The organism is Sphingomonas sp. (genome assembly GCF_036388215.1).
Lineage (GTDB): Bacteria > Pseudomonadota > Alphaproteobacteria > Sphingomonadales > Sphingomonadaceae > Sphingomonas.
On sequence record NZ_DASVSH010000004.1, the window covers coordinates 1 to 54,659 of the forward strand.

Below are 54,659 nucleotides of genomic sequence, written 5' to 3' on the forward strand. Positions count from 1 at the left end.
TTCATCGGCACCGACGCCGAGCAGATCGAGATCAACCCGCTCGCCGTCACCGACGATGGCAAGCTGATGGTGCTCGACGCCAAGGTCGCCTTCGACGGCAACGCCATGTTCCGTCACAAGGACCTGATGGAACTGCGCGACGAAAGCGAGGAGGACCCCGCCGAGCTCGAGGCGTCGAAATACGACCTCGCCTACATCAAGCTCGACGGCGACATCGGCTGCATGGTCAACGGCGCCGGGCTCGCGATGGCGACGATGGACATCATCAAGCTCAACGGCATGTTCCCGGCCAACTTCCTCGACGTCGGCGGCGGCGCCAACAAGGAAAAGGTCACTGCGGCGTTCAAGATCATCCTGAGCGATCCAGCGGTGAAGGGCATCCTGGTCAACATCTTCGGCGGGATCATGCGCTGCGACATCATCGCCGAGGGCATTGTCGCCGCGGCGAAGGAAGTAAATCTGTCGGTTCCGCTGGTCGTCCGTCTCGAGGGCACCAACGTGCAGCAGGGCAAGGACATTCTCGCCAATTCGGGGCTGCCGATCGTCGCGGCAAACGATCTGGGCGACGCGGCAAGGAAGATCGTGGCCGAAGTGAAGCAGGCGGCCTGAACGCTTTCTCCCCAGGAGCGGTTCGGAGCATAGGAGAGTGGCATGAAGGTACTCGTACCGGTCAAGCGGGTGCTTGATTACAACGTAAAGCCCAGAGTGAAGGCGGACGGCACGGGCGTCGATCTGGCGAACGTCAAGATGAGCATGAACCCATTCGACGAGATCGCTATCGAAGAGGCAATCCGGCTGAAGGAAAAGGGCGCGGCGACCGAAGTGGTGGTGGTGACGATCGGCGTGGCCAAGGCGGAGACGGATGTTCTGCTCACGGCGCGCGCAATGGGTGCCGACCGTGCGATCCTGATCGCGACGGATGACGAAGTCGAGCCGCTGGGCGTCGCCAAGCTGCTCAAGGCGGTGTGCGACGAGGAACAGCCGGGGCTAGTCATTCTCGGCAAGCAGGCGATCGACGACGATTCAAACCAGACCGGCCAGATGCTCGCGGCGCTGCTCGGCTGGCCGCAGGGCACTTTCGCCTCGAAGGTCGAAGTGACCGGCGACCGCGTGGTTGTCACGCGGGAAGTCGATGGCGGTCTCGAGACGGTGGACCTCAAGGCGCCCGCGATCGTCACCACCGATCTGCGCCTCAACGAGCCGCGTTACGCGACCCTGCCCAACATCATGAAGGCCAAGTCCAAGCCTGTCGCGAGGAAGACCATCGCCGATTACGGCGTCGACGTGTCGCCGCGCATCAAGACGCTGAATGTGGTCGAGCCGGGCAAGCGCCAGGCGGGCGTCAAGGTCGGCAGCGTCGACGAGCTGGTCGAACGCCTCAAGGGAATGGGGATCGCGAAATGAAGACTTTGGTCTGGGTCGAACACGACAACAAGCACGTCAAGGACGCGACGCTGGCGACGGTCACCGCCGCCTCGAAGCTTGGCGAAGTGCATCTGCTAGTCGCGGGCGCGGGTTGCGCCGCGGTGGCCGACGAAGCGGCGAAGATCGCGGGCGTGGGCAAGGTCCATCTGGCCGACGATCCCGCGCTCGAACATGCGCTGGCCGAGAATGTCGCACCCTTGGTGGTGCAGCTTATGGAGGGGCATGACGCCATTCTCTTCCCTTCGACCACCACGGGCAAGAATGTGGCGCCGCGCGTCGCGGCCATGCTCGACGTGATGCAGATATCGGATATCCTTTCAGTGGAAGCGCCGGACACTTTCACCCGCCCGATCTATGCCGGCAACGCAGTCGCCACGGTGCAGACCAGCGACAAGAAGCTGGTGATCACCGTGCGCGGCACGGCGTTCGAAAAGGCGGCCATGAGCGGCGGCAGCGGTACAGTCGAAGCGGTGGGCGGCGCAGGCGATGCGGGTCTCTCGACCTTCGCCGGATCCGAGATGGCCGAATCGGTGCGCCCCGAGCTGACCAGCGCGAAGATCATCGTCTCGGGTGGCCGGGCGCTCCAGAATTCGGAGAACTTCCATGCGATCATCGAACCGCTTGCCGACAAGCTCGGCGCCGCGGTCGGCGCATCGCGCGCCGCGGTCGATGCGGGCTACGTCCCCAACGACTATCAGGTTGGCCAGACCGGCAAGATCGTCGCACCCGAAGTCTATATCGCGATCGGCATCTCGGGCGCGATCCAGCATCTCGCGGGCATGAAGGATTCGAAGACGATCATCGCGATCAACAAGGACGAGGACGCCCCGATCTTCCAGGTGGCGGACATCGGCTTGGTCGGGGACTTGTTCAAGATCGTGCCGGAGCTTACCGAAAAGCTCTGAGACGCAAATGAAAACCCCGCCGGTCGCCCGGCGGGGTTCGCAGTCCGTAATACGCGTTCCTATTCGGCGAGCGCGCGGCGGAAGGAATCGAGGGTCACCGGCGTTAGGCGACCGATAAAATCGCCTTTCTCGGGCACTTCATCCCAGATGATCAGCGCGGAACTGGGATCGCCGGTAATTGTCCGCGTGCGCTTGGTGAGTCCAGTCCACACGCCGCGCAGTCCGCTCTCGCCTGCCTTTGCCTCACGCTCCAATGCGCGAAGCGAGAAACTGTCCTCGGTCACCATCAGCGCAAGCACTTCCTTGGTGCGGTCGCTGCATCCTTGCAGAAAAGCTCGCGCCGCCTGCAAGCCGAACTCGGCATAGTCCCATCCGTCGTCGGGGACCGCCGCGATAGTCGAGGGCGTAGCCAGCGGTGACGTGGGCGCTAGGCCAAGATGCGCTGCGATCTCGGCCTTGCAGGCGTCAGACAGCAGGGTTACAGTTGCAGCGGACAATGTGATCTGGTCGGTCATATAAGTCTCCTTATGGGTTTCACCGGACGAAAGCCACTTCGTCCGGTGAAACCCATATATGAAACGATTTTCATGGCGTCAACGTGCGACGAAAAGATTTTCATCTTTTGCGTGCGTGGCCCGCAGTTACTCGCAGCACCGCATATCCCGCCAGCGCCGAAAGCAGGGACCCCGCCAGAACGCCGATCTTGACCTGATCGGCCAAGTCGGGCCGGCCCGGAAATGCAAGCCCGCCGATGAACAGGCTCATCGTGAAGCCGATGCCCGCGAGCAGGCTCATGCCGTAGAGTTGCATCCAGCTGGCCTCGGGACGTGGGGCTAGCCGCAAGCGGACGGCGAGCCAGATGCTCGCGAAGATGCCGACCTGCTTGCCGAAGAACAGTCCCCCAAGGATCGCGAGGGGCAGCGGGGCCAGCAGGATCGCGGGACCCACGCCCGCGAAGGATATTCCGGCATTGGCGAAGCCGAAGAGCGGAATGATCGCAAAGGCCACCCATGGGTTGAGCAGGCGCTCCAGCCGATGCCGTGGCCCCTCCGGGATTGCCATCGCCGCCGCGACGCCGGCAATTGTGGCGTGGACGCCAGAGCGGAATACAAAATACCAGAGCAGCGCGGCGAGCAGCAGATGCGGGCCGAGCGATGCCGGGCGGACCCGCGCTACGCCGAACATCAAAGCGAGGATCACAGCGGCCGTCGCCAGCGCGCCCGCGTCGAGGTGCGCGGTATATGCGATGGCGATGATCGCGACAGCGCCCATATCATCGACGATCGCAATGGTGACGAGGAGCAGCTTTATCGATGGGGGAGCATAGCGGCCGAGGATCGCCAATACCCCCATCGCGAATGCGATGTCGGTGGCGGCAGGGATCGCCCAGCCCTTGCCGAGACCCGGCGACGACGCCGTGATGGCGAGATAGATAAACGCCGGCACGAGCATGCCCGCCGCCGCCGCCACGATCGGCAGCCGGCGTTGCTCCCAGCTGGCGAGGCGGCCATGGGTGAACTCACCCTTGATCTCCAGCCCGACGAGCAGGAAGAATACCGCCATCAGCGCATCATTAATCCACAGATGCGTGGTCATGGCTCCGTGCGCGGGCGCGATCACCGGACCGGTCACGGCGTGGAGGGCGTGGAAATAGGTCTCGGCCAGCGGCGAATTGGCCAGGATCAGCGCCAGCGCCGACGCGGCCATCAGCACGATTCCGCCCGCAGCTTCGCTGGCGATGAAATCGGCGATAGTGTGGCGACCGCGGCGGATCATGCCTTGGCGAGCGCCTCGGCGATCAGCTTGCGGCTGTTTTCCACGCCATAGAGCGCGATGAAGCTCCCCATGCGCGGGCCTTGCTCCGAGCCGAGCAGAGTCTCGTAGAGCGCCTTGAACCAGTCGCGGAGGGCTTCCTTGCCGAAACGCGCCTTGCCGATCTCGTAGACTGCGTTCTGGATGTCTTCGGCGGAGGCCGCTGCGCCCAGCGTCGCGAGCTCGGCATCGAGGTCGCGCAACGCATCGCCTTCCACGCCCTGCGGCGCGCGGCGCACGGGCTTCTGGGCCACGTCCCGCACATAAGCGAGCGCATAGTCGATCAGCCGGTCGAGCGCGGGATATTTCTCCGGCGTCGCATCAGACACATAATTGCCGAGATAGCCCCAGACTTGCGCCTTGCTCGCCTCGCCCATCACACCGACCAGATTGAGCAGCAGCCCGAAAGTGACCGGCAAGGTGTCCGCGGGTGGTGGGCCTTCATGGATGTGGTGGACGGGGTTGCCGAGCCGCTGGGCGATTTCCTGCGCCGCATAATTGGCGCGGAATTGCCAGTAATCGTCCACTGCGCGCGGGATCAGCCCGAGGTGCAGCGCCTTGGCCTTTTTGGGCTCGCGATAGATGTAGAAGGCCAAGCTCTCGTCGGGGCCATAGGTAAGCCATTGCTCGATCGAAAGGCCGTTGCCCTTGGATTTGGAAATCTTCTCGCCACGCGCGTCGAGGAACAGCTCGTAGATCAGTCCCTCGGGCTTCCGGCCGCCCAGGATCTGGGCGATCTTGCCGCCCAGGATCGCGCTGTCGATCAAATCCTTGCCGTGCATCTCGTAATCCACGCCCAATGCTGCCCAGCGCATACCCCAATCGGGTTTCCACTGCAGCTTGGCTCGCCCGCCGAGGATCGACTGCTCGATCCTCTCGCCCTCGTCTTCGAAGCGGATGATCCCGGTTGGGGCATCCACCACCTCGACCGGCACCTGGAGCACCACGCCCGACTTCTGGCTGACCGGCAGCACCGGCGAATAGGTCGCCTGGCGCTCGGGGCGCAGCGTCGGCAGCATCACGGCCATGATTGCGTCGTAGTTGCGCAGCACATCCTTGAGCTTCGCATCAAAGCGGCCCGAGGCGTAATATTCGGTTGAGGATGCGAATTCATACTCGAAGCCGAAGCGATCGAGGAATTCTCGAAGCATCGCATTGTTGTGCGCGGCAAAGCTCTCATGCGTGCCGAAGGGATCAGGTATGCGGCTGAGCGACTTGCCCAGATGCGCGGCCAGCATATCCTTGTTGGGCACATTGTCAGGCACTTTGCGCAGCCCGTCCATGTCATCGCTGAACGCGATCAGCCGCGTCGGCAGCCCAGCCATCTCCTCATAGGCATGCTGGACCATCGTCGTGCGCAGCACTTCCTGGAAAGTGCCGATATGCGGCAGGCCCGAGGGGCCATAGCCGGTCTCGAACAGCATCGGCGATCCGTCGGGCTTGCCCTGGGGGAAGCGTTTTACGAGCTTGCGCGCTTCTTCATAGGGCCAGGCCTTGGATTCGAGTGCGGCGGCGCGCAAGTCCACGTGTTGCCCTTTCGTTCCGGTACAGGCAGAGGATGCAGGAATGCCTGTCTCTTTGCCTTATCCCGCGCTGCACGCAAGTCATGGCGGTGTGTGGATTTCCACTGCGGAGGAGACGCGGGCGGTGAGCCGCAGCGAGGCGATCCGGATCGCGGCGGATACGCCCGTGATCGTGCTCAATGCGCCCCTGATCGGGCAAAGGCTGGGGCATCCCGAGCTCAACGGGCTCGACCTGCTGGAGCTGTTCGCCTTCCTGCGGCCCGCGCGCTTCATGGTGCCGACGCCGAAGGGCCTGGCGCGGGTGGCGGGGCTGGAGCCGCCCGCCGAGGACGCCGGGGTCGCCGCTTTCCTGCGCCGCGCCGCCGAAGCCCTGCTCACCATCCCGCAAGGCGAATGGAGCGAGCGCGAAGGCGCGTGGAATTCGGCGCAGTCGCTATATCGCTTGCGCTGGCCCTGGGCGCCCCTGGTGAGCCAGGCCCTGGCGAAGCCCGCCGAAGCGGAGCGCTGGCTGTTCTCCAAACTGCCCGAATGGGAGGAAAAGGCTCCGCGCCCCGCCCCGCGCACCGTGACGCTCGACCAGGCCGATGTCGCCGAGCGGCTGGCAGTGCTTACCGGCAAGGGCGCCGAGCGGCGGCAGGGGCAGCGCGAGTATGCCGCGGCGGCAATGAGCGCGTTCGCCCCGCGCGACATGCGCGATTCGCCCAATCTGGTGCTCGCCGAGGCGGGAACGGGGATCGGCAAGACGCTCGGCTATCTCGCGCCCGCCTCGCTCTGGGCGGCGCAGGCCGATGGCGCGGTATGGGTCTCGACCTTCACCAAGGCGCTTCAGCGGCAATTGAGCCACGAGAGCGAGCGGCTGTTTCCCGACGAAGCCGAGCGCAAGCGCAAGATCGTAACCCGCAAGGGCCGCGAGAATTACGCGTGTTTGCTCAATCTCGAGGACGCGCTGCAGGGCGGGTTCGCCGGGCGCGCTGCGGTCCTCGCGCAGCTGGTTGCCAGATGGGCCGCATATACCGCCGATGGCGACATGATCGGCGGCGATTTGCCGGGCTGGCTGCCCACGCTCTTCCGCCGCAACGGATCGACCGCGCTTACGGACCGCCGCGGCGAATGCATCTATGCCGGCTGCCCGCATTACCGGAAATGCTTCATCGAGCGCGCCGCGCGCAGCAGCGCCGAAGCCGATATCGTCATCGCCAATCATGCGCTGGTGATGGTCAACGCCGCGCGCGGGCGCGAAGCCGCTAACCGACCGACGCGCTACGTGTTCGACGAGGGGCATCATCTGTTCGATGCGGCGGACGCGATGTTTTCGGCGGCACTGACGGGGCAGGAAGCGATCGAAATACGACGCTGGATAACGGGCCCGGAATCGGGCGCGCGCGGGCGGCGGCGCGGGCTGGCGGCGCGGCTCTCCGACGTTGCGAGCTATGACGGAGAGGGCGCGCGCGCGATCGGCGAAGCAGTCGAGGCGGCCCAGGCGCTGCCGAGCGACGGCTGGCTGCAGCGATTGAGCGAAAGCGATCCGTTCGGCCCGGTGGAGCGCCTGCTTGGGGCGGTGCGCGGGCTGGTCTATGCCCGCGATACCCAAGGCGCGGGCGATGCGGGCTATGGGCTCGAGACCGAACTGGCCGAGCCCGACCCGGCGCTGGTCGAGGCGGCGGGGCCAGCGGCGGCCGCGCTCGATGCGCTGATGCGGCCCCTGGTTACGGTCGGGCGGCGGCTGGAGGCGGTGCTCGCCGAAGCGCCCGACTGGATGGATGGCCCGGCGCGCGCGCGGATCGAAGGCGCGATCGCGTCGCTCGGCTGGCGTACCGACACCGTGGCGGCCTGGCTTGCGCTCCTCTCGCGGATCGGAGGGCCAGCGGACCCCGAATTCGTCGATTGGCTCGCAGTCGAGCGAGTCGAGGGACGCGAATATGATATCGGGCTGCACCGGCATTGGCTCGATCCCAGCAAGCCCTTCGCCAAGACCGTGCTCGAGCCTGCACACGGCGCATTGGTAACCTCGGCCACGCTCCGCGCGGGCGGCGATTGGGATGTGGCGGAGGCGCGGACAGGCGCGTCGCACCTTCAGCGCGCGGCGCAGCGGTTCGAGGCAGTGAGCCCGTTCGATTATGCGGGTCAGGCCGAAGTCTTGATCGTGACCGATGTGAAGCGCGGCGACTTGCCCGCGCTCGCCAATGCCTATGCAAGGCTGATCGTCGCTGCCGAGGGGGGCACTTTGGGACTCTTCACTGCGATTCGCCGTCTCCGCGCAGTACATGCCCGAATCGCCGACAGGCTGGCGCGCGAGGGGCTTCCCTTGCTCGCCCAGCATGTCGATCCGATCGATACAGGCACGCTGGTGGACATCTTTCGCGACGACCCGCGCGCCTCGCTGATCGGCACCGACGCGCTGCGCGACGGAGTGGATGTGCCGGGCCGCTCGCTGCGCCTGGTGGTGATGGAGGGGGTGCCCTGGCCCAAGCCGACCGTGCTCCATTCGGCGCGACGGCTGGCGGCCCTTCGACAAGCTCAGGATGAGCGGAGCGGAAGTGCCTATGACGACCGAATTGTCCGCGCTCGGCTGGCACAGGCGTTCGGCCGCCTGATTCGCCGGGCCGACGATCGGGGCGCCTTCGTGCTGCTCTCCGCCGCCAGCCCTTCGCGGCTGCTCGATGCATTTCCGCCGGGCACGCCGGTGTCGCGCGTGACGCTTGATGAGGCGGTCGAGCGCGTGCGGCTTTCCTTGGACGCGCGCTTGCGGCATGAGGCGCGGGAAAAGGCCGATCCGGGAGCCGCATGAAGACGCTTACGCTGCTGCGCCACGCCAAATCGGGCTGGGACGACGCCGTCTCGCGCGATTTCGATCGGCCGCTCAACCCGAAGGGCCAGCGGGCCGCGCAGATGATGGGGCGGCACATGCGCTCGCTTGCCCTGGAATTCGATTCCATCACGGCTTCGCCCGCTCTTCGCGTCAAGGAAACGTTGGCGCAGGTAGGTGCAGGCTATGGCGACGAACTCGCTCCCGTCTGGGACCAGCGGCTATACTTGGCCTCGGCCGCTACTTTGCTCGACGTGGTGCGCGAGCTGCCCGAAGACGCGGCCAGCGCGCTGATTATGGGGCACAATCCGGGTCTCGAGGAGCTCGTGCTGCTGCTTGTGCCCGACGACCGCAATCCCGCGCGCGACGATGTCGAAATCAAGTTCCCCACCGCGAGCCTCGCTGAATTGCGCTTCGACGCGGATAGCTGGGAACGGGTTTCGCCCGGCAAGGGCGCGCTTGTGCGCTTCGTTCGGCCGCGCGATCTCGACCCCAGCCTGGGGCCGGACACGCCCTAGAATCTGCCCCGCTGCATGGGAGCGGGTTAGTCCCGCCCAACTGAATTCAGAGCCTAGCCGGCGTCCTCTTCGAGAGCCCGGACCAGCGACTCCCGGATCACGCGAAATTGCGCGGCGCAGTTGCCGGCCTTTGCGGCTGGCCTCGCGCCCTTTTCCTCGGCCAGCAGCTTCTGGACGCCGCGGATGGTATAGCCCTGGGTCGAGAGCAGGTCGTGGATGCGGCGCACCAGGGCGACATCGTCGGCGCGGTAATATCGGCGATTGCCCGCGCGGGTCAGCGGGCGCAGCTGCGGGAAGCGAGTCTCCCAATAGCGCAGGATATGCTGGGGCCGCCCTATTTCCTGGGCAAGCTCGCCGATGGTGCGAAGTGCGCCAGCGGCCTTCCCGGACGCCGGCATGGCCGTTCTCAGCCCGCCGAGACGATGCGGTCGCGCATCATCTGGCTGGCGCGGAAGGTAAGAACCCGGCGCGGCGCGATCGGAACTTCCACTCCGGTCTTGGGATTCCGGCCTACTCGCTCGCCCTTGTCGCGCAGGATGAAGCTACCGAAGCCGGAAATCTTGACGTTCTCGCCCTTCGACAAGCCTTCGCACAAATGGGTGAGAATCTGTTCGACAAGGCGCGCGGCATCGGCGCGCGATAATCCGACTTCGCGGTGAAGCGTCTCTGCCAGATCGGCCCTTGTCAGCGTGCCCGCAGCCGACATCGCGGCACTTCCCCCAAATCGATTGATCTACGTTACAAGCCCGGCCTAGCAGATTGTTCGCACTACTAAAACCGGAACATTACGGGATCGCAACATATTTGCGCTTTTGTGAAGTTGCTCAGAAGCGAACGACTGCCGCACCCCAGGTAAAGCCCCCGCCCATTGCTTCGAGGACGATCAGGTCGCCCTGCTTGATGCGCCCGTCCGCCACTGCCGCGTCGAGCGCCAAGGGGACAGATGCTGCGGATGTATTAGCATGCTGGTCTACCGTGACGATCACCTTGCCGGGGTCCAGGCCCAGCTTGCGCGCGGTCGCGTCGAGGATGCGGGCATTGGCCTGGTGCGGCACGACCCAATCGACTTCGGCCGATTCGAGACCCGCTGCGGCAAGCGACTCCTCCATCACAGCGGCGAGATTGACGACGGCGTGGCGGAATACCTCACGGCCCTTCATACGCAATTTGCCCACGGTGCCGGTGGTTGAGGGACCACCGTCGACATAGAGCAGGTCGTTATGGCGACCGTCCGCATGGAGCCGGGTGGCGAGAATGCCGCGCCCTGAAACCTGGTCGCCTTCCTGGGCGTCGAGCACCACCGCTCCCGCCCCGTCGCCGAAGAGTACGCAAGTGGTTCGGTCTTCCCAATCCAGGATGCGGCTGAACGTCTCCGCGCCGATCACCAGCGCGCGGCGATGCGCGCCGGCGCGTATCATCGAATCGGCGACCTGGAGCGCATAAAGGAAGCCCGAGCATACCGCCGCGACATCGAAGGCGACGCAATCGCCTACTTCGAGCGCGGCCTGCACCTTGGTGGCGCTTGCCGGAAAGGTCTGGTCGGGAGTCGCCGTGGCCAGAACGATCAGGTCGATGCTGCCGGCTTCGACGCCCGCTTTGGCCAGCGCCGCGCGCGCGGCATCGGTCGCGAGCGTTGCCGTGGTCTCATGTGGCGCTGCGATGTGGCGAAAGCGGATGCCGGTGCGTTCGACGATCCATTCGTCGGTAGTGTCCACCTGTTCGGCCAGTTCTGCGTTCGAGACCCGGCGGGCGGGAAGCGCCGAGCCGGTGCCGATAATGACGGAGCGAATGGTCATGAGGACGCTACGCGGCTTTCGCTTCGAAGTTTCCGAGATCTTCGGCGATGCGGCGGTTGAGATCGTCGCGCAGCATCTTGGCGGCGAAGCCGATGGCGGTGTCCACGCCGATCGCCGTGGCGCTGCCATGGCTCTTCACGACGATGCCGTTAAGCCCCAGAAACACCGCGCCGTTGTGATTGTTGGGGTCGAGATGATGGCGCAGCAGCTCGGTCGCGGGCCGCGAGATCAGGAAGCCCAGCTTGGAACGAGTCGAACTGCTGAAGGCGCGCTTGAGCAGGTCCGCCACGAACCGGGCAGTGCCTTCGATCGTCTTGAGCGCGATATTGCCCGAAAAGCCATCGCACACGATCACATCGACGTCGCCACGCGAAAGCTTGTTGCCTTCGATGAAGCCCTTGAAATCGAGCCTAAGGTGATCGGCTTTGCGCAGCACGGAGGCGGCATCGCGGATGTTCTCGGTGCCCTTCATTTCCTCGGTGCCGATGTTGAGAAGGGCAACGCGGGGCCTGTCGAGATCGAGTGCGGTGCGCGCATAGGCGGCACCCATCACGGCGAACTGGACGAGGTTGCGCGCATCGACTTCGGTGTTTGCGCCCAGATCGAGCATCACCGTATCGTTCTCGCCCAGGCTCGGCAGCAGGGCCGCGAGCGCGGGACGGTCGATCCCCGGCATCATGCGCAGGGACAGCTTGGCCATCGCCATCAATGCGCCGGTATTGCCTGACGAGACGGCCGCGCCGGCGCGGCCCTGCTTGACCAGGTCGATCGCAATTCCCATCGAAGTAGTCTTGGCGCGGCGCAACGCGGCGCCCGGCTTCTCGTCCGCCGTCACCACATTGGGGGCGTGGACGATTTCCGATGCGGCGGTCAGATTGGGATGCGCCTTCAGGCCCTCGCGGATCCGCGCTTCGTCTCCGACCAGGATGAATTCCATCCCCTCGAAGCGCCGCCGTGCGCGTGCCACGCCAGCCAGCATGACGGGAATTCCCTCGTCGCCGCCCATCGCATCGACGGCGATTCGCGAGGGATTAGTCATTCCGGCGGGCCTCGATCTGGGCAGTCTCAGCCCTCGGCCGAGACGATCTCGCGGCCGTTATAATGGCCGCAGGGGATGCAAAGATTGTGCGGGCGCTTGAGTTCGCCGCAATTCGGGCACTCCTGGAAAGCGGCCACGGTCAGCGAATCGTGCGACCGGCGCATGCCGCGCTTGGAGGGCGAGGTCTTTCTCTTGGGGACGGCCATTTCGGCACCTTTTTCACGAACAAAACAGAATCAAAGCGCGATACGCCGTCATGGCCTTTCGGGCAAGCGACGGCATGTCCCGCGCTCGCCGGACCGGCGGACGGGTCACGAAGCGAGCCGCGCCTATACCGATTCTTGCCGCGCTTGCAAGGCTGTGTAGAGTGGGCCCTCAAAGGGGGACACCATATGTTGCTGCCGATCGCACTCACTACGGCCGCCGCCGCGGCGCTCATCAACTTCTGGCTAGGCTGGCGTATCGGCAAGGTGCGCATGGCCGAAAAGATCTCGATCGGGGATGGCGGGAACCCCCGCCTGATCGCCCGGATGCGTGCGCAACTCAATTTCGCCGAATATGTGCCGGTCGTGCTGATCCTGATCGCATTGATCGAGCTGGCGCGCGGCGCACAGCTCTGGCTGTGGGTGGTCGCGATGCTCTTCATCCTTGGCCGTGTCGCGCACGGCATAGGGATGGACGGCTGGACGCCCGGCCGCACGATCGGCACCGCCACGACGATGCTGACGATGCTCGGCCTCGCCGCCTATGCGGCCTTGCTGGCCTATAAGGTCCTGTAAGCCCCTCCCGAAGGAGGGGCCGGATCGTTATTCGGCGGTCGCCTTCAGAATCTTGCCGGGATTGCGCGGAGGCTCGCCCTTGGGAAGCGCGTCGACAGCGTCCATCCCCGAAACCACTTCGCCCCAGACGGTATATTGGCCGTCGAGGAACGTCGCGTCATCCAGGCAGATGAAGAATTGCGAATTGGCGGTGTTGGGATCCATCGTCCGCGCCATCGAGCAGACCCCGCGTGCGTGCGGCTCACTGCTGAACTCGGCCTTGAGGTTCGGCTTGTCCGAGCCGCTCATGCCGGTGCCGGTGGGGTCGCCGCCCTGCGCCATGAAGCCATCGATCACGCGGTGGAAGACGACGCCGTCGTAAAACCCCTCATTGGCGAGCGTCGTGACGCGCTGGACATGCCCGGGCGCGAGATCCGGACGGAGCTTGATTTCGACTTCGCCGGTGTCGAGCGTGAGGTTGAGCTTGGTGAATTCGGACACGTGGGTACTCCTGTGATTTCGGGCGGCACGTAGGCGCGCCTGACCCGACTTGCAAATCCGGCCTTGCGGTGGCAGCGCGCGCCTTGTGGATTGGCGCCCAGCCAAACCGAATGCGCCAGCCAAGGGAGGTCGGACAATGAGCGAGACCGAACTTCATATGGCCCCGCCGCCACCCGAGAGCGAACTGGACGAGGACGACCGGCTCAAGCCCGCTTTCGTCCGCGCGGTGCTCGAAGCCGTCGAGGCGGGCGATTTCGAGACGGCGCGCGCGCGGGTCGAGCCGCTCCACCCCGCCGACATCGCCGATCTGGTCGAACTGACACCTTCCGAAGACCGCCCGGCGCTGGTCGCGGCGATCGCAGACCTGATCGACGGCGACGTGCTGGCCGAGATGAACGACTTCGTTCGCGAGGCGCTGGTCGATGCGCTCACCGCGACGCAGGTCGCCGATCTAGCCTCCGAGCTCGATACCGATGACGCAGTTGCGATCATCGAGGACATGGAGCCCGAGGATCAGCGCGAGGTCCTGCGCGCACTCGATCCCGACGACCGCGCCGCGATCGAGGAAGCGCTCTCTTATCCCGAAGAGACCGCCGGCCGCCTGATGCAGCGCGAGCTGATCGCGGTGCCCGAGCATTGGAGCGTAGGCGACGTCCTCGATTTCCTGCGCGGCGAGGAGGAATTGCCGACCGATTTCTGGGAGATATTCGTCGTCGATCCGGCGCACCGCCCGGTGGGCACGTGCGCGCTCTCCTGGATCCTCCGTACTCCGCGCGTGGTGAGGATCGCCGACGTCATGAAGCGCGAGCAGACGCTGATCCCGGTCGACATGGACCAGGAAGAGGTCGCGCTCCGCTTCCAGAAATACGCGCTGATTTCGGCCGCGGTGATCGACCCCAGCGGCCGGCTGGTCGGCATGATCACGGTGGACGACGTGGTGCACATCATTTCCGAAGAGGCGGGCGAGGACATCCTCCGCCTCTCAGGCGCGGGCGAGGGCGACATCAATGAGCCCGTGTTCGACAGCTACAAGGGCCGCGTGCGCTGGCTGATCGCCAATCTGGGTACAGCATTGGTCGCGGCGACGATCATCACCTTGTTCGAAGGGACGATCAGCAAGATGGTCGCGCTGGCGGCGCTGATGCCGATCGTCGCGGGGGTGGGCGGAAATGCCGGAACCCAGACGATGGCGGTTACGGTCCGCGCGCTGGCGATGAACCAGCTCACCCAGTCTAACACGCTGCGCGCGATCCGGCGCGAAATCACGATCGCGTTGCTCAACGGCGTGACGATCGCGGTCGTGATCGGTGTCGCGGTCGGGCTGTTCTATGGCCATGTCGAGCTGGGCGGCGTGATTGCAGCCGCGATGCTCGCCAATATCGTGATCGCGGGACTCGCGGGCGTGATCGTGCCGCTGACGCTCGACCGGTTCAACGCCGATCCCGCAGTCGCCTCTTCGGTATTCGTCACGATGACCACCGATTCCATGGGGTTCCTGGTGTTCCTGGGGCTGGCCACGATGAGCGGGCTGGTCGGTTGATCAAGCGCGCCTGCGCACCCAGATAGTCCAGGTGCCGCTGCATCTCACCAAAGTCGCCTATGGCTGCGATTCGATCGATCATCTCGCCGAGCGGCTGGCGCTCAAGGCGGCGCATGAGCCCGCCTTCCTGACGACCCGCTATTTGCCCAAGCGGGCGATGGAGATAGCTGGTGAAGGGATTGGCGGGGGCTCCCTCTTCTGGATCGTCAAGCACAAGCTGATCGGCCGCTCGCCTATCATCGGCTTCGGCGAAGCCGAGGGCGGCAGGGTGGCGATCTATCTGGAGCCCCGGCTGGTGCTGGTCCATCCGCTCCCCAAGCGCGCGCATCAGGGCTGGCGCTATCTGGAGGGCGAGAATGCGCCGCCAGACCTGGGAGAGGGCGGCGATGGGGCGGACGAACTGCCGCCCGCGTTGCTTGGCGAGCTTGCGGCGATGGGCCTGGTCTAGACCCTAGTTGACTAGCTGCGGATAGGCGTTGCGGAATGCCGCGACCTTGGGCTTGTCCCAGCGCATGATGTAAGGGTGCGACGGGTTCCGCCAGAAGAAATCCTGGTGATAGGCTTCGGCCGCGAAGAACTGGCCGGTCTCCAACCTGGTCACGATCGGGCGTGCATAGGGCCTGGCTCGCGTGAGCTGCGCGACATAGGCGACGGCAACGCGGCGCTGGGCTTCGTTCTGTGGGAAGATCGCCGAGCGGTAGCTGGGTCCGGTGTCGGGGCCCTGGCGATTGAGCTGAGTCGGATCGTGGGCGACCGAGAAATAGATGCGCAGGAGCGTGCCATAGCTCACCTTGCGCGGATCATAAGCGATGCGGATCGCCTCGGCATGGCGGGTCTTTTCGGTCGACACCTGTTCGTAGGTCGCAGTGGCGCGCGTGCCGCCCGCATAACCCGAAGTTACCGAAGTGACCCCTTTCACGGACTGGAAAACCGCTTCCATCCCCCAGAAACAGCCACCGGCGAGCACTGCCACCTGCTGGCCCTTTGCCCCGGTCACGTCGAGCGCGGGGGCCGGAATCGGCACGGCGCGCTCCGCCCCGGCGGAAGGCTGCACGAGGAATAGCGCGATCCCGGCAAGGGCGGCGGCGGGGAGCGTCCATTTCAGCATCGGCACTAGATCGTGCGGCGAACCGCTCAGCGCAAGGCCGCGCAAGCCTCCTGGATACGCTCGCATGCCTGAGTCAGCACTGCGTCTGATGTGGCATAGCTGATTCGCAACGCCGGCGAGAGGCCGAACGCCGCGCCGTGCACCGCCGCAACCCGCGCATCCTCGAGCAGATAGTTGATCATCGCCTCGTCGCTGTCGATCAGCGTGCCCTTCGGGGTCGTCTTGCCGATCAGGGCGCTGAATTCGGGATAGACGTAAAAGGCGCCTTCGGGACGCGGGCAGTTCATCCCGTTGATCTGGTTGAGCATCGAGACGACGAGATCGCGGCGGCCCTGGAAGGCGGCCACGCGCTCTTTCAGGAAGCTCTGGTCGCCATTGAGCGCCGCGACCGACGCGGCCTGCGAAATGCTGCACGGGTTGCTGGTCGATTGCGACTGGAGCTTGCTCATCGCCCTGATCAGCCAGGCTGGCCCGCCCGCATAGCCGATCCGCCAGCCGGTCATCGCATAGGCCTTGGACACGCCGTTGGCGGTCAGCGTGCGATCGTAGAGCGAGGGGCAGACTTGCGCGATCGTCCGGAACTCGAAGCCGTCATAAAGGATATGCTCATACATATCGTCGGCATAGATCAACACGTGCGGGTGGCGTTCGAGTACTCCGCCCAGCGCTTTCAGCTCGGCCTCGCTATAGGCCGCGCCGGTCGGGTTCGAAGGCGAATTGAGCACGACCCATTTGGTCCTTGCGGTAATCGCGGCTTCGAGCTGTTCGGGCTTGAGCTTATAATTCTGGTCGGCGCCCGCCGCAACGAACACAGGCTTGCCGCCCGCGAACTCGACGACGTCGGGGTAGCTCACCCAATAAGGCGCGGGGATGATCACTTCGTCGCCCGAGTCGATCGTCGCGCAGAATGCATTGAAGAGCGTGTGCTTGCCCCCTGCATTCACGCTGATCTGGCTGGTCGCGTAATCAAGGGCGTTGTCGCGCTTATACTTGGCGACGATCGCTTCCTTGAGTTCGGGCGTGCCGTCTACATTCGTGTATTTTGTCATGCCCGCGCGGATCGCCGCGATCGCCGCTTCCTTGACAAAATCGGGCGTGTCGAAATCCGGTTCGCCCGCGCCGAGCCCGATCACGTCGATTCCGGCGCGCTTCATTTCCAGCACGCGGCTGGTCATGGCGAGCGTGGCGGAGGGCTGGATTCGCTGGAGCGCGGCGGAAGTCTGCATGGGCGCGCGACTAACCCGCGGGCACTCGATCCGCAACTGTAACGGCTGATACCAGTCCGCGCACGGCATTGCCGATGAAGAAGCCATTTTCGAGATCGCCCGGAGTGAGATCGCCTTCCACCGCACGGCCGCTAGCGAGCAATTGCGCGCGGAGCACGCCAGGAAGCAGCCCGCGGGCGAGCGGCGGAGTGACCAGGACACCTTCCCGCTCGACGAAGAGCGAAGTGAAGCTGCCCTCGGTCAGATAGCCTTCGCGATCTGTGTACAGCGTCTCGAAGGCATCCGGAGCCCGCGCGTAAATGTTCCGGCGACTGGTCTTATGAAGCAGGCGAAAGTCGTCTGGCGCGACTTGGTGCGGGCGGACCGCGACGGTCACCGGGCCATCCGGTGTATCGGGCAGCGGCGAAATGCCGATCGCAAGCGCGCCGGAAGGCGCGAGCAACAGCCGCACCCGTGCGGGTGTTCGCAGCCGGAAGGTCGCTGCCTGGAGCTCGTTGCGGGCGGCGTGGCGGTCGAACTCCCGTCCGAAAGCCTGCGCGCTCGCCTTCATCCGCGCGAGGTGGCGCTCGAGCAGCGGCAGGCCTAGTTCGGGATCGAAGCGCATCGTCTCGATCAGGTCGAACGCAGTTTCGCCGGAGGTGACGAACGCTCCCTTGGCAAGGCATTCCTCCCACTCTTCCTCGGCAGTGGAATCGGCGACGACGCCGGAGCCCAGGCCCAGCGTGGCGCTGCTCGCCCCGGGCTCGATCGTCAGGGTGCGGATCGCAACGTTGAACGCCATCCCGCCATCGGGATCGATGCGGCCGATCGCCCCGGTATAGATGCCGCGCGGGCCACCCTCGACCTCCGCAATCACTTCCATTGCGCGAAGCTTGGGTGCGCCGGTGACCGAACCGCACGGGAAGAGCGCGGCCAGCGCCTCGACCGCGCCGATATCATCGCGGGGCGTGGCGATCACGGTCGACACCATCTGGTGGACGGTGGGATATTGTTCGACGCGAAACAGCTCGGGCACGCGCACGCTGCCCGGATCAGCGATGCGGCTGAGATCATTGCGCATCAGATCGACGATCATCAAATTCTCGGCGCGCTGCTTGGGGTCGCTGCTCAGCGATGCGGCGAGAGCTTCGTCCTCGGCGGGTGTCGCTCCCCGGCGCGCGGTTCCCTTCATCGGCCGGGCGACCAGATCGCCATTATCGTCGGTCATGAAGAAGAGTTCGGGCGAGAAGGACAATATCCATTGCTCGCCGGTGGCGACCAATGCGCCATGGCCGGCCCCGGCACGGCGGCGTAGCAGCGCATACAACGCGGCCGGGTGGCCAGCGAAGGGCACGTCCGCCCGAAAGGTCAAATTTGCCTGATAGATATCCCCCGCCTGGATATATTCGGCGACGCGCGCGAAGTGCGATTCGTACTCGCCTCGCGAGACTCGCGGGCGCGGCACGCCGGCCCAGGCGCTGGCCGGATCGGGGAGCAGCGCCTCCACATCCACTTGCGCGTCGCAATGGCCGAATGCGCCGAACCACAGGCACGGTTCCGGCGCGGCATGCGTGGCGGCGCGGTCTGCGAGCCCGGCCGCGGCCTCATAGGTCATGAAGCCGGCTAGATGCATGTTGTGATCGTGGTGGATGCGAAGCGTGGCCAGCGCCTTCGCTACCGATTGGGGTCCCTTGGCGCGGATCGGCGAGCAGGAGCCATGATACAGCCGCGCCCCCGCGCCGCCGGGGCGGGCGTCGTCGAGCAATACGAAAGGTGGAGTGAGCACCATGGCGGGGGAATGCAGCCGCGCGCCGCCACGGGCAAGCCAATGTTGCCGCTGCCGGTCCCGCCCCCTATCTCGGCGCGATGCAGAACACTCCCATGCGCGCGGCGATCGTGCCGGTCACGCCGCTCCAGCAGAATTGCACGCTTTTGTGGTGCACCCAGACGATGCGCGGCGCCTTCGTCGATCCGGGCGGCGATCTTCACAAGCTGCGCAGCGCGGCGCAGCAGCACGGCGTGACGATCGAGAAAATCCTGATCACCCATGGCCATATCGATCATTGCGGATCGGCCGGCGAATTCGCCAGAGAATTGGGCGTGACGATCGAGGGCCCGCATGAGGCCGACCGTTTCTGGATTGCGCGGCTGGAGGATGATGGACGGAAATATGGAGTCCGAGGCATGCCCTTCGAGCCCGATCGCTGGCTGGCCGAGGGCGATCAGGTCACCGTCGGCAATCTGACGCTCGACGTATATCATTGCCCCGGCCACACCCCGGGCCATGTGGTATTCCACCATCCCGAATCGAAGTTCGCCACGGTGGGCGACGTGCTGTTCCAGGGTTCGATAGGCCGCACCGATTTCCCGATGGGCAATCACCAGGACTTGCTCGACGCGATCGTCACCAAGCTATGGCCGCTGGGCGGGGACACTGTGTTCGTGCCGGGCCACGGGCCGGTGAGCAACTTCGCGCACGAGCGCAAGACCAACCCTTACGTAAGCGATCAGGCTTTGGCTTGATTCGGCGTCGCCGGATGCCGCACCGGCCCGCTCCCTCACCCGGCCACCCATAGAATACACTGCCGTTGGGTGGCCGGGTGGGGGAGCGGGCTGGCGCCGCCCCATTAGGGCTTAAACCGCCTCCGCGCCGATCGTCTCGATCAGCCAGTCGTGGAACATGCGCACCGGACGCTGGGCGAGCGCGCGGGGGCGGCAGACGAACCAATAGCTGTACTGGCTCTCCACCGTAAGGTCGAAAAGCTGGACGAGCCGCGGATCCTGCGCCGCCTCGAAATGCGATTCGAGCATGAATGCGACGCCCAGCCCCTGCGCGGCGGCTTCGAGCATGAGCGTGCCCGAGTCGAAATGATCGATCGCTAGCGGCTCGAGCTCGGGGAAGCCCGCCGCAGCGCGCCACGCGGTGAACGTCTCCGGCATATCGCGGTGGACGAGTGCCGTGAGCTTGGAGAGCTGTTCGGGTCGAGTCACCGGGTCGGCCCCTTCGACCAGGGCCTTGGCGCCGATGACATGGACGCGGTTGCGGTCGAGCCGCCGGGCGTAGAGGCCGGGATCCACATCGCGCGCAATGACGATCGCGGCGTCCAGCCCGTCGCCCAGCCGCGCGACCCCATGCCCGCCGGTATCGACATCAAGGTGAAGCTCGGGATGCTTGCGCTTGAGATCGGGCAGTCTCGGCATCAGCCGCTGCGTGGCGAATAGAGGGAGTATGCCCAGCCGCAGGCGGAGCAGCTCGCTTCCGCTGGTCATCGCCTCCACTGCGTCGGTCATCGCATCGAGCGCTGGGGCTATTCCCGCAAGCAATCGCTCGCCATCCTCGTTCAGGCGCAGCGCCTGGTGGCGCCGTTCGAACAGCGGCTTGCCGATAAAGCGCTCCAACGACTGGACGCGGCGGCTGAGCGCGGGAGAGGAAAGCGCCAGTTCCTCGGCGGCGGCCTTGATCGAGCCGAGCCGGGCGACCTGGACGAATGCTTCGATGGCAGTAAGCGGAGGCAAACGGCGCATGCATATCTTGTGCGCTGCGTCAGAGGATAATGCGAGCGCTTTTTTCTTCGCGTTGCGACAGACCGGCTCCCCAGGCCGCACCGGGGAACCCTCGTACGCTTGCAATCCATGCACTCGCATCAGGACGATTTCGCACTTGCACAATATTTCGCGGCAGCGCACAAAGATCGGGCCTTTCAGGCATCCTCTCCTAAAACTTTCCCGGCCGGTCCTTGTGACCGGCCTTTTTTTCGGCTCCAGCGTTCCTAGCTTCCCGGGCTCATGGAGACGATGGAATGGCCGACGACGAATCGCCCCGCAAATTGCAGGTGGCCAATTCCCGCCCGGAGGATAGCGGGCGCGGGCTGGCGCATATCCCGCGCACGCTGATGGCGGCCTTGGGCCTGGCCGAGGGCGACGTGATCGAAATCGTCGGCAAGCGCGTCACGCCTGCACGCGCGGTCCTCCCCTATCCCGAGGATGAGGGGCTGGAGATCCTGCGCCTCGACGGCCTCCAGCGCGCCAATGCCGGCGTCGGCGCGGGCGATTTCGTGATGATTCGCAAGGCGCAGTCCAAGCCCGCCACGCGCGTGGTGTTCGCGCCGGCCCAGCAGAATCTCCGGTTGCAGGGCTCGGGCGTCGCATTGAAGCGCACCTTTTTCGGGAGGCCTTTGTGTCAGGGCGATGTCGTGGCGACGGCGGGCCAGCAGCGGATGAGCGACATGCCGCCCCAGGTGGCGCAGCATCTGCGCGCGCCGGCTTACGCGCTTCAGGAAATCCGGCTCGCGGTGATCGCGGCAAGCCCGAAGGGCATCGTCCATATCGATGAGAATACCGAGATCGAGCTGCGCCCCGAATATGCGGAAGTCGGCGATGCCCGCCGCGCCGACGTGACCTATGACGATATCGGCGGGATGGCGGCCACGATCGATCAGTTGCGCGAAATGGTCGAATTGCCGTTGCGCTATCCCGAACTGTTTCAGCGGCTCGGCGTCGATCCGCCCAAGGGGGTGCTTCTTCATGGGCATCCCGGCACAGGCAAGACGCGGCTGGCGCGCGCCGTGGCGAACGAAAGCGACGCGACCTTCCACCTGATCAATGGGCCGGAGATCATGGGCTCGGCCTATGGCGAATCCGAAGGGCGGTTGCGGCAGGTATTCGAGGAAGCGGCCAAGACCGCGCCCTCCATCGTCTTCATCGACGAGATCGACTCGATCGCGCCCAAGCGCGGCCAGGTTTCGGGCGAGGCCGAGAAGCGCCTGGTCGCGCAATTGCTGACGCTGATGGACGGGCTGGAGGCGCGCGCCAATATCGTGGTGATCGCGGCGACCAACCGCCCCGATGCGATCGATGAGGCGCTGCGGCGGCCCGGCCGTTTCGACCGCGAAATCGTGATCGGCGTGCCCGACGAGCGCGGGCGGCGGGAGATTCTGGGCATCCATACGCGCGGCATGCCCCTGGGTGAACGCGTCGATCTCGGCGAGTTGGCCCGCACCACCTATGGCTTTGTGGGCGCCGATCTGGCGGCGCTGACGCGCGAAGCGGCGATCGAGGCGGTCAGGCGGCTGATGCCGAAGCTCAACCTTGAGGATCACAGCATTCCGCCTGAAGTGCTAGACACGCTCTGTGTGACGCGCGAGGATTTTCTGGGGGCGCTGAAGCGCGTCCAGCCGAGCGCGATGCGCGAAGTGATGGTGGAAGCGCCGCGCGTACGATGGGAGGATGTCGGCGGACTCGACGATGCCCAGATGCGCCTGAAGGAAGGCGTCGAGCTGCCCCTCAAGGACCCCGATGCCTTCCTTCGGCTGGGGATTCGGCCCGCCAAGGGCTTTCTGCTCTATGGCCCGCCAGGCACGGGCAAGACCCTGCTCGCCAAGGCAGTCGCGCGGGAGGCCGAGGCTAACTTCATCGCGACCAAATCCTCCGATCTGCTCAGCAAATGGTATGGCGAGAGCGAGCAGCAGATCGCGCGGCTTTTTGCCCGCGCACGCCAGGTTGCGCCTTGCGTGATCTTCATCGACGAGCTCGATTCGCTGGTGCCCGCACGTGGCGGGGGAATGGGCGAGCCGCAGGCCACCGAGCGGGTGGTCAACACGATCCTGTCCGAGATGGACGGGCTCGAGGAGCTGCAATCGGTAGTGGTGATCGGCGCCACCAACCGCCCGAACCTGATCGATCCGGCATTGCTGCGGCCCGGGCGCTTCGATGAGTTGATCTATGTCGGCGTGCCCGATGCAGCCGGGCGCGAGCGCATCCTGAAAATACAGACCGAAAAGATGCCCTTGGCCAAGAACGTCGATCTGAAGAGCATTGCTGCCCGCACCGAGCGCTACACCGGCGCCGATCTGGAGGATGTGGTGCGCCGGGCAGGGCTGATCGCGCTGCGTAAGTCGATGAAGGCGAAGAGCGTGACGATGGCGAATTTCGAGGAAGCGCTGGACGATTCGCGAGCGACGGTCACCCCCGAGATGGAAGCCGAATATGAGGCGATGTCGGGCAGGCTCAAGCAACAGGCATCGGCCATTCAGCCGATCGGCTTCATTGCGCCGGGGATGCTCCAGGGCCGGGGCCCGAAGAGCGAAGGCTGAGATACCCGTAGACCAAAAGGCAAACGAGCCACGCTGCCGCGGTGAGATAGGGCAGGGGCCGCCATAATTCATATAACCCCACGCCGATCGACGGCCCGAGCACGAAGGCTGCACCGTTGATCGAAGTGATCTTGCCGGCAACCGACCCCTGCGCTTCCAGACCCACCGCAAGCGATGCGCCCGCAGTGAAGCCGGGCCGTGCCAGCCCCATGCCGAGCGAAGTCAGCGCATAGCCGAGCGCGATTCCGTAGAGCGAGCTCGCGGTGCCGGTGGCGATGCAGCCCACCGCGCCCAGCACGGCGCCCGCGAGCACCAGCGCACGTGGCTTGAGATCGAGCAGCGGGATCAGCCCCCATTGCGCAAGCAAAGCCGAAATCGCACCCATCATCAGCACCAGTCCGGTGGGCTGGAGCGCCTGGAGCGGAGTTACGTGGAGCCGGTCGATCACGAGAAAGCCGATCGCCTGTCCGGTCATTGCCTGGGCATGACCGATCACCAGTCCAGCGATGATCCAGCCGCGGATGCGGTGATCGAAAAAGCCGACGGGCTGGCTCGGCGCGGCCATCGCCGCGGTGATCGTCGCGCCGCTTCCCTGGCCGCCGATCGAAGGATAGCTTGCCGCCGCGCCGTGCGACGCCGCTTCCTCGCGCGGGAGCAGCCGCGCGACGGTGATCCATATGGCGGCCCCGCACGCGGCAGCGAAGAAGGCGGGTCCTGCCAGTCCCACCTCCGGGCCACCCGGCCAGAGATGCCCGAGCACCAAATAGGGGGCGATTGCCGGACCCAGGATGGTGCCCAGGCCGAAGGCGGAAGCGATCAGCGTAAGCGCCTTGGTCCGCTCCTCGCGCGTCGTTCGTCCCGCCACCAGCGCTTGCACTGCCGGGGGCGCGGCCGAACCGAATGCGCCATAGATCATGCGCGCGAAGATGAAGGCGACGAAGGTGGTGAGCGGCGCCAGCACCCCGTTGATCCCCAGCATCAGAAATACGCCGCACAGCAGCAGCGAGACCGTGAAGCCGGCAATCCCCAGCAGCACCATTGCGCGACGCCCGTGCCGGTCGGAGCGATTGGCCCAGTAGGGTGCGGCGATCACCCATAGCAGAGCCGAGACCGAGAAGACCGCGGCGACGGCGCTGTCCGCCACGCCGAGCGAGCGGCCCAATGCGGGGAGGACCGATTGCAGCGCCGTGTTCCCCGCCGCGATCGCGAGCATCACGGTGAACAGCAAAGCGAAAGTGCGGTCGAACCCCCCGAGCTTCATCGGCGCGCCCAGGAATAGCTGCGCCCGATCTCGGCGACGTGCAGCATGTACCAATCGTACCAGCGGCCGCGTCCGGCCTCACGCGTCGCCGCATGCTCGGGATGCTGACGCCATGCAACCGCGCTGGCTTCGTCCTCCCAATAGCTCAGCGTGATGCCGAGTGAGCCATCGGAGACGTGGTCCATGCCCCTACAGCCGGGCTGGGCGGCGGCGAGCGCATCCATCGCCTCGGCCGCCGCTTTATAGCCCTCGGCGTCCAGGCCGGTGCGCCGGGAGACGAACAACACGACAGTCTGCCCGGTGCGATCTTCGGCCATGTGCTTCGATTAGGCACTTTGGCGCGCCGCGCAAACCCGCTACCGCGATCCGCATGATCGCCGACTGGCATTTCTACGCGCTCGCAATTCCCGCGGTGATCCTTACCGGGCTGGCCAAAGGGGGCTTTTCGGGAATGGGCGCGCTTTCGCTCCCCATTCTCGCCTTTGCGATCGATCCAGTGCGAGCAGCGGCGATCCTGCTGCCGATCCTGATCGCGCAGGACGTGGTCGGCGTCTGGGCGTTTCGCAGACACGTCGATTGGCGGCTGCTCGGCTGGATGCTGCCCGGAGCGCTGCTCGGCATCTGGCTCGGCTATCGCTTCGCCGCCAGCGTTTCGGCCGAAGGGGTGATGGCCGCGGTCGGCGCGATTTCGCTGCTGTTCGGGATATACCGCTTGTGCGCGGCCCATCTTGCGTTGCCTGGCGAACCGCGCCGCTGGCCCGAATGGGTAGGATCATTGTTCGGGATCGTCGCGGGGTTCACCAGCCAGATCGCGCATGCCGGCCAGCCCCCGTTCCAGCTTTGGGTGCTCGCGCGCGATCTGCCGCGCGATATCATGATCGGGACGACCGCAATTTTCTTCGCGACGGTCAACCTGATCAAGGTGGCGCCCTATTTCGCGCTTGGCCAATTCAGTTCGGCAAACCTGATGACCTCGGCGGCGCTGCTTCCGCTCGCGTTGGTTTCTACGATGGCGGGCGTGTGGCTGGTTCACCGCCTTTCGCCGGCGCGCTTTCTTACCGCAATCTACTGGCTGATGATCCTGGTCGGCGTCGCGCTGATAGCCGAGGCGGTGGCTTAATCGAAAAGGCTCGATACCGAAGTCTCGTCCGCGATCCGCCGGATCGCCTCGGCCAGCAGGGGCGCGATGGTGAGATGGCGGATCTTGGCGCTCTCGGCGATCACTGCGTGGTTGCCGATCGAATCGGTGATGACCAGCTCCGCCAGCGCCGACCCGTCGACACGCGCGACCGCGCCGCCCGAGAGCACCCCGTGGGTGCAGTAAGCGACCACTTCCTCGGCCCCGCCGGCCTTGAGCGCGGCCGCGGCGTTGCAGAGCGTGCCCGCCGAATCGACGATGTCGTCCATCAGGATGCAAAAGCGCCCGCTCACTTCGCCGATGATGTTCATCACTTCGGATTCGCCGGGCTTTTCTCGCCGCTTGTCGACGATCGCTAGGGGGGCATTGTCGAGCCGCTTCGCCAGGCTGCGGGCGCGGACGACGCCACCGACATCGGGCGAGACCACCATCCACTGCTTGCCGGGAAAACGGCTGCGGATATCCGCCGACATCACTGGCGCGCCCCACAAATTGTCTGTCGGGATGTCGAAAAATCCCTGAATCTGCCCGGCGTGGAGATCCACCGAAAGTACACGGTGCGCACCGGCGATGGTGATCAGATTGGCGACGAGCTTCGCCGAAATGGGCGTGCGGGGCCCGGGTTTGCGATCCTGCCGCGCATAGCCGAAATAAGGGAGGACGGCGGTGATCCGTTTTGCCGACGCGCGCTTGAGCGCATCGATCATGATCAGCAATTCCATGAGGTTGTCATTGGCCGGATAGCTGGTCGACTGGACGACGAACACATCCTCGCCGCGCACATTCTCGAGTATCTCGACGAAGATTTCCTCGTCGGCGAAGCGACGGACATTGGCCTTGGTCAGCGGAATCTCGAGATAGGCTGCGATCGCAGTGGCGAGCGGTAGGTTCGAATTGCCGGCGATCAGTTTCATGCGCGCGTCCTTGCAGCGGAAGCCGCTCTTAGCCAGCGCCGCGCCCGCGGGAAAGGCCGCTTGGGCCAAAGCGGCAGCATTGCCGCAGCTGGCCCGGGCGCATAAGCGGGCGCGATGACCGTGATCACGCGTTTCGCACCCAGCCCCACCGGCACATTGCACGTCGGCAACCTCCGCACGGCGCTGCATAACTGGCTGTTCGCAAAGCGGCATGGCGGCCGGTTCCTGCTGCGCATCGACGACACCGATGCTGAGCGATCCGAGGAACGCCATATCGACGCGATCCGCGCCGATCTCGCCTGGATGGGGCTCGCGCCCGACGCGGAGGAGCGCCAGTCGGCGCGCTTCGACCGGTATCAGGAGCGCTTCGCGGAGTTGCGCGCGGCGGGGCGGGTCTATCCGGCATATGAGACAGCGCAGGAACTCGAGCTCAAGCGCAAGATCCTGCTCGGGCGCGGACTGCCGCCGATCTACGACCGGGCGGCGCTCGGCCTGAGCGATACCGAGTGCGCGAGGCTTGAGGCCGATGGCGTCAAGCCGCATTGGCGCTTCAGGCTGGATACCAGCGCGATCGAGTGGGACGATCTGGTGCGAGGCCCACAGCGCTTCGATCCCGCGGCCATGAGCGATCCAGTGGTTCGCCGGGCCGACGGATCATGGCTCTATTTGCTCCCGTCGGTGATCGACGATGCGGATATGGGGATCAGCCACGTGGTGCGGGGCGAGGACCATGTCTCGAACACCGCGAGCCAGCTTCAGATGTTTGCCGCTTTGGGTGCCCAGCCGCCGCGTTTCGCGCATGAAGCGCTGTTGACCGGCAACGAGGGAAAGCTTTCCAAGCGTCTAGGTTCGCTCGGAGTCGATCATTTCCGAGAGACCGGCATCGAGCCCCAGGCGCTGCTGGCGCTGCTGGGGAGGCTCGGCACCAGCGATCCCGTCGAGCCGTTCGTCGATGCGGCGCCGCTGATCGAGAGCTTCGACTTCGCCCGCTTCGGCCGCGCACCGGCGCGTTTCGACGAAGCGGAACTCGCCGCCATCAATGCGAAAATCGTGCATCAGCTCCGCTTCGACGCAGTGCGTGACCGCCTGCCGGACAGGATGACCGCCGCCGCCTGGGAGGCGATCCGGCCCAATCTGACCAGCGTCGGCGAAGCCCGCGATTGGTGGTCGGTCGTCGAAGGGCCGATCGAGTCGCTGCCGGCTGAAGAGGATCGCGCGTTCCTTGCCGAAGCCGCTGCCGCGGCGGCGATGATCGACTGGTCCGCCGATCCCTGGGCGCAGCTCACCAGCGCGCTGAAGGAGGGGACCGGGCGCAAGGGACGGGCATTGTTCCTGCCATTGCGACTCGCACTGACGGGGCGCGAGCACGGGCCCGACATGGCCGCTTTGCTCCCCCTGATTGGCAAGGAGCGGGCTCTGGAACGCCTCGGAGCCAGCACATGAGGGAAGTATTTACCCGGGCAATGTAATGTTGTATCATTACTGAAGCCGGTGTCCGACCGGCAAGTGGAGATGGAGTGCAACGCCAATGTATGCCGATCAACGCTATGTGCCCCGCAGCCCCCGCTCGCTCAGTCTCGCCGGCGCGCTGGCGATCAATGGGCTGGTCATCGCCGGGCTGCTCTCGTTCGTGCCGGATATCGTGCCCAAGCCACCGGTCACGGCGCTGGAAACGACCAATGTGCCGATCGATCCGCCCCCGCCCCCCAAGCCGATCGAAAAGCCTGTGATCGAGCAGACCCCCCAGCAGATCGACCCCTATATCCCGCCCGTGCTAATCCGCCAGATCGAGCGCCCGGTGATTGCCGGCACCGATATCCTGCCGACCGAAGCGCCCCCGGTGGGGCCAGTCACCAATCCTGGCCCGACGAATGTTATCGAAGCTCCCAAACCCCTTCCGGCGCTGATCGGCGCACAACAGGATCCGCGCTTCGCCCGTGACTTCCAGCCCGACTATCCGGCTCCGGAACTGCGCGCGCAGCGTGACGGCAAGGTGGCGGTGCGCGTGCTGATCGGGGCCGATGGGCGCGTGAAAGCCGTGGAGCAATTGAGTGCCACCAGTTCGGCTTTTTTCGAAGCGACCAGACGCCAGGCGCTGGCCAAATGGCGTTTCAAGCCGGCAACGCGCGGCGGTGTGCCGGAGGAGAGCTGGAAGACGATGACCGTGCGCTTCGAGCTCAAGAACGCCTGAAGCCGGCGGGCGGATGCGGGGGCTGGCTCCCGGGCCCCCGCATCCCTATCTTCGCCGGCATATGAGCATGTTCTCCCGCTTTTCCCCGCTGCGTGCCGTGCGCGACCTGCGCGCGTTCCTGAAATCGCGCAAACCGCATGAAGTCGGCTTCATGGCGCTTTCGGTCGCGATTACCTGGACCGTGATCCTGGTCTTTTCCCGCGATACCAATATCACGCCCGATTATGTCGAGCCCGACATCATCTATGTGCAGAGCTATGCCGAGAACCGCACCGAGGCGGAGATCGTCACGCAGCAGAAGGTCGATTTGCCTAAGGAACAGGCGCGCAAGAAGGCGGTCGAGGATGCGCAGAGAAAGCGCCAGCAGGAATTCAAGAAGCTCGACGACAAGCTGAGATCGTGGGGCATCTGAACGACGCACGCTGGATGGCCGCGGCGCTGGCGCTCGCCCAGCGCGGCCGCGGGAGGACCGCGCCCAATCCCAATGTCGGCTGCGTGATTGTGGGCGATGGCCGCGTCGTCGGGCGCGGCTGGACCCAGCCGGGTGGACGGCCGCATGCCGAGGCGATGGCGCTGAAGCAGGCGGGCGAAAAGTCGCGCGGCGCGACTGTCTATGTGACGCTTGAGCCTTGCGCGCATCGATCCGAGCGCGGGCCGGCATGTGCCGATCTGCTGATCGCCGCACAACCGGAGCGAGTGGCGATTGCGCTCGGCGATCCCGATCCGCGCACCAATGGCGCTGGAGCCGAGCGCCTGCGGGCTGCGGGCATCCAAGTGATGGGGGGGGTGGCCGAGGCCGAAGCCCGGATCTCTATGGCTGGCTTCCTGACCCGGCGCGCCAAGGGACGGCCGCATGTCACGCTCAAGCTCGCCGTCTCGCTGGACGGAAGGATCGCGCTCGCCTCGGGCGAAAGCAAATGGCTCACCGGCCCCGAGGCGCGCGCGCACGTCCATCTCGAGCGGGCGCGGCATGAGGCGATCCTGGTGGGACGCGGCACGTGGGAGGCGGATGCGCCGACGCTCGATGTGCGGCTGCCTGGATTGGAGAAGCGTTCACCGCGCCGCTTACTTCTGGCCCGTGTTCGCGGGATCCAAGGATGGGAAGCGATCGCCTCCCCCGCCGATATCGCGCGTCTCGAAAAGGTCGATCACCTCTTCATCGAAGGCGGGGCCGAAACCGCCGCCAGCTTCCTGCGCGAAGGACTGGTCGATCGCCTGTTGCTCTATCGCGCTCCGGTCCTGATCGGCGCGGGCAAGGCCGCGCTCGGCGATATCGGGCTAGGCTCACTGGAGGAGGCGCACGGCCGCTGGCGGTTGACCGATGCACGCCAGCTTGGCAGCGACCGCCTGGAGGTTTACGCGGCGCTGTAATGTTCACGGGAATCGTCTCCGATATCGGCTCGATCGAGGCCGCCGACAGCCGGGGCGATCTGCGAGTCCGCGTCTCATGCGCTTATGATACCGCCGGCATCGACCTCGGCGCGTCGATAGCGTGCTCGGGCGTATGCCTCACGGTGGTAGACAAGGGCGCCGGCTGGCTGGCGTTCGATGTGTCGGGCGAGACGGTGTCGCGCACAGCTGGCGATATGTGGTCCGCCGGGCGCCGCCTCAACCTCGAGCGCGCGCTGCGGCTCGGCGACGAGCTTGGCGGGCATATCGTCACTGGCCATATCGATGGCGTCGGCCTGGTCCTGAGCGTGAGCGAGCAAGGCGGATCGCACCGCGTCGTGATTTCCGCGGGCCGCGTACTCGCGCCTTTCATCGCGCCCAAAGGGTCAGTAACGATCGACGGCGTTTCGCTGACGGTCAACGAAGTGCGCGATACCGCCACTGGGCTTGAATTCGACCTAAACATCATCCCGCACACTGCGGCTGTGACCACGTTCGATACGCTTGCCGAGGGGCAGGCGGTCAATATCGAGATCGATGTGCTCGCCCGCTATCTGCAGCGCATGGAGTCGCTTCGTGGCAAAGCCTGAAATCGCACGGTTGAAGCATGGCTTCCTTTCGAGCCCCGAGGAACTGATCGACGAAGCGCGCAACGGGCGGATGTTCATTCTGGTGGATGACGAGGATCGCGAGAATGAAGGCGATCTGATCATCCCGGCGCAGATGGCGACTCCCGATGCGATCAATTTCATGGCAAAATTCGGCCGAGGACTAATCTGCCTCGCGCTGACCAAGGACCGAGTCGATCAGCTCGGGCTGGGCCTGATGAGCCGCAACAACGGGACGCGGCACGAAACGGCGTTCACCGTATCGATCGAGGCTCGCGATGGCGTGACCACCGGCATTTCCGCCGCCGATCGCGCGCGGACGATCTCGGTGGCGATAGACTCGGCGAAGGGCAAGGACGAGATCGTCACCCCGGGCCACGTCTTTCCACTGGTCGCGCGTGACGGCGGCGTGCTGGTGCGGGCGGGACATACCGAAGCCGCAGTAGACGTCGCGCGGCTAGCTGGTCTCAATCCGTCTGGCGTGATCTGCGAGGTCATGAATGAAGACGGCACGATGGCGCGAATGGACGACCTGGTCGCCTTCGCGCAGTTCCACAACCTCAAGATCGGGACGATTCGTGACCTGATCGCCTATCGCCGCCGCAAGGATCATCTTGTCGAGAAGCGCGCCGAAACGCGCTTTGCGAGCGAATGGGGTGGCGAGTGGAGTGCGATCACTTTCTGGAATAAGGCGACCGAGAGCGAGCAGGTCGCCCTGGTCAAGGGCAAGGTGGACCCCGACAGGCCCACCCTGGTCCGCATGCACGCGCTATCGCCGTTCAGCGATATTTTCGGGGAGGGCGGCGCACGCGGCGGGCTGCTGCGGCGATCGATGGAGATGATCGGTCGCGAGGGCGCTGGCGTGGTCGTGCTGCTCAGCCATGCCCGGCCCGACAAGTTCACGGTCTCGCTCCAGTTGCGCTCGGGAGAACTGCCCTTGGGCGATATGGAAGAACTGCGCGATTACGGCGCGGGCGCGACGATCCTGACCGAATTGGGGGTGCGCGACATGGTGCTGCTCACCAACACCCATCACACGCTGGTCGGCCTGGACGGCTACGGACTGTCCATCGTCGGCGAACGCGCGATCGACGGAGGCGCCTGATGGCGAATGTCCTGATCGTCGAGGCGCGGTTCTATGCGCATCTGAACGACTTGCTGCTCGAAGGCGCCGTCGCCGCGCTGCAAGCGGGGGGACACCGCTATGAAGTGGTGACCGTGCCCGGCGCGCTCGAAATCCCCGGAGCCGTGTCGCTGGCGGTCGAGAGCGGGCGGTTCGACGCATTCGTGGCGCTGGGCGTAGTGATCCGCGGCGAGACCTATCATTTCGAAATCGTCGCGGGGGAAAGCGCGCGCGGGCTGATGGCGCTCTCGATGGACGGCGTAGCCGTGGGCAACGGCATCCTCACCGTCGAGAACGAAGCCCAGGCGCTGGCGCGCGCCAGGCCAACCGAAAAGAACAAGGGTGGCGAGGCGGCCGAGGCGGCCCTGGCCATGCTGGCCCTCAAGAGCCGGTTCGGCTGAAGCGATGGACGCGCCGGGCACTCGCTACAAGGTGGTGGAGCGCGGCCGGCGGCTCGAAGTGATCGACACCTGGAACCACAATGCTCCGGTCAAGCCGATGCGGACCGATCCTATGGACCACGCGCCCCAGCGCGATGCCCTGGCGGCGGTCGAGTCGATCCGCGTGCCTCCCCGCGATACAGCCTCACCGATCGAAGTGCTGCGCGCACCGCGCCACGATCAGCGCGGACGGGGGCTGCTGCACACCAAGCCCTGGTATGACGCCAAGGGCCCGCGCCAGATCGTGGTGACGCCGGCGGGCGAAGAGAAACTGAAGGGATTGCGCATCGTCGCCTTCGTCGCCTTGTTCATCGCCGCGGTTTTCGCGTTCCTGTTCTGGCCGCTTTTCCTGATCCTGCCCTTCATCCTGATGAACGGCGAGACCCGCAAATCGCTGCGCGCGGCATCGACCAAGTTCCTCGATACGATCAATCAGCCGGTGACGGATTCCAGCACCGGATAATCCAGATAGCCGGTCGGCCCTTGCGAGTAGAGCGTCGCGATATCGGGCATGTTCAGCGGGGCATTTGTACGCAGCCGCTCGACCAGATCCGGATTGGCGAGGAATGGGCGGCCGAAGGCGATCGCATCCGCATTGCCGGAGGCCAGCTCCTCCTGCGCGCGGACCAGGCCGTAATCCTGATTGAGCACGAGCGGCTGCTTGAACACCCGGCGGATCGCGGGAGATATGCGCGGCTGATCGGATCTGCCGAAAGTGCCCTGGGGCGTCTGCTCGCGCAATTCGAGAAACGCGATGCGCTGATCGGACAGCCATTTCGCGGCGGGGACGAACACCGCCTCGGGATCGCTATCCTCCACGCCCTGCGAACGGCCATTGGGCGAGAAGCGGACCGCGGTGCGAGCGGCGCCCGCCTCTGCGATGATGCGGGCCGTGGCCTCACGGAGCAGGCGGCCGCGATTCTCCGGGCTACCGCCATATTCGTCGTCGCGGTGGTTGGCTGATTCGCGCAGGAACTGGTCTATCAGATAGCCGTTCGCGGCGTGGAGCTGGACCCCGTCAAACCCGGCGCGCAGCGCGTTGCGCGTTGCCGCAGTGTAATCGTCGAGCACGCGAACGATATCGTCCTTCGTCGCGGCGCGTGCTTTGGCATAGGACTGCTTGCCGTTATAGGTATGGGCCGTGTCAGGGGCGATGGTCGCCGAGGACGATAGCGGCGCCGCGCCGTTCAGGAAATCCGGGTGCACGACGCGCCCCATATGCCAGAGCTGGGCGAATATCCGGCCCCCAGCCTTGTGCACGGCCTCGGTTACCGGCTTCCAGCCTTCAACCTGTTCGTCGCCCCAGAGGCCGGGCGCATAGGGCCAGCCAAGTCCCTCCCGGCTGATACCCGTGGCTTCCGATATGATCAGCCCGGCAGCGGCGCGCTGGCCATAGTAGTCGGCCATGATGGCCGCCGGCACGTGCTCGCGCGTCGCGCGACCGCGCGTCAGCGGCGCCATCAGGACGCGATTGGGTGCTGTGATCGCTCCCAGCTGGATGGGTTCGAACAGGTTGGCCATGATGCTTCTTTCCGCTTGTGACCCAAGCCAGATAGGGCACTAGAGAGCGGCATGCATCAAGCCGGAGAGCCTATAAAAACTATTTCCCCGCGAAGCCGTGCAGTGACCGCGCTAGTCATCGCGAACGTCGCCTTGGCATCGGGGCCGCTATTCGTTCGCATGGCCGATGTCGGGCCGGTGGCGGCCGGCTTCTGGCGGCTCGCGATCGCGACGCCGGTGCTGTTCGCCATGGCGGTGGCGATGGGCGGCAAGCCAGTCGCTGCGGCGCGCGGGCTTTGGGGCGTGCTGGCGATTGCCGGGGTTGCCTTCGCCGCCGATCTGGGGAGCTGGCATGTCGGCATCCTCCACACGACGCTCGCCAACTCGACGCTGTTCGGCAATTCGGCGACGCTGATCTTCCCGATCTACGGCTTCATAGCCGCGCGGATGTGGCCGACGCGGCTGCAAGGGCTGGCCCTTCTGCTGGCTGCGATCGGGGCGGGCATGCTGCTTGGGCGATCCGCGAGTCTTTCGGCCGACAACCTGACCGGAGACTTGCTCTGCCTGCTCGCGGGCGTGCTTTATGCCGTCTATTTCATCTTCATGGCGCGCGCCCGCGAGCAGCTTGCGCCCATTCCGGCGCTCGCGCTTTCGTCGATCGCCACGATCCCGCCGTTGCTGCTCGCTGCGCTGGCGATGGGCGAGCAAGTGATGCCGGGCAATTGGGGGCCGGTAATCGTGCTCGCAGTGGTTAGCCAGCTCATCGGCCAGGGCTGCATGATCTATGCGCTCGGGCACCTCTCGCCGCTGTTGATCGGGATCGGGTTGCTGATCCAGCCCGTGGTTGCGGCTGGGCTGGGCTGGAGCTTTTTCGACGAGAGGCTGGCTGCCGCCGACATCTTGGGTGCGGCGCTCGTCGCTACCGCCCTGGTGCTGGTTCGCAGTAGCGAGGTTGCGTCTGCGCCTGAGAAGCCTAGATCGGCGTGATGGACCTAGCCGACGCCACCCTCGACGAACTGCGCGCCGCACTTGCGCCGACGGTAGCGGAGAACGCGGCATTCGATGGCTGGAATTTCAAGGCGCTCGACGCTTCGGCGGACGCGATGGGAGTGGACCGCGATGTTGCCCGGCTTGCCTTTTCGGAAGGCGCGGTGGCGATGATTGACACCTGGTTCGCGCATATCGACGCCGGGATGCTCGAACGGCTCACGCCCGAGAAGCTCGTGGCGATGAAGATCCGCGAGCGGGTCGCGGCGCTGGTCGAGGCGCGGCTGGAACTGCTCGCCCCAAATCGCGAATCGCTCCGCCGCGCGCTGGCCACGCTGGCGCTGCCGCAGAATGTGGCGAAGGGCGCCCGGCTGGGCTGGCGCTCGGCCGATACGATGTGGCGTGCCGCGGGGGACACAGCCACCGACTATAATCACTATACCAAGCGCGCCATTCTGGGTGCCGTCTACGCCGCGACGATGACGGTCTTTCTCGATGACGAAAGCGAGGATTACGCCGATACGAGAGCATTCCTGTCCCGGCGGATCGACGGAATCATGCGCTTCGAAAAGGCCAAGGCGCAGTGGCTGCGTCCCGCTGAGCATCGCTTCAGCCTGTCGCGCTTTATCGGACGGCTGCGCTATCCGGCTGTTTAGCGGCTGACATGTGACGCAGCACTAGCGCACCTCGCGCGTTATTGATAATAACTCGCATATGCATGCGACACCGCTCTCGATTGCCCTCGCCCGATTGCCGCGGCTGCAGCCCGGCATCGTGGCGGGCGTCGATTGGCATGTGCTTGCCGAGCCCGAGGCGCGGCGATTGCGCGAGCTGGGACTGGACGAGGGCGTGGAAGTCGAACTGCTGCATCGCTCGGGTCTGCTCGGGCAAGGGCCGATCGCCTGCCGGATCGGGCGCATGACGGTTGCCTTGCGACGCCATGTCGCCGCAGCGATCCACGTTTCGACTCACTCGGCATGATCCAGACTCCGCTGGTTGCGCTGGTCGGCAACCCCAATGCCGGCAAGAGTGCGCTGTTCAACGCGCTGACCGGCGCGCGCCAGAAAGTCGGCAATTATCCGGGGGTCACGGTGGAGCGCCATACGGGACGACTGGCTCTGCCCGATGGACGCGGGATCGAATTGCTCGATCTGCCTGGCGCGTATAGCCTCGATCCTTCCAGCCCCGACGAGCAAGTGACGCGCGACGTGCTGGTCGGGCGGCAGGAAGGCGAGCGGCTGCCCGATGCTATTCTCGTCGTGGTCGATGCCTCTAACCTCGATAATCATCTGCGCTTCACGCTCCAGCTTATTGCGCTGGGGCTGCCGATCGTCGTCGCGCTCAACATGATCGACCTGGCGACGCGCGATGGCCTGGAGCTCGATCCCGCGGCATTGGAACGCGAATTGGGCGTGCCGGTGGTCCCCACCGTGGCCGTGCGCAAGCGCGGACTCGACGAACTGAAGGCGCGACTGGCCGAAATGGTGACCGGCGTCCGCGAGGTTCGTCCGGGTGCCGGCGTGCAGCACGAGATGGTCGTATTGCAGCGCCGCGCCCGCCAGATCGCACTCGCGGCCACCGTGTCCGAAACGGCCGGGCGCCGCTGGACGCACCGGATGGATTCGGCGGCGCTGCACCCGGTGTCGGGCTCTGTGTTGTTGCTCACCTTGATGTTCGTGATGTTTCAGGCGGTGTTCGCATGGTCGGAGGCACCGATCGGCTGGATCGAAGGGGGGCTGGGCTGGCTGGCGGGGAGAGTCGGCGCGGTGCTGCCCGCCGGCTTCATCGAATCGCTTGTCGTGGACGGCGTGATCGCTGGTGTCGGCGCGGTAGTGGTGTTCCTGCCGCAGATCCTGATCCTGTTCGCCTTCATCCTGGTGCTCGAGGCATCGGGCTATATGGTCCGCGCCGCCTTCCTGATGGACCGGGTTATGGCGAGCGTCGGGCTTTCAGGGCGCGCATTCATTCCCTTGCTCTCGAGCTTCGCCTGCGCGGTGCCGGGGATCATGGCGACGCGAACGATCAGCGACGAGAAGGAGCGACTGACCACGATCCTCATCGCCCCGCTCACCACCTGCTCGGCGCGGCTTCCGGTCTATACGATCATCATCGGCGCGATGATTCCCGACCGCAGCGTACTTCCCGGCGTGGGATTGCAGGGGCTGGTGCTGTTCGGCCTCTATATCTTTGGGATCGCCGGGGCGTTCCTCGCCGCCTTCTTCCTGCGCCGGACCGTGACCAAGGGCGCGACTTCGGGCTTCATGATGGAAATGCCCAAATATCAGCTGCCGCGGCTGCGCGACGTCGCGCTGGGGCTGTGGCAGCGCGCCGAGATATTCCTCAAGCGCGCGGGCACGATCATCCTGGTCACGACGATCATCCTGTGGGCGCTGCTCAGCTTCCCTAAGGCGCCCGAAGGCGTGAGCCAGGTCGATTATTCGGTCGCCGGGCGCGTCGCCAACGGCATCGAAGTCGTGGTCGCGCCGATCGGGTTCAACCGCGATATCGCGCTGGCGCTGATCCCGGCGATGGCGGCCCGCGAAGTCGCGGTCGCGGCGATAGGCACGGTCTATGCGGTCGATGACCCAGACGCCGATTCGGGCCAGGAAACGATTCGGCAGAACCTGCGCGCCCGCTGGAGCCTGCCCACCGCGCTGGCCTTCCTGATTTGGTTCGTCTTCGCGCCGCAATGCATATCCACAATTGCCGTTACTCGGCGCGAGACTAACGGGTGGAAGTGGCCGGCCTTCATGATAGGGTATCTATTCACGCTCGCTTATGTCGCCGCCGGTGCGACCTATTGGGCGGCGGTAGCTTTCGGACTTTAGGAGCAGGCATTGGCTGGCAGCGTCAACAAGGTGATTCTCGTCGGAAATCTCGGGAAGGACCCCGAATCGCGTTCATTCCAGAATGGCGGCAAGGTCGTCGAACTGCGTATCGCGACTTCCGAAAGCTGGAAGGACCGCAACAGCGGCGAGCGCAAGGAAAAGACCGAGTGGCACACGGTGAAGGTCTTCAATGAAGGCCTGGCCAACGTGGCGGAAAAATATCTGCGGAAAGGCTCGAAGGTTTATATCGAAGGGGCCCTGACTACGCGCAAGTGGCAGGACCAATCGGGAGCCGATCGCTATTCCACCGAAGTGGTGCTCCAAGGCTTCAATTCAGTGCTTACCATGCTCGACGGCGCCCCGGGCGGTGGCGGCGGCGGGCGCAGTTCGGGCGGCGGTGAAGATTGGGGCGCCAGCGGCGGCAGTGATGAATTCGCCGGGCAATCTTCGAGCCGCGGCGGCAATTTCAACAGTGGCGGCCAGAAGAGCGGCGGCAGTTTCGGTGGAGGCTTCCCCGACGATCTCGACGACGACGTTCCCTTCTGATCGGGGTTCTGATGCGGCCTTACTTCCGCAGCAGGAAAACGGCGTGCTCGGCGAGCAGGTTGGCCAGGCCCGCGCCGGTCTGCCGGTCGCCCGAGAGGAACCAGCATCCCTGGATTGCGATTCCCCGTTCTTTCAAAAGTGCGCGGAAATCGTCGATCGTCACGTGGTGGATGTTGGGCGTTGCATACCATTTGAGCGGCAGCAGCCGCGTCACCGGCATGCGCCCTCCCCACAACAGTGATGCGCGCACGCGCCAATGTGCGAAATTTGGGAAGGAGACGAATGCCTGCCCGCCGATGCGCAGCAGCTGATCGAGAACCCAATCGGGCCGGCGCGTGGTCTGCAGCGTCTGGCTGAGGATCGCATAATCGAAGCTGGCGTCCGGATAGTCCGCCAGATCGGTATCGGCGTCGCCCTGCACCACCGAAAGCCCGCGCGCGACCGCCGAGGCGACGTCCCCGGCGTCCAGCTCGAGTCCGCGCGCATCGCATTGCCGCTCGTCGCGCAGCGCCGCCATAAGCGCGCCGTCCCCGCAGCCAATGTCGAGCACGCGACTGCCTTTGGACACATTCGCGGCGATGATCGCGAGGTCTGGGCGCAAAGGACCTTGGGGCATCATCGCTGGTAAATATCCGGATCGTCGCGGACCATCAGCCGCTCCGGGTGGGGATAGATTTCCCAGCCGAGCTTTGCGTAGACGGTTTGCATGTCGCGGGTAAACAGCGCCCAGCGGCGCAGTCCCTGGAGTTCAGGATGATCGTGCAGCACCTGGATCATCGCCCGCGCGACGCCCTTGCCACGATGCGCAGGGAGCACGAACACATCCGCGAGATAGGCAAAAGTGGCCTGGTCGCTGATGAGCCGCGCGAAGCCGACCTGCTCGTCCTTGCCCGCCTCATCGGGCTCGTAGGCGCCGACGCACAGCGAACCGCGAATCGCTCGCTCGACGATGTGACGCGGAATTCCGACGGACCAATAGGCGCCGCTCAGGAATGCGTGGATCAAGTCGATATCGAGCTCGGCCTTGTCCAAAGAAATCCGCATCACCTGGCTCCCGCGCGCAGGAAGCCATCGACCACTCGGCTCAATTCGGGCGATTCGAGCAGGAACGCGTCATGGCCGAAAGGCGAAGAGAGCTCGACAAAGCTTGCAGCCGCGCCCGCGGCGTTCAATGCGTGGACGATGCCGCGCGATTCGGCCGTGGGATAAAGCCAGTCGGTATCGAAGCTCACCAGGCAAAAGCGCGTCGGGCTGGCCTTGAAGGCATTGGCCAGCGCCCCGCCATGTTCCTCCGCCAAGTCGAAATAATCGAGCGCGCGGGTGATGTAGAGATACGAGTTTGCGTCGAAACGCTCGACGAAGCTTATCCCCTGGTGCCGTAGATAGGATTCGACCTGGAAATCGGCGTCGAAACCGAAGGTCTTGACGTTACGTCCCTGAAGCTTGCGTCCGAACTTGGCGGTTAGTCCGGCTTCGGAAAGATAGGTGATGTGCGCGGCCATGCGCGCGACCGCGAGACCGGCGACGGGCGGGTCGCCATCAGCATAATAATCGCCGCCGCGCCACTTGGGATCGGCCATGATCGCCTGGCGGCCGACTTCGTGGAATGCGATGTTCTGCGCCGAATGCCGCGCGGCGCTGGCGATGACGATCGCCGAGGCGGTGCGCTCGGGGAACGTCGCGGCCCAGCTCAGCGCCTGCATGCCCCCCATCGATCCGCCGACCACCGCAAGTAGCCGCGCGACGCCGAGATGGTCGAGCAGCATCGCCTGCGCGCGGACCATGTCGCGGATGGTGATGACCGGAAAGGTCATGCCCCAGGGCTTGCCCGTCGCCGGATTTACACTGGCGGGGCCGGAAGAGCCGAGGCACGAACCAAGGACGTTGGCGCAGATCACGAAATGCCGCTCCGGATCGATCGGCTTGCCCGGGCCGATCATGCGCGTCCACCAGCCTTGCTTGCCGGTCACCGGATGATCCGATGCCACATGCTGATCGCCGGTCAGCGCGTGGCAGATCAGGATCGCATTGCTGGCGTCGTGGTTGAGTGTCCCATAGGTTTCGTACGCCAGGTCGATGGGCGACAGCAACGCCCCGCCATCGAGGCGCAGCGGCCCCGGCAGCGTCACCGAGCGGGCAAGGCCGAAGCGCGGATCGTCGGACATCGGGCTGGACTAGGGGCCACGGCCCCACGGTTCAAGCCGCCTTGGCCTTGCGCCGCACGCCGCCGATCGCCTCGGCGACCATGCGCCCCGTTTCCGCCGCGCCGTTCATATAGCCGGGAAACGCATCGGAAAGATGTTCGCCAGCGAACCAGATGCGGCCGGCATTCGCCAATTGGCGCTCGGCGGGATCATCCGAATCCACGTAGAGCAGATGCGCGAAGCGGGTCAGGTGGTGGGGCGGATAGTTGACATATGCGCCGAGAGTGAGCGCCTGGGCGTGCCAGTTCGTGCGGGCGAAGGGGCCGGTGGCGGCTTCGATCAGTCCGGGGAGGGCGGGCGCGGCGCTCGTGGCAAAGGCGGCGGCGAGTTGGGACGGGGCGAGCGCCTCCGCCGCCTTCACTTCATCGCCGCCGAGGAACCAGGTCCAGACGGGGGCGACGCGGTCCTTCAGGTGGACGCTGCCGTCCCAGCCAAGGCTCCAGCCGTGCCCCGCGCTGGTCTGCCACAGCTCGCCGCCCAATCCCATCGGGCCCTTCCAGGGCGTGGCATTGGCGCCGGACTGGACCTTTTCGTTCTGCCCCAATTCCATCGCCGCGATGAAGCTGCGCCAGATTGCCGGCAATGGAACGCGGAAATCGATCTGGCGGGTTATGGGGGCAGGAACGGCGATAATGACGGTATCGGCCTCGGTACTGGAGCCGTCGAGGAAAGCGAGGCGGACGCCCGAGCCTTGGCGTTCGACTGCAACCAGGCGCTTGCCCGTCTCGATACGGTCGGAATAATGCGTCGACATCGCTTCGATGAGCGCGCTGCTGCCCCCTTCGATCACATGGCGCTCGTCCGAGCCGCCGAGTACTTCGACGCGCTCGCCATCCACTGTCGGCAGATTGAAGATCAGCCCGATCGCCGAGGCCCGTGTCGGCTCGACGCCATATTCGGTGCGGCTCGTCGCCTCAAGCAATTGGCGCGCCCAGGGATCGCGGAGCAAATGCGCGTGCCGCTGGAGATAGTCGTGAATCGAGATCGAATCGAGCTGCTTCGAGACGCGACCGGGGTCCTTGTCGAGCAAGTCGGCATCCTTGCCGATCTGCCAGGCAATGGCGCGCAGGCCATCGGCAAGCTCGCGCTCCGAGAGCAGCCGGCCGTTGGCGAGGGTAAGCGTGGCGTGCCGCTCGGCCTTGCGGTCGATCAGCGCGATGCCGAAGCGCCTGGCGAGCGCTTGCATGTCGTGATGATCGGTGTTGATGAGTTGACCGCCCGCCTCGAAGGTCCAGTCGCCCGCACGGTGCGTGAACATCCGCCCGCCGGTGCGGTTTCGCCCTTCATAGATGTGCGCATCCACCCCCGCCTCACGAAGATGGTGGAGCGCGCTGAGCCCCGCGATGCCCCCGCCCACGATCGCGACGCGGCCCGGCGCGCCGGCATGCGCGGTGCCGGGAAGCGTCACGGCGGCCGCGCTCCCCGCAATCGCCTTGAGCAGGGCGCGGCGCGTGGATGCGAAGCTGCGGGCCACCGGCGCTGCCTCGCCCGCTTCCGCGAGATTGCTCCGCCGCGCCGCTGCCAGCGCGCGCCAGAACATTCCATTGCCGCGCATTGGCCCTCCTTCGCCCCGTCCGGAACCCGCCCTACGCCGCTACCCTTGCCATCCGGTAACCGTTCGGCCAAGCCGCCCGGCCATGAACGCACCCGTACCAAAGCCCTGGGTAATGGCCATCGCGCCGTATGTGCCGGGGCGCGCGACCACCGATTCGGGCAGGAAGGCCACCAAGCTCTCGTCGAACGAGAATCCCTTCGGCACTCCCGATGCGGCGCGCGCGGCCTATGCGCAAGCGGCGGAAACGCTCGAACGCTATCCAGACGCCAGTGCGCACGATCTGCGCGAGGCCCTGGCGGGGCATTACGGGATCGAAGCCGAGCGGATCATCTACGGCACCGGATCGGACGAAGTGCTTCACCTGGCGGCGGGAGCCTATGCCGGGCCGGGGGACGAGATCATCTATGTCCGCTTCGGCTTTGCGGTCTACGATATCGCGGCGCGGCGCGTGGGCGCGACGCCGATAGTGGCGCCGGACAAGGATTACGCCACCGACGTCGATGCGATCCTAGCGGTGGTCACCGAACGGACCCGGCTGATCTATATCGCCAACCCCAACAATCCGACCGGCACCTACACGACCAAGGCGGAAATCGCGCGGCTGCATGCGGCGCTGCCGGGGCACGTGCTGCTGGTGCTCGATCAGGCCTATACCGAATATCTCGATCCGCAGGACGATGACGGGGGCCTCGATCTCGCGCGCAGCCAGCCCAACGTCCTGGTCACGCGGACCTTTTCGAAGATTTTCGGGCTCGCGTCCGAAAGGGTCGGCTGGGGCTATGGCCATCCCGACGTGATCGCCGCGATGCATCGGATCCGCGCGCCCTTCGCGTTCGGCATCGGCGCGGGACGCGCCGCGATCGCCGCGCTGGGGGCGAAGGATTTCGTCGAGCACAGCTATGCGCACAACCGCAGGTGGCGCGCCTGGTTCGCCGGACAGATCGAGGCGATGGGAAATAAGGGCCTTCGGGCAGTGCCCTCCAAAGCCAATTTCCAGCTGGTCCTGTTCGAAGGCGATGTCAGCGCCGAGGCCGCGTACAAGGCGCTGATGGAAGCAGGCTATATCGTCCGCTGGCTGCCGGGGCAGGGCCTGCCGCATGGCCTTCGCATCACCATCGGCACCGAAGAAGAGATACAGGGCGTAGCAAGCGCGCTGCGCGAGATCGTGGGGGCCTGATGCTGCCATTCAGCCGTGTGACCGTAATTGGACTGGGGCTGATCGGCTCGTCAATCGCTCGCGCGGTGAAGCAGCATATGCCCAGCGTGCGCGTGACCGGGCACGATATGGATCCCGAGGTGCGCGAGACCGCCTTGCGGATCGGGCTTTGCGACGATGTGGCCGACACTGCCGGCGCTTCGGTGATCGACGCCGATCTGGTGATCCTGTGCGTGCCGGTGGGCGCCATGGGCGAAGCGGCGGCGGCGATTGCCGCGGATGTGCCCGCCGAGGCAGTGATCAGCGATGTCGGCTCGTGCAAGGAAAGCGTGGTCGAGGCAGTGCGCGCCGCCCTGCCGCAGGCGACGTTCGTGCCCGCCCATCCGGTCGCGGGCACCGAGCATAGCGGTCCCGAAGCGGGGTTCGCGACGCTGTTTCACAATCGCTGGTGCATCGTCACCCCGCCCCAGGGCACCGACCCTCTCGCCATCGAGCGAGTCGTCGAATTCTGGAAGCGGCTGGGCGCGCAAGTGGAAATGATGGCGCCAGCGCATCACGACCGGGTTCTCGCGGTGACAAGCCATTTGCCGCACCTGATCGCCTATACGATCGTCGGCACGGCTTCCGATCTCGAGGAAGTCACCCAGTCCGAAGTGATCAAATATTCGGCGGGCGGCTTTCGCGATTTCACGCGCATCGCGGCTTCCGACCCGACGATGTGGCGCGACGTTTTCCTGGCAAACCGCGAAGGCGTGCTTGAGATGCTCCAGCGCTTCTCGGAGGACCTTAGCGCGCTCCAGCGCGCGATCCGCTGGGGCAAGGGCGACGAATTGTTCGAATTGTTCAGCCGTACGCGCGCGGTGCGCCGCAGCATCATCGAGCAGGGCCAGGACGACGCCGCGCCCGATTTCGGGCGCAGTCACGACTGATTCAGCGCGTTGATCTCCGCATGCACACGCGCTTCGATCTGGTCGCGCGGCAGTCCGGGCTCGATCGGCTCGCCGAACCGGAAGACCACTTCGCCAGGATGCTTCGCCCCCTTGCGCGGCCAGACATGCGCGCTCTTCACTGCGATCGCCACCACCGGCAACCCAAGGATCCGATAAAGTCCCGCAAATCCCGCACGCAATTCGGGCGATTCGCCGTGCGGAACGCGCGTTCCCTCGGGAAAAATCAGCACCGATCGCCCCTCGGCCTTCGCCGCCTTGGCATCAGCCATCATCGAACGCAGCGCCGCGGCATTGGCTGTGCGATCCACGACGATCCCGCCATAGCGCTTGGCAGCCCAGCCCCACACCGGGATATCGGCCAGTTCACGCTTCAGCACCGTCGAGGGCGAGTTGAGCATCCGCGTCAACTGGATCGCCTCGAACAGCGATTCGTGCTTCGCCGCGAAGAACACCGGTCCGTTGGGGATTGCGCCTTCGATCCGGATATGAATGCCCAGAATCCACTGCGATGCCACGCACATCATTCCTGCCCACGCATCGGCATAGCGCCTAAGCGTCCTCCGGCCGAACAGCCCGGCCACTGGCACGGCCAGCACCATTGGCACCGACAGCGTGCAGAAAACGATCCAGAAAAGGAGCGTCCGCAGCCGGTCCATCAGCTTACACCGACCAGCAACGCGGCGCGGCGCACCAGATATTTGTGATATTCGCGAAACAGCATCGCAAAGCCGGGCTGGCTGCGCACCGCGTCCCCGACCACTTCGACTCCGGGCAATGTCTTCGAAAGCTCCAGCTTGGCACGGGGCATGTGCCAGTCCGAAGTCACCAGCCGAACGCTTTTATATTTGTGGCGCTGGACCCATTTGGCGGTCTCATCCGCATTCGAGCGCGTATCGACGGCCTGCCAGCCGAGATCGATCGAACGGGTGAAAAGCTTCCGGTCGATCTTGTACTGAGCGGCGAACTCGCCGGGCTTCACATCGGGATCGACGCCGCTGACCAGCATCCGCTTCGCATCGCCGGCGGCCAACACCTGAAGGCCCCGATCGATCCGTCCCGAAGCACCGGTAAGCACGACGATCGCGTCGGTCTTGCGCCCGTCCAATGGCTTGCCGAGCGAGAGCATGAACGCCGCGAAGCCCAGCGCCCAGGCGATTCCCAACAAAGCGGTCAGCCGCCAGATCACAGCGTTTTGCCCAAGGCCCGAAGCACCGCGCTTCGCGCCGCGAAGGTGGCGAGCAATGCGAAACTGATCGGGAGCAGCAGGAGGATGAACCAGTCGCGCTGCTGGAGCGCGACGCCGCTCAGCATCTCCGAGCCCAGGCCGCCAATGCGAGTTTGCAGGAACCAGACGAGTCCCATCGCGGCGGCGCTGCCGATCAGCCCGCCCAGCAACGTGTCGAACGCGATCCGCCGCTGGAAGAGCCGCGCGATCTGGAGGTCGGTCGAGCCGAGCATGTGGAGCACTTCGATCGTGTCGCGGTGGGTGTCGAGCCCGGAGCGCGCGGCGAGGAGGACCACCGCGGCAGTCGCGGCGGCGATCAGCAGCATCAGTGCGACCGACAGCCAGCTCATTGTCGCCATGAAGCTGCGCACCGGGGCAAGCCACTGGGCATGCCGATCGATCCGCGCATTGGGGACCACCGTGCGCGCGGCGCGTTCGACCGCGGCGGCGTCGCCGCCGCGCATCTCGACATCGATCATCGCGGGCATCGGCAGATCGGGATCGAGCCCGGCATCGCCGAGCCAGGGCTTGAGCAGCTCGGCAAGGCGGGCGCGATCGGCTTCGGTGGCGCGAATCACGCCCGGGACCTTGCCGAGCGCGGCGACCGTGGCTGCCGCCTGGCTGTCCCGCACCTGCGCGTTGGGCTCGACGATCTGCACGGTGAGCCGCCCGGCGAGCTGGCGATCGAGTTGCGCGGTCGCGGCGAACATGCCCAGCCCCAGCGCGCCGGCGAGCACCGTGAGGAACAGCATGATCGCCATGATCCAGGTCATCGCGCGGGTCCGCCGGCTTTCATCCAGCAGGCGCTTGTCGGGCGCGTTAGGATTGAGGCTGAAGCGCATCAGCCCTCGCCGGGCGGATTGCGCAGCGCGCCGGTGGGGTCGTTCAGCCGGCCCTTTTCCAGCCGCATCATGTGCGCGTTGGGAATGCGGTTGAGCAGGTGGAAATCATGCGTGGCGACGACCACCGTGGTGCCCAGCCGATTGAGCGAATCAAACAGATGCAGCAGCCGCTCGGCCATGTCGGGATCGACGTTTCCGGTAGGCTCGTCGGCGACGAGCACTTCGGGGCGGGCGATCACCGCGCGGGCGATCGCGATACGCTGCTGCTCGCCGCCCGAAAGCGTGGGCGGCTTGGCCCTGCCCCGGTCGGTGAGGCCCACCCATGCGAGCATCTCGCGCACCGGGGCCTCGATATCGCTTTCGTGCACGCCTGCCACGCGCAGGGGCAGAGCGATATTGTCATAGGCGGAGAGATGCGGGACCAGCCGGAAATCCTGAAAGACCACGCCGATCCGGCGGCGAAAGCCCGGCAGCCGCGCGCGGGGCAGCGCACCCGCGTCCTCGCCGAACAGCCGCACCACGCCCCGCGTCGGCAGCTGGGCGAGGTAAAGCAATTTGAGCAGCGAAGTCTTGCCCGCGCCGGAGGGGCCGGTAAGGAAATAGAAAGCGCCCGAATTCAGCGACAGGCTGATGTCCGACAGCGTCTCCGCGCTGGTGCCGTAGCGCAGTCCGACATTCTCGAATTGCACGATGCTGGCCATGGCCATGCCATCGCACAGCCGCCAGCCCGGCTCAAGCAGGGCGCTCTTGTGGGGCCGATTCGAAGCGTCTAGAATCGCGTTCGTGCCGGCCGGTGGGCAGCCGGACCGGTGAGAAGCTTGAATGATCCTCGAATGCAGCCAATGCCGCACGCGATACCTGGTCCCTGACAGCGCGATCGGCGCGGAGGGGCGCACGGTGCGCTGCGCGAGCTGCAAGCATAGCTGGTATCAGGCGCCCGCGGCGGCCGACATGACGACCCGTGCTGCCCCCGTGTCCGCCCCAGGGCCCAGGCCGGTCGTCCGCGACACCGGCCCGACAGCCGCCCCCGCGCGCAGGTTCGACGACATATCGGCTGCCGCGCCCGAGCACGAATATGATCCGTTCGCGCCCCAGCCTCCCTTCAAGCCGCGCCGCAATCCGGCCAAGCGCTGGACCGCGGCGGCGTTCGTCGCGGGCTTTTCGATGCTGCTCGGCACCGGCGCGATCCTCTATTCGGGCGCGCCCGGCATCGCGGCGCAGCTTGGCCTGGGCGTTGGCGGCGAGGCGGAGACGCCGCTGCGCTTCACTGACAAGAATGTCGAATTGCGGACCATGCCGAGCGGCAGCGAATTGTTTGCCGTATCGGGCAAGGTGGTGAATCCCACCGCGGACAAGCAGCACGTTCCCGATATCCGCGTGGAGTTGCGCGACCAGCAGGACCGGCTCGTCTATTCGTGGCGGATCACGCCGCAGACGCGCGACCTGGCCCCCAAGGGGGCGATCGACTTCAATTCGGCCAAGCTCGACGTGCCGCCGAATGCGCGTGTGGTCGAGCTCAGCTTCGCGAGCGAAATCGGCGGCTGATCCACCAGAGCCGGCCGCCATTGGTGACCGCGGCGACGACCATCCCGACGCCGGATGCGAGCACCAATGCATAAGATCCCCAGCCGGCGTGCACTAGGATCAGCCCTGCGCCCCCGGTTATCACGAAGAACGCCAGCACCGAATTGATCCCCGCCGCGACCTGATCGCCCAGCGAGCGCAAGGCATAGACGAACACCACCTGCACCGCGTCGAACAGGATGAAGGGCGCCCAGATCGGGAGCATCGCCAGCGCAAGCATTGGGACGCCGGGCGCGGCGGGGAACAACGCGACCACCGGCCCCGGCATCAGGATGAGCCCGAGGGCGAGCACTCCCGTAGCCGCGCCCGATAGCGTTGCGGCGATCACAGTGCGGCGGCCGGCATCCTCCGGCGCGCCTTCGCCGACTGCATTGCCCACCCGCACACCGGCAGCAGAGCCCAGCCCGAGAGCGATCGAGAATGTGACATTGTGGATCGAGAACACGATCTGGAAGGCGTGGGTGGTGAGTTCGCCCAATTGGGTGGAGAGCGCGATCAGGATCGCGAAGCCGGCAAGCTCGAGCCCCGAGGCGATCGCGGGTACGACGCCGAACCGGGCCAGACGCCACGCCCCGGCCAGCGTCTCGCGGGTCCACAAGGCGGCGAGATCATGGACCCCGCGCAACTTCGCCCGTGGCAAGGTCCAGGCAGCGCCCACCAGGGCAATCGCGCCCAGCGCCGACGCGATCGTGGTGGCCAGCGCAGCCCCGAGCGCCCCCATCTGGGGCAGCCCCAGGTGCCCGCCCGACATCGACCAGGCGAGCAACGCATTGAGCGGGAGGATCGCAAGGTTGACTACGGTCACGCGGCGGGGGCGGCTTACGCCTTCGAGGAAGAAGCTGCCCGCCACGATCAGCAATTGGAATGGATAGGCCACCGCCATCACGCGGACGATAGCCGCGGACGCCGGCGCGATCTCCCGCGCGACGCCTATTCCGATCAGCATCGGCTCCGCCAACGCGAACAGGATCAGTCCGCTGGCCAGCCCGAACAGGATCGCCAGCGCCAGCCCTTCGTGAAGCACGCGCCCCGTCGCGCGCAGATCGCCCGCGCCGTCGGCGCGCGAGACATGGACGAGGATACCCGAAAGCGCGCCCAGCCCCATCACGATGCCCGGAAAGGTGAGCGTCCGGCTCGCGCCGAGCGCCGCGACTTCGCCGGTTCCGGTCAGCCCCACGACGATCACGTCGGTGACGTGGAGGATCGTCCAGTTCAGGCTGGTGAGAATTACCGGCCATGCCAGCGCCAGGATGCGCCGCGTCTCGGCGGATAGGGCGGGGGAGGGCGGCATGAGAGGGCAGCGCTTAGGCGCAGCGGGCCTTTTGGGGAAGCGCGCTTGCAATCGCTCGGGTGCGTTGCTAGTGGCCGCGCCTCACCAGCTGTCGGCTCGTCCGGCGGAGTTTCACGTGCGGCCGTGGCGGAACTGGTAGACGCGCAACGTTGAGGTCGTTGTGGGCGAAAGCCCGTGGAAGTTCGAGTCTTCTCGGCCGCACCACCTGGTATCCTTGACAGGCAATCGTGGCGAACCTCGCCCGAAAACACCCGCTCGTGGCACTTTATTGCCGGCTGGGACATTTGTGCGACAAATCACATTTAGGTCGCGGCCACAGTGATTGGCGTGTGGGAGTTCGAAATGCGGAAACTTGGTGTTCGGGGAATTGCTCTGCTCGCCAGCGCGATGCCGGTAGTGGCGTTCGCGCAGACGGCAGCGCAGCCGCAAGCCCAGCCGCAGAGCGCCCCGCAAACTCCGCCAGACGAGGAGGAGGAAGAAGCCGAAATCGTCGTAAGCGGCCAGTTGCGCGGCGCGGTCCCCGGGGACATCAAGCCGGAGGCTCAGCTCAATCCCGCTGACATCCGCGCTTATGGTGCGTCCAATGTCTCCGAGTTGCTCAATGCGTTGTCGGCGCAACTCGGCGCCTCTGAGGGCCCTCCGGTGGTGCTGCTCAGCGGGCGTCGTTCAAGCTTCGGCGAGGTTCGGAACCTGCCGACCGAAGCGATCGAGCGCATCGATATCCTTCCCGAAGAGGCCGCGCTGCGGTTTGGCTATAGCGCGACGCAGAAGGTGATCAACTTCGTCCTGCGCCGCCGGTTCCAGGCCGTTACGACCGTGGCTGAAGGCGTCGCACCGACTGCGGGCGGAGCTTCCGGCCAAGGCGGCAATGTCAATATCCAGAAGATCAACCGTGGCTCGCGCGTCGAATTCGATGTCAAATACGGGCAGAATTCGGGCCTGCTCGAAAGCGAACGAGGAGTTAGCCGCAGCACGAGTGCGCTTTTCGATACCCGCGGGAACGTCACGGGCTTTGCGGGGGCCGAGATCGATCCGGCACTGAGCGCTGCGGCGGGAACCACGGTGACGGTGGCCGGCGTGCCCGTGGGCGCCGAAGGATCGGCCCCGTCGCTGGCAGGCTTTGCCGCAAATGCGAATCGCCCGAATGTCAACGACGTGTCGCAATACCGCACGCTTGGCGGCGGCGGGAACGTCCGCCGCTTCGGTGACGACCTCGCGCCGCTTAGCGGCTCTGCCGTCAAGAACCTGGCCATAAGCGGCAGTTACACTCCAGTAATCTCGCAGAAGGTCAGCCTCAACGCGACGCTCGGCTTCACGCAGAATTCGAGCGAATCGCTGCAGGGATTGCCCAGCGCGACGCTGCGTTTACCAGTAGGCAATCCATTTTCTCCGTTTACGCGCGACGTGCAGTTGCTGCGCTATTACGACAATCTCTTGCCGCTTTCGCGCTCGAACGATCGCCGCGCGATCAACAGCGAAGTGAACATCAACGGCGATACGGCGCCTTGGCTGGAGAGCTGGCGCTGGTCGGCCCAGGCCAGCATCAGCCGAAGCGACAGCGAATCGGTCTCCACCACCGGAATCGATCCCGCGCCGATCCAGGCACTGCTCAACGCGCGCACCCCCAGCTTCAATCCCTTCGGCCCGCTCACCGGTTCGGCGGTACTCGACCGTTCGCCTCAGACTTCGCAATCGACCACCAACACCGCCCAGATCGACCTCGCTACCTATGGTTCGCTGTTCAAGCTGCCGGCGGGGGATGTGAACGCGACATTTCGCGTGCTCGGGCGCACCTACGATCAGCAGAGCCGATCGTCCGTAGCCGGAGTGATTCGGACGGGAGACCTCTCGCGCGACAGCGTCAGCGTGCGCGGCAATGTCAGCGTGCCGATCGCGGGGCGCGGCTTCGGGAGCATCGGCAATCTCTCGATCAATGGCAATTTCGAGGTGCAGGAGCTGTCGGACTTCGGGCGCCTGATCAGCACCGGCTATGGACTCAACTGGGCGCCGATCCCGCAGATTACCGCCATCGTGAGCATCAGGAATGAGGAGCGCGCGCCGGGCGAAGGGCAGTTGGGCGATCCCCTGATCTTGACGCCGAACGCCCGCATCTACGATTTCGTCCGCAACGAAAGCGTCGATATCACGGCCATCAGGGGCGGGAATCCGTTACTGGGTGGTGATAGTGTTCGCGAGTTCAACGCCAGCCTTTTCTTCAGGCCGCTCGACAATCTGTCTATCCGCACACGATATAGCAGCCAGCGGACGCTGAACCCGACGTCCAACTTCCCGGGCGCGACGGCGGAGATCGAGGCGGCTTTTCCAGGCCGGTTCGTGCGCGACCCCAGCGGGCGCCTGTTGAGCATCGATTATCGCCCGGTCAATTTCGCGCGTAGCGAACGCTCCGAACTGCGCACGACGATCTCCTTCTCGAAATCCATCCCTTCGCCCCAGGCGCAGCGGCTGCGCGAGCGTCGCGAGGCGTTTCAAAAGGCGCGCGAGGAATCGCGGCGGACCGGCCAGCCGATGCCGCCCGAAATGACCGCGATGCAGGAGCAGTTCCGCCGGATCGGGCAGCAGGGAAGCCTGTTTGGAAATACGGCCCAGCGCGGTCAGGGGCAAGGGCAGAACCAGGGCCGCAACCCGGGTGACGGCCCGCGCGGCGAAGGCGGGGCCCGCGGTGGACAAGGCGGCGGCGGTGGCGGCGGGTTCCGTGGCGGTGGCGGTGGCGGCGGTGGTCGCGGCGGCTTCGGCGGCGGAAACGGCGGCAATCAGATCCGGTTCGAGCTGAGCCACGCCTGGCTCATCAACGACGAAACGCTGATACGCCCCGGGCTTCCGACGATCAGCCGTCTGGACGGCACGAACGGGGGCAGCGCCTCGCCGCACCAGCTCGATGCCTTAGCGGCGGTCAAGCGGGATGCGTGGCTGCTTCAGCTTACCGCAAATTGGCGAAGCGCCTCGCAGCGCACGACGGGCGTGCTCGGGAGCCCGACCAGACTCACGACAGCGCCCATCACCCGGTTTGGGCTGTTGACCGAATTCAACCCAGGTCAGGATATCGACTTCCTGGTCAAGCACCCCTGGTTCCGCGGATCGCGCGTGCAGTTGCGTGTCGACAATCTGTTCGATGCAAAGCCGCGGACGACGGATGCCAATGGGGTGACGCCGGCAAACTATGTTCCCAACTTGCAGGACCCGATCGGCCGCACGGTCCGCCTCACGTTCCGCAAACAGTTTTTCTAAGCTACTTCCCGATCACCGGCTGGCGTGGCGCCAGTCGACCGGTGGTCGCTTGGTCGCCGAAGGCGGACTTACGGTAAAGCATGGTGATCGAGACGCGGCGGTTGCGCGGGTCCATGGGGTTGTCGGCGATCGTCGGCTCGCGGTCGGCGACGCCTTCGATCCGGTCGAACATCGATTCGGGTACGCCGCCTGCCGCCAGCCGGCGGCGCGTCGCTTCGGCGCGGCCGCTGGATAGCATCCAATTGTTCATGTTGCGCGGATCGCCATAGCCCAGGCTATCCGTGTGCCCGCGGATCATGATGGGGTTTTCCATCGTCGCGATCGACTGGCCGATCATCCCGATCAGATTGGCCGCTTCCGCCACCAGCGCGGTTGTGCCCAGGTCGAACATCGAATAATTGGCGTCGTCGATCAGGTCGATCCGCATCCCGTCGCGCGTCGGTACGAAGCGGACATGTTTGGCGAGCCGCGCAAGCTTGGGGTTCGAGCGGATCTTCTGCTGAACCGTCTGGCTCATCTTTGCGAAATTCTGCTGGTCCTGCGCGGTCAGCGCGCGCTGGTCCTTCAGCGTACCCTTGGTGCCGGTCCCGACATCCTTGCCGCCCGATCCGCCCACCGGCACGGTCATCGAGCGGGTTCCGGTCTGGCCCGCGCGATTGGGGTAATTCTCCTGCGCGTTGATCGAATCGCCGCGCAGGAGCCCGTTAGAACCGGCGCTGTTCTGCTTGAATTCGACGAGCGTGGGCGCGAAATAATCGGCGAGCGCCTTGCGCTGCTTCTCGTTGGTGGCGCCCAGCAGCCACATCAGCAGGAAGAACGCCATCATCGCGGTCACGAAATCGGCATAGGCGACTTTCCACGCGCCGCCGTGATGGCCGCCGCCATGCCCCTCGATATAGATCTTCCTGACGATGATCCGGGGCGGCTGGTTGCTCCCATGCGGAGCGCGGCCGGCCACTTACCTTCCCCTCAAGCCGTCAAAGACCTCGCCGAAATTGGGCTGGTTCGAATGCGCGATGCCCGAGCGGGCGGCCTCGATCACCAGCGGCTGCGGATGGCCGTGGAGCGAGGCGATGATGATCTGCTTCACCGTATGATAGATCGCGGCATCGGCATCGATGACCTGCTGGAGGCGCGTCGCGAGCGGGCCGACCAGGCCATAAGCGAGCAACACGCCCAGGAACGTGCCGACCAGCGCCGAGCCGATCATCGCGCCCAGGATGGCGGGCGGCTTGTCGATCGAACCCATGGTCTTCACGACGCCGAGCACCGCCGCGACGATGCCCAATGCGGGCAGCGCGTCCGCCAGGCCCTGCAATGTCGTCTGCGGGCTCTGCACTTCGTGGTGGTGAGTCTTGATCGCATTATCCATCACTTCCTCGACCGCGTGCACGTCGAGCGTGCCTGACGAGACGACGACGAGGCGCAGTGTATCGGTGATCAGGTTGATCAGCGTGTGATCGGCGAGCAGGCGCGGATATTCGGCGAAGATCGCGGAGGATGCGGGATCCTCGACATGCGGCTCGAGTGCGATCGGTCCTTCGGTGCGCAGCATCTTCATCAGCTTGGAGACCAGGAAGATCGTGTCGAGATAATCCTGCTTCTTGTATTTCGGGCCCTTCATCACTTTCATGAAGCCGGTGCCGAGGCCTTTGAGCTCCTTGCCCGAATTCCCGATGATCAGCGCGCCCACTGCCGCGCCGCCGATGATCAGCATCTCATGGGGAAGCGCATGCATGACGGGGCCCAGCGCGCCGCCCGTGAGGGCAAAGCCGCCAAAGACCATGGCGATCAGGACTACAAAGCCGATTGCCGGAAACATGACGCTTGGAAATCCCCCATCTAGCCGTTCTGGTTAACGACCGCTTCGCCAACACTTTCAGCGGAAAAACATGGTTAAATGGTTACGAAGCCGCGATTCAGCGAAGATAATCGAACAGCGAGAGCGCAGTCAGCTTGGTGAAGCTCGCCTGGGTGGCCTGAAGCACGGTCAGGGTTTGCTGGAATTCGGAGATCGTGGCGGCGAGATCGACGTCCTCGACCTTCGATCGGGCATCGTCACGCGCAGTGGCGGCATAGCCGAGCTGGTCGGCGACCATTTCGAGCCGCGTGCCCCTGGCGCCCACCGAAGCATGCGCGAGCGTCACGTTGACGAGCGCCTCGGAAGTCCCTGCCGCGGCAGTGGAGGCGGCTGCCCTGATGTCGCCTCCGGAGCCGAGCGCCGTCGTGAATGCGGCTATCACGGCGAAGATGTCGCTGCTGCCCGATGCGAAGGCTCGGTCGCCGGTGACGCCGACCTGGATCACCGTCTGGTCGCCGATCGGAATGCCGGCGGGCTCGCCGCTGCTCACATACGTGATCGTGCCGTCCGGGGCCTTGGTGAAGGGCAAGTCGCCGGTCGCTCCGCCGAACAGGGGCTGGCCGCGGCTGTCGCGCGTGTTGGCGAGCGCGAACAAAGTGTCGCGGATCGAGTCGAGTTCCTTGCCGATCGTGTCGCGGTCCGATGGCGAGAGCGTATCGTTCCCGGCATTGGTGAAAAGCTCGGTGGCGCGCTGGAGCTGGGCCTCGATATTGCCAAGCGTATCGTCGCTTTGTTCGAGGATGCCCTGCGCGGTCTCTACATTGGCGGCATAGGCCTGATCGCCTGCTTCCG

Annotated in this window: 57 protein-coding genes and 1 tRNA gene (1 of these 58 running past the window's edge); 29 read left to right on the plus strand and 29 right to left on the minus strand. The window is 65.5% G+C overall.

Features of this window, described 5'->3' with window-relative positions:
• From VF617_RS01400 to VF617_RS01410, 3 genes are all read left to right on the plus strand, one after another.
• On the plus strand, nt 1-609 hold a 609-nt coding region (locus VF617_RS01400), incomplete at its 5' end, for a succinate--CoA ligase subunit beta (RefSeq protein WP_414713930.1).
• Between the two features lie 42 nt (nt 610-651).
• Complete coding sequence (locus VF617_RS01405; protein WP_331013070.1) at nt 652-1,404, plus strand: electron transfer flavoprotein subunit beta/FixA family protein; 753 nt, start codon at nt 652-654, stop codon at nt 1,402-1,404.
• Complete coding sequence (locus VF617_RS01410) at nt 1,401-2,330, plus strand: electron transfer flavoprotein subunit alpha/FixB family protein (protein ID WP_331013071.1); 930 nt, start codon at nt 1,401-1,403, stop codon at nt 2,328-2,330. Before VF617_RS01405 ends, VF617_RS01410 begins: the two co-directional genes overlap by 4 nt.
• Before the next feature lie 59 nt (nt 2,331-2,389).
• Here VF617_RS01410 and VF617_RS01415 read toward each other — a convergent pair whose 3' ends face one another.
• The 3 genes from VF617_RS01415 to VF617_RS01425 all read right to left on the minus strand — a co-directional run bounded on the left by VF617_RS01415 (nt 2,390) and on the right by VF617_RS01425 (nt 5,668).
• Nucleotides 2,390-2,845 (minus strand): hypothetical protein, encoded by a 456-nt coding sequence (locus VF617_RS01415; RefSeq protein WP_331013072.1) that lies wholly within the window; start codon nt 2,843-2,845, stop codon nt 2,390-2,392.
• Nucleotides 2,846-2,945: 100 nt separating this feature from the next.
• Nucleotides 2,946-4,106, minus strand: a complete 1,161-nt coding sequence (gene nhaA, locus VF617_RS01420; RefSeq protein WP_331013073.1) for a Na+/H+ antiporter NhaA — start codon at nt 4,104-4,106, stop codon at nt 2,946-2,948.
• Entirely contained in the window at nt 4,103-5,668 is a 1,566-nt protein-coding gene (locus VF617_RS01425) for a lysine--tRNA ligase (RefSeq protein ID WP_331013074.1), read from the minus strand. Before VF617_RS01425 ends, nhaA begins: the two co-directional genes overlap by 4 nt.
• A 40-nt stretch (nt 5,669-5,708) precedes the next feature.
• On the opposite strand from VF617_RS01425, the gene VF617_RS01430 reads away from it, so the two are divergent.
• Complete coding sequence (locus tag VF617_RS01430) at nt 5,709-8,453, plus strand: ATP-dependent DNA helicase (RefSeq protein WP_331013075.1); 2,745 nt, start codon at nt 5,709-5,711, stop codon at nt 8,451-8,453.
• The gene (locus VF617_RS01435) at nt 8,450-8,989 is read left to right on the plus strand and encodes a SixA phosphatase family protein (RefSeq protein WP_331013076.1); all 540 of its coding nucleotides are present in this window, start codon (nt 8,450-8,452) and stop codon (nt 8,987-8,989) included. The genes VF617_RS01430 and VF617_RS01435 overlap by 4 nt, the downstream gene beginning before the upstream one ends.
• A 53-nt stretch (nt 8,990-9,042) precedes the next feature.
• Here VF617_RS01435 and VF617_RS01440 read toward each other — a convergent pair whose 3' ends face one another.
• The 5 genes from VF617_RS01440 to rpmF all read right to left on the minus strand — a co-directional run bounded on the left by VF617_RS01440 (nt 9,043) and on the right by rpmF (nt 12,030).
• Nucleotides 9,043-9,387, minus strand: coding sequence for a MerR family transcriptional regulator (locus VF617_RS01440; RefSeq protein WP_331013077.1), 345 nt, complete (start codon nt 9,385-9,387; stop codon nt 9,043-9,045).
• Between the two features lie 8 nt (nt 9,388-9,395).
• Nucleotides 9,396-9,695 carry an integration host factor subunit alpha gene (locus VF617_RS01445; RefSeq protein WP_331013078.1) on the minus strand — a complete coding sequence of 100 codons (300 nt, stop codon included), beginning with the start codon at nt 9,693-9,695 and terminating at the stop codon, nt 9,396-9,398.
• A 118-nt stretch (nt 9,696-9,813) separates the two neighbouring features.
• A complete protein-coding gene (locus VF617_RS01450) occupies nt 9,814-10,785 on the minus strand; it encodes a beta-ketoacyl-ACP synthase III (protein ID WP_331013079.1) in 972 nt (323 codons plus the stop codon).
• Nucleotides 10,786-10,792: 7 nt separating this feature from the next.
• Nucleotides 10,793-11,824, minus strand: coding sequence for a phosphate acyltransferase PlsX (gene plsX, locus VF617_RS01455; protein WP_331013080.1), 1,032 nt, complete (start codon nt 11,822-11,824; stop codon nt 10,793-10,795).
• A 26-nt stretch (nt 11,825-11,850) separates the two neighbouring features.
• Complete coding sequence (gene rpmF, locus VF617_RS01460; RefSeq protein WP_331013081.1) at nt 11,851-12,030, minus strand: 50S ribosomal protein L32; 180 nt, start codon at nt 12,028-12,030, stop codon at nt 11,851-11,853.
• A 186-nt stretch (nt 12,031-12,216) separates the two neighbouring features.
• Between rpmF and VF617_RS01465 the strand changes: the two genes are divergently transcribed.
• The gene (locus VF617_RS01465) at nt 12,217-12,603 is read left to right on the plus strand and encodes an MAPEG family protein (protein WP_331013082.1); all 387 of its coding nucleotides are present in this window, start codon (nt 12,217-12,219) and stop codon (nt 12,601-12,603) included.
• A gap of 27 nt (nt 12,604-12,630) precedes the next feature.
• Here VF617_RS01465 and VF617_RS01470 read toward each other — a convergent pair whose 3' ends face one another.
• Nucleotides 12,631-13,083 carry a peptidylprolyl isomerase gene (locus tag VF617_RS01470; RefSeq protein WP_331013083.1) on the minus strand — a complete coding sequence of 151 codons (453 nt, stop codon included), beginning with the start codon at nt 13,081-13,083 and terminating at the stop codon, nt 12,631-12,633.
• 136 nt (nt 13,084-13,219) lie between these two features.
• Between VF617_RS01470 and mgtE the strand changes: the two genes are divergently transcribed.
• Both mgtE and VF617_RS01480 read left to right on the plus strand, forming a co-directional pair.
• Nucleotides 13,220-14,623 carry a magnesium transporter gene (gene mgtE, locus VF617_RS01475; RefSeq protein WP_331013084.1) on the plus strand — a complete coding sequence of 468 codons (1,404 nt, stop codon included), beginning with the start codon at nt 13,220-13,222 and terminating at the stop codon, nt 14,621-14,623.
• Nucleotides 14,624-14,654: 31 nt separating this feature from the next.
• Complete coding sequence (locus tag VF617_RS01480) at nt 14,655-15,071, plus strand: DUF1489 domain-containing protein (protein WP_331013085.1); 417 nt, start codon at nt 14,655-14,657, stop codon at nt 15,069-15,071.
• Nucleotides 15,072-15,074: 3 nt separating this feature from the next.
• On the opposite strand, the gene msrA is transcribed toward VF617_RS01480, so the two are convergent.
• From msrA to pabB, 3 genes are read right to left on the minus strand one after another with little or no spacing between them, the layout of a single operon-like run.
• Nucleotides 15,075-15,731: a peptide-methionine (S)-S-oxide reductase MsrA gene (msrA, locus tag VF617_RS01485; RefSeq protein ID WP_331013180.1), complete on the minus strand. Its 657-nt coding sequence runs from the start codon at nt 15,729-15,731 to the stop codon at nt 15,075-15,077.
• A 26-nt stretch (nt 15,732-15,757) separates the two neighbouring features.
• Nucleotides 15,758-16,957, minus strand: coding sequence for a pyridoxal phosphate-dependent aminotransferase (locus VF617_RS01490; protein ID WP_331013086.1), 1,200 nt, complete (start codon nt 16,955-16,957; stop codon nt 15,758-15,760).
• 10 nt (nt 16,958-16,967) lie between these two features.
• On the minus strand, nt 16,968-18,725 hold the full coding sequence (pabB, locus tag VF617_RS01495) for an aminodeoxychorismate synthase component I (protein WP_331013087.1): 1,758 nt from the start codon (nt 18,723-18,725) through the stop codon (nt 16,968-16,970).
• 77 nt (nt 18,726-18,802) lie between these two features.
• Between pabB and VF617_RS01500 the strand changes: the two genes are divergently transcribed.
• Entirely contained in the window at nt 18,803-19,459 is a 657-nt protein-coding gene (locus VF617_RS01500; protein ID WP_331013088.1) for an MBL fold metallo-hydrolase, read from the plus strand.
• Nucleotides 19,460-19,570: 111 nt separating this feature from the next.
• On the opposite strand, the gene VF617_RS01505 is transcribed toward VF617_RS01500, so the two are convergent.
• A complete protein-coding gene (locus VF617_RS01505) occupies nt 19,571-20,461 on the minus strand; it encodes a LysR substrate-binding domain-containing protein (RefSeq protein WP_331013089.1) in 891 nt (296 codons plus the stop codon).
• A 275-nt stretch (nt 20,462-20,736) separates the two neighbouring features.
• Here VF617_RS01505 and VF617_RS01510 point away from each other — a divergent pair, with 275 nt between their 5' ends.
• Nucleotides 20,737-23,028: a CDC48 family AAA ATPase gene (locus tag VF617_RS01510; protein WP_331013090.1), complete on the plus strand. Its 2,292-nt coding sequence runs from the start codon at nt 20,737-20,739 to the stop codon at nt 23,026-23,028.
• Here VF617_RS01510 and VF617_RS01515 read toward each other — a convergent pair.
• Nucleotides 22,979-24,289 carry an MFS transporter gene (locus VF617_RS01515; protein ID WP_331013091.1) on the minus strand — a complete coding sequence of 437 codons (1,311 nt, stop codon included), beginning with the start codon at nt 24,287-24,289 and terminating at the stop codon, nt 22,979-22,981. The genes VF617_RS01510 and VF617_RS01515 overlap by 50 nt on opposite strands.
• A complete protein-coding gene (locus tag VF617_RS01520; RefSeq protein WP_331013092.1) occupies nt 24,286-24,606 on the minus strand; it encodes an antibiotic biosynthesis monooxygenase in 321 nt (106 codons plus the stop codon). The genes VF617_RS01515 and VF617_RS01520 overlap by 4 nt, the downstream gene beginning before the upstream one ends.
• Before the next feature lie 53 nt (nt 24,607-24,659).
• Here VF617_RS01520 and VF617_RS01525 point away from each other — a divergent pair, with 53 nt between their 5' ends.
• Nucleotides 24,660-25,409 (plus strand): sulfite exporter TauE/SafE family protein, encoded by a 750-nt coding sequence (locus VF617_RS01525; protein ID WP_331013093.1) that lies wholly within the window; start codon nt 24,660-24,662, stop codon nt 25,407-25,409.
• On the opposite strand, the gene VF617_RS01530 is transcribed toward VF617_RS01525, so the two are convergent.
• Nucleotides 25,406-26,341 carry a ribose-phosphate pyrophosphokinase gene (locus tag VF617_RS01530; RefSeq protein WP_331013094.1) on the minus strand — a complete coding sequence of 312 codons (936 nt, stop codon included), beginning with the start codon at nt 26,339-26,341 and terminating at the stop codon, nt 25,406-25,408. The two genes, VF617_RS01525 and VF617_RS01530, sit on opposite strands and share 4 nt — an antisense overlap.
• A gap of 114 nt (nt 26,342-26,455) precedes the next feature.
• Here VF617_RS01530 and gltX point away from each other — a divergent pair, with 114 nt between their 5' ends.
• The 8 genes from gltX to VF617_RS01570 all read left to right on the plus strand — a co-directional run bounded on the left by gltX (nt 26,456) and on the right by VF617_RS01570 (nt 32,555).
• A complete protein-coding gene (gene gltX, locus VF617_RS01535; RefSeq protein ID WP_331013095.1) occupies nt 26,456-27,784 on the plus strand; it encodes a glutamate--tRNA ligase in 1,329 nt (442 codons plus the stop codon).
• Between the two features lie 85 nt (nt 27,785-27,869).
• A complete protein-coding gene (locus VF617_RS01540; RefSeq protein ID WP_331013096.1) occupies nt 27,870-28,532 on the plus strand; it encodes a TonB family protein in 663 nt (220 codons plus the stop codon).
• A 67-nt stretch (nt 28,533-28,599) separates the two neighbouring features.
• Nucleotides 28,600-28,944, plus strand: a complete 345-nt coding sequence (locus VF617_RS01545; RefSeq protein ID WP_331013097.1) for a hypothetical protein — start codon at nt 28,600-28,602, stop codon at nt 28,942-28,944.
• A 14-nt stretch (nt 28,945-28,958) separates the two neighbouring features.
• Nucleotides 28,959-29,903 (plus strand): bifunctional diaminohydroxyphosphoribosylaminopyrimidine deaminase/5-amino-6-(5-phosphoribosylamino)uracil reductase RibD, encoded by a 945-nt coding sequence (gene ribD, locus VF617_RS01550; RefSeq protein ID WP_414713935.1) that lies wholly within the window; start codon nt 28,959-28,961, stop codon nt 29,901-29,903.
• Nucleotides 29,903-30,511, plus strand: a complete 609-nt coding sequence (locus VF617_RS01555; RefSeq protein ID WP_331013098.1) for a riboflavin synthase — start codon at nt 29,903-29,905, stop codon at nt 30,509-30,511. Before ribD ends, VF617_RS01555 begins: the two co-directional genes overlap by 1 nt.
• A complete protein-coding gene (gene ribB / locus VF617_RS01560; protein ID WP_414713932.1) occupies nt 30,459-31,634 on the plus strand; it encodes a 3,4-dihydroxy-2-butanone-4-phosphate synthase in 1,176 nt (391 codons plus the stop codon). Before VF617_RS01555 ends, ribB begins: the two co-directional genes overlap by 53 nt.
• The gene (ribH, locus tag VF617_RS01565) at nt 31,634-32,053 is read left to right on the plus strand and encodes a 6,7-dimethyl-8-ribityllumazine synthase (RefSeq protein ID WP_331013100.1); all 420 of its coding nucleotides are present in this window, start codon (nt 31,634-31,636) and stop codon (nt 32,051-32,053) included. The genes ribB and ribH overlap by 1 nt, the downstream gene beginning before the upstream one ends.
• 4 nt (nt 32,054-32,057) lie before the next feature.
• Nucleotides 32,058-32,555: a hypothetical protein gene (locus VF617_RS01570; RefSeq protein ID WP_331013101.1), complete on the plus strand. Its 498-nt coding sequence runs from the start codon at nt 32,058-32,060 to the stop codon at nt 32,553-32,555.
• Here VF617_RS01570 and VF617_RS01575 read toward each other — a convergent pair.
• Nucleotides 32,525-33,613, minus strand: coding sequence for an alkene reductase (locus VF617_RS01575; protein WP_331013102.1), 1,089 nt, complete (start codon nt 33,611-33,613; stop codon nt 32,525-32,527). The two genes, VF617_RS01570 and VF617_RS01575, sit on opposite strands and share 31 nt — an antisense overlap.
• A gap of 51 nt (nt 33,614-33,664) precedes the next feature.
• Here VF617_RS01575 and VF617_RS01580 point away from each other — a divergent pair, with 51 nt between their 5' ends.
• The 5 genes from VF617_RS01580 to ssb are packed head-to-tail and all read left to right on the plus strand — an operon-like array spanning nt 33,665 to nt 37,953.
• A complete protein-coding gene (locus tag VF617_RS01580; RefSeq protein ID WP_331013103.1) occupies nt 33,665-34,579 on the plus strand; it encodes a DMT family transporter in 915 nt (304 codons plus the stop codon).
• Nucleotides 34,579-35,235: a COQ9 family protein gene (locus VF617_RS01585; protein WP_331013104.1), complete on the plus strand. Its 657-nt coding sequence runs from the start codon at nt 34,579-34,581 to the stop codon at nt 35,233-35,235. The genes VF617_RS01580 and VF617_RS01585 overlap by 1 nt, the downstream gene beginning before the upstream one ends.
• A gap of 58 nt (nt 35,236-35,293) precedes the next feature.
• A complete protein-coding gene (locus VF617_RS01590) occupies nt 35,294-35,560 on the plus strand; it encodes a FeoA family protein (protein ID WP_331013105.1) in 267 nt (88 codons plus the stop codon).
• Nucleotides 35,557-37,407 (plus strand): ferrous iron transporter B, encoded by a 1,851-nt coding sequence (gene feoB, locus VF617_RS01595; RefSeq protein ID WP_331013106.1) that lies wholly within the window; start codon nt 35,557-35,559, stop codon nt 37,405-37,407. The genes VF617_RS01590 and feoB overlap by 4 nt, the downstream gene beginning before the upstream one ends.
• A 9-nt stretch (nt 37,408-37,416) precedes the next feature.
• Nucleotides 37,417-37,953, plus strand: a complete 537-nt coding sequence (ssb, locus tag VF617_RS01600) for a single-stranded DNA-binding protein (RefSeq protein ID WP_331013107.1) — start codon at nt 37,417-37,419, stop codon at nt 37,951-37,953.
• Nucleotides 37,954-37,972: 19 nt separating this feature from the next.
• On the opposite strand, the gene metW is transcribed toward ssb, so the two are convergent.
• From metW to VF617_RS01620, 4 genes are read right to left on the minus strand one after another with little or no spacing between them, the layout of a single operon-like run.
• Nucleotides 37,973-38,569, minus strand: a complete 597-nt coding sequence (gene metW, locus VF617_RS01605) for a methionine biosynthesis protein MetW (protein ID WP_331013108.1) — start codon at nt 38,567-38,569, stop codon at nt 37,973-37,975.
• Nucleotides 38,569-38,997, minus strand: a complete 429-nt coding sequence (locus tag VF617_RS01610) for a GNAT family N-acetyltransferase (protein WP_331013109.1) — start codon at nt 38,995-38,997, stop codon at nt 38,569-38,571. The genes metW and VF617_RS01610 overlap by 1 nt, the downstream gene beginning before the upstream one ends.
• Nucleotides 38,997-40,118 carry a homoserine O-acetyltransferase MetX gene (gene metX, locus VF617_RS01615; RefSeq protein ID WP_331013110.1) on the minus strand — a complete coding sequence of 374 codons (1,122 nt, stop codon included), beginning with the start codon at nt 40,116-40,118 and terminating at the stop codon, nt 38,997-38,999. The genes VF617_RS01610 and metX overlap by 1 nt, the downstream gene beginning before the upstream one ends.
• Nucleotides 40,119-40,149: 31 nt before the next feature.
• The gene (locus VF617_RS01620) at nt 40,150-41,712 is read right to left on the minus strand and encodes a flavin monoamine oxidase family protein (protein ID WP_331013111.1); all 1,563 of its coding nucleotides are present in this window, start codon (nt 41,710-41,712) and stop codon (nt 40,150-40,152) included.
• Nucleotides 41,713-41,794: 82 nt separating this feature from the next.
• Between VF617_RS01620 and hisC the strand changes: the two genes are divergently transcribed.
• The gene (gene hisC, locus VF617_RS01625) at nt 41,795-42,889 is read left to right on the plus strand and encodes a histidinol-phosphate transaminase (RefSeq protein WP_331013112.1); all 1,095 of its coding nucleotides are present in this window, start codon (nt 41,795-41,797) and stop codon (nt 42,887-42,889) included.
• Nucleotides 42,889-43,797: a prephenate/arogenate dehydrogenase family protein gene (locus VF617_RS01630; protein ID WP_331013113.1), complete on the plus strand. Its 909-nt coding sequence runs from the start codon at nt 42,889-42,891 to the stop codon at nt 43,795-43,797. Before hisC ends, VF617_RS01630 begins: the two co-directional genes overlap by 1 nt.
• On the opposite strand, the gene VF617_RS01635 is transcribed toward VF617_RS01630, so the two are convergent.
• From VF617_RS01635 to ftsE, 4 genes are read right to left on the minus strand one after another with little or no spacing between them, the layout of a single operon-like run.
• Entirely contained in the window at nt 43,788-44,474 is a 687-nt protein-coding gene (locus VF617_RS01635; RefSeq protein WP_331013114.1) for a lysophospholipid acyltransferase family protein, read from the minus strand. The two genes, VF617_RS01630 and VF617_RS01635, sit on opposite strands and share 10 nt — an antisense overlap.
• Complete coding sequence (locus tag VF617_RS01640) at nt 44,474-45,004, minus strand: YdcF family protein (protein WP_331013115.1); 531 nt, start codon at nt 45,002-45,004, stop codon at nt 44,474-44,476. Before VF617_RS01640 ends, VF617_RS01635 begins: the two co-directional genes overlap by 1 nt.
• Nucleotides 45,001-45,885: a cell division protein FtsX gene (locus VF617_RS01645; RefSeq protein ID WP_331013116.1), complete on the minus strand. Its 885-nt coding sequence runs from the start codon at nt 45,883-45,885 to the stop codon at nt 45,001-45,003. Before VF617_RS01645 ends, VF617_RS01640 begins: the two co-directional genes overlap by 4 nt.
• Entirely contained in the window at nt 45,885-46,586 is a 702-nt protein-coding gene (gene ftsE, locus VF617_RS01650; protein ID WP_331013182.1) for a cell division ATP-binding protein FtsE, read from the minus strand. The genes VF617_RS01645 and ftsE overlap by 1 nt, the downstream gene beginning before the upstream one ends.
• A gap of 121 nt (nt 46,587-46,707) precedes the next feature.
• Here ftsE and VF617_RS01655 point away from each other — a divergent pair, with 121 nt between their 5' ends.
• On the plus strand, nt 46,708-47,430 hold the full coding sequence (locus tag VF617_RS01655; RefSeq protein WP_331013117.1) for an MJ0042-type zinc finger domain-containing protein: 723 nt from the start codon (nt 46,708-46,710) through the stop codon (nt 47,428-47,430).
• On the opposite strand, the gene VF617_RS01660 is transcribed toward VF617_RS01655, so the two are convergent.
• Nucleotides 47,402-48,760: an MATE family efflux transporter gene (locus tag VF617_RS01660; protein ID WP_331013118.1), complete on the minus strand. Its 1,359-nt coding sequence runs from the start codon at nt 48,758-48,760 to the stop codon at nt 47,402-47,404. The two genes, VF617_RS01655 and VF617_RS01660, sit on opposite strands and share 29 nt — an antisense overlap.
• Before the next feature lie 117 nt (nt 48,761-48,877).
• Here VF617_RS01660 and VF617_RS01665 point away from each other — a divergent pair.
• A tRNA-Leu gene (locus VF617_RS01665) sits at nt 48,878-48,964 on the plus strand.
• 138 nt (nt 48,965-49,102) lie between these two features.
• A complete protein-coding gene (locus tag VF617_RS01670) occupies nt 49,103-52,006 on the plus strand; it encodes a TonB-dependent receptor (protein ID WP_331013119.1) in 2,904 nt (967 codons plus the stop codon).
• Between the two features lies 1 nt (nt 52,007).
• Here VF617_RS01670 and VF617_RS01675 read toward each other — a convergent pair whose 3' ends face one another.
• The 3 genes from VF617_RS01675 to flgL form a co-directional block, all read right to left on the minus strand.
• Nucleotides 52,008-52,964: a flagellar motor protein MotB gene (locus VF617_RS01675; protein WP_331013120.1), complete on the minus strand. Its 957-nt coding sequence runs from the start codon at nt 52,962-52,964 to the stop codon at nt 52,008-52,010.
• Nucleotides 52,965-53,828, minus strand: coding sequence for a flagellar motor stator protein MotA (gene motA / locus VF617_RS01680; RefSeq protein ID WP_331013121.1), 864 nt, complete (start codon nt 53,826-53,828; stop codon nt 52,965-52,967).
• A gap of 97 nt (nt 53,829-53,925) precedes the next feature.
• On the minus strand, nt 53,926-54,659 hold the 3' portion of the coding sequence (gene flgL, locus VF617_RS01685; protein ID WP_331013122.1) for a flagellar hook-associated protein FlgL. Its footprint extends 163 nt past the window's final position; 734 of the gene's 897 nt are visible here — the last part of the coding sequence; its start codon lies beyond the right edge, outside the window; the stop codon is at nt 53,926-53,928.

Excerpts from the sequence above, each read along its gene's own strand:
- VF617_RS01405 (WP_331013070.1), top strand. The coding sequence starts at position 652 with ATGAAGGTACTCGTACCGGTCAAGCGGGTGCTTGATTACAACGTAAAG.
- VF617_RS01410 (WP_331013071.1), top strand. The coding sequence starts at position 1,401 with ATGAAGACTTTGGTCTGGGTCGAACACGACAACAAGCACGTCAAGGAC.
- VF617_RS01415 (WP_331013072.1), bottom strand. The coding sequence starts at position 2,845 with ATGACCGACCAGATCACATTGTCCGCTGCAACTGTAACCCTGCTGTCT.
- nhaA (WP_331013073.1), bottom strand. The coding sequence starts at position 4,106 with ATGATCCGCCGCGGTCGCCACACTATCGCCGATTTCATCGCCAGCGAA.
- VF617_RS01430 (WP_331013075.1), top strand. The coding sequence starts at position 5,709 with ATGCCTGTCTCTTTGCCTTATCCCGCGCTGCACGCAAGTCATGGCGGT.
- VF617_RS01435 (WP_331013076.1), top strand. The coding sequence starts at position 8,450 with ATGAAGACGCTTACGCTGCTGCGCCACGCCAAATCGGGCTGGGACGAC.
- VF617_RS01440 (WP_331013077.1), bottom strand. The coding sequence starts at position 9,387 with ATGCCGGCGTCCGGGAAGGCCGCTGGCGCACTTCGCACCATCGGCGAG.
- VF617_RS01445 (WP_331013078.1), bottom strand. The coding sequence starts at position 9,695 with ATGTCGGCTGCGGGCACGCTGACAAGGGCCGATCTGGCAGAGACGCTT.
- VF617_RS01450 (WP_331013079.1), bottom strand. The coding sequence starts at position 10,785 with ATGACCATTCGCTCCGTCATTATCGGCACCGGCTCGGCGCTTCCCGCC.
- plsX (WP_331013080.1), bottom strand. The coding sequence starts at position 11,824 with ATGACTAATCCCTCGCGAATCGCCGTCGATGCGATGGGCGGCGACGAG.
- rpmF (WP_331013081.1), bottom strand. The coding sequence starts at position 12,030 with ATGGCCGTCCCCAAGAGAAAGACCTCGCCCTCCAAGCGCGGCATGCGC.
- VF617_RS01465 (WP_331013082.1), top strand. The coding sequence starts at position 12,217 with ATGTTGCTGCCGATCGCACTCACTACGGCCGCCGCCGCGGCGCTCATC.
- mgtE (WP_331013084.1), top strand. The coding sequence starts at position 13,220 with ATGAGCGAGACCGAACTTCATATGGCCCCGCCGCCACCCGAGAGCGAA.
- msrA (WP_331013180.1), bottom strand. The coding sequence starts at position 15,731 with ATGCTGAAATGGACGCTCCCCGCCGCCGCCCTTGCCGGGATCGCGCTA.
- VF617_RS01490 (WP_331013086.1), bottom strand. The coding sequence starts at position 16,957 with ATGCAGACTTCCGCCGCGCTCCAGCGAATCCAGCCCTCCGCCACGCTC.
- pabB (WP_331013087.1), bottom strand. The coding sequence starts at position 18,725 with ATGGTGCTCACTCCACCTTTCGTATTGCTCGACGACGCCCGCCCCGGC.
- VF617_RS01500 (WP_331013088.1), top strand. The coding sequence starts at position 18,803 with ATGCAGAACACTCCCATGCGCGCGGCGATCGTGCCGGTCACGCCGCTC.
- VF617_RS01505 (WP_331013089.1), bottom strand. The coding sequence starts at position 20,461 with ATGCGCCGTTTGCCTCCGCTTACTGCCATCGAAGCATTCGTCCAGGTC.
- VF617_RS01510 (WP_331013090.1), top strand. The coding sequence starts at position 20,737 with ATGGCCGACGACGAATCGCCCCGCAAATTGCAGGTGGCCAATTCCCGC.
- VF617_RS01515 (WP_331013091.1), bottom strand. The coding sequence starts at position 24,289 with ATGAAGCTCGGGGGGTTCGACCGCACTTTCGCTTTGCTGTTCACCGTG.
- VF617_RS01520 (WP_331013092.1), bottom strand. The coding sequence starts at position 24,606 with ATGGCCGAAGATCGCACCGGGCAGACTGTCGTGTTGTTCGTCTCCCGG.
- VF617_RS01525 (WP_331013093.1), top strand. The coding sequence starts at position 24,660 with ATGATCGCCGACTGGCATTTCTACGCGCTCGCAATTCCCGCGGTGATC.
- VF617_RS01530 (WP_331013094.1), bottom strand. The coding sequence starts at position 26,341 with ATGAAACTGATCGCCGGCAATTCGAACCTACCGCTCGCCACTGCGATC.
- gltX (WP_331013095.1), top strand. The coding sequence starts at position 26,456 with ATGACCGTGATCACGCGTTTCGCACCCAGCCCCACCGGCACATTGCAC.
- VF617_RS01540 (WP_331013096.1), top strand. The coding sequence starts at position 27,870 with ATGTATGCCGATCAACGCTATGTGCCCCGCAGCCCCCGCTCGCTCAGT.
- VF617_RS01545 (WP_331013097.1), top strand. The coding sequence starts at position 28,600 with ATGTTCTCCCGCTTTTCCCCGCTGCGTGCCGTGCGCGACCTGCGCGCG.
- ribD (WP_414713935.1), top strand. The coding sequence starts at position 28,959 with ATGGCCGCGGCGCTGGCGCTCGCCCAGCGCGGCCGCGGGAGGACCGCG.
- VF617_RS01555 (WP_331013098.1), top strand. The coding sequence starts at position 29,903 with ATGTTCACGGGAATCGTCTCCGATATCGGCTCGATCGAGGCCGCCGAC.
- ribB (WP_414713932.1), top strand. The coding sequence starts at position 30,459 with ATGTGCTCGCCCGCTATCTGCAGCGCATGGAGTCGCTTCGTGGCAAAG.
- ribH (WP_331013100.1), top strand. The coding sequence starts at position 31,634 with ATGGCGAATGTCCTGATCGTCGAGGCGCGGTTCTATGCGCATCTGAAC.
- VF617_RS01570 (WP_331013101.1), top strand. The coding sequence starts at position 32,058 with ATGGACGCGCCGGGCACTCGCTACAAGGTGGTGGAGCGCGGCCGGCGG.
- VF617_RS01575 (WP_331013102.1), bottom strand. The coding sequence starts at position 33,613 with ATGGCCAACCTGTTCGAACCCATCCAGCTGGGAGCGATCACAGCACCC.
- VF617_RS01580 (WP_331013103.1), top strand. The coding sequence starts at position 33,665 with ATGCATCAAGCCGGAGAGCCTATAAAAACTATTTCCCCGCGAAGCCGT.
- VF617_RS01585 (WP_331013104.1), top strand. The coding sequence starts at position 34,579 with ATGGACCTAGCCGACGCCACCCTCGACGAACTGCGCGCCGCACTTGCG.
- VF617_RS01590 (WP_331013105.1), top strand. The coding sequence starts at position 35,294 with ATGCATGCGACACCGCTCTCGATTGCCCTCGCCCGATTGCCGCGGCTG.
- feoB (WP_331013106.1), top strand. The coding sequence starts at position 35,557 with ATGATCCAGACTCCGCTGGTTGCGCTGGTCGGCAACCCCAATGCCGGC.
- metW (WP_331013108.1), bottom strand. The coding sequence starts at position 38,569 with ATGCCCCAAGGTCCTTTGCGCCCAGACCTCGCGATCATCGCCGCGAAT.
- VF617_RS01610 (WP_331013109.1), bottom strand. The coding sequence starts at position 38,997 with ATGCGGATTTCTTTGGACAAGGCCGAGCTCGATATCGACTTGATCCAC.
- metX (WP_331013110.1), bottom strand. The coding sequence starts at position 40,118 with ATGTCCGACGATCCGCGCTTCGGCCTTGCCCGCTCGGTGACGCTGCCG.
- VF617_RS01620 (WP_331013111.1), bottom strand. The coding sequence starts at position 41,712 with ATGCGCGGCAATGGAATGTTCTGGCGCGCGCTGGCAGCGGCGCGGCGG.
- hisC (WP_331013112.1), top strand. The coding sequence starts at position 41,795 with ATGAACGCACCCGTACCAAAGCCCTGGGTAATGGCCATCGCGCCGTAT.
- VF617_RS01630 (WP_331013113.1), top strand. The coding sequence starts at position 42,889 with ATGCTGCCATTCAGCCGTGTGACCGTAATTGGACTGGGGCTGATCGGC.
- VF617_RS01635 (WP_331013114.1), bottom strand. The coding sequence starts at position 44,474 with ATGGACCGGCTGCGGACGCTCCTTTTCTGGATCGTTTTCTGCACGCTG.
- VF617_RS01645 (WP_331013116.1), bottom strand. The coding sequence starts at position 45,885 with ATGCGCTTCAGCCTCAATCCTAACGCGCCCGACAAGCGCCTGCTGGAT.
- ftsE (WP_331013182.1), bottom strand. The coding sequence starts at position 46,586 with ATGGCCAGCATCGTGCAATTCGAGAATGTCGGACTGCGCTACGGCACC.
- VF617_RS01655 (WP_331013117.1), top strand. The coding sequence starts at position 46,708 with ATGATCCTCGAATGCAGCCAATGCCGCACGCGATACCTGGTCCCTGAC.
- VF617_RS01660 (WP_331013118.1), bottom strand. The coding sequence starts at position 48,760 with ATGCCGCCCTCCCCCGCCCTATCCGCCGAGACGCGGCGCATCCTGGCG.
- VF617_RS01670 (WP_331013119.1), top strand. The coding sequence starts at position 49,103 with ATGCGGAAACTTGGTGTTCGGGGAATTGCTCTGCTCGCCAGCGCGATG.
- motA (WP_331013121.1), bottom strand. The coding sequence starts at position 53,828 with ATGTTTCCGGCAATCGGCTTTGTAGTCCTGATCGCCATGGTCTTTGGC.